This is a genomic window from Deltaproteobacteria bacterium (genome assembly GCA_016874735.1).
Taxonomy (GTDB): Bacteria; Bdellovibrionota_B; Oligoflexia; order Oligoflexales; family CAIYRB01; genus CAIYRB01.
Genome location: VGTI01000035.1, coordinates 1 through 46,506, shown reverse-complemented (window position 1 = coordinate 46,506; position 46,506 = coordinate 1). Strand labels below are relative to the sequence as shown.

Here is a 46,506-nt window from a genome sequence, read left to right as displayed (position 1 = left end):
GACCAATGCACCCTCTTATTACGCACGCATCCAGGCTGTCGACAAAGCCGGCAACCTCTCGGCCTTCTCGCCAAGCTCGACGGCGGTGTCTGTAGACCTCACGTCGCCCACCGTTGGCGGCGGGGGATTGATAACTGTAGCTAATGTTACGAGTTCGACGCTGAACCTCAACTGGTCTATTGGCTCAGATAATGCCTCTTCACAAACAAATTTAAGATATTTAGTTTACTACTCGTCCTTGGACAATATCGACACCTTGGCAAGGGTTCAAGCAAACGGCACGCCTTTTGGCTCGTGGACGACCAACATTAATTCAGCAACTGTGACGGGGTTGACACCAAACTCGTCCTATTTCTTCAACATACTCGTCGAGGATCAAGCTGGTAACCGCACGGCCTATCAGTCGGTCAACGGTGATACGAGCATGTCCACGCCCTGGACTTGGACAAAGGGTAGCAGCACCGGAGAAGGTAACCCTATCTACGGCAACCTGAATGTTGGTGCGGCAGCAAATACGCCAGGCGCGCGCAAACAAGGAGTGAGCTGGACAGACGGCTCCGGTGGCCTGTGGCTCTTCGGTGGAGCACTCACCAGCGGTGGTTCCACGGGCTACTATAACGACCTTTGGAAGTTTGACGGCACCCATTGGATCTGGCGCGGCGGCAGCCAAAGCCCCAACCAAGGTGGTACTTACGGTACCCTTGGCGTCGGCAACACCGTCAACGTGCCAGGGGCCCGCATTGGCGCCGTCTCTTGGACCGACTCGACAAACCGACTGTGGCTCTTCGGGGGTTACGGTTACGCCGGCAACGGCAGCCTTGGCTATCTCAACGACCTATGGAAGTTCGATGGTACCCAATGGACTTGGGTATCTGGAAGCAACAGCGCCAACACTGTCGGTAATTATGGATCGAAAGGTATAGTCCAATTCACGAACGTGCCCGGTGCGCGGCAAGGAAGCGTTTCGTGGATCAACTCAAGCAACGAGCTCTGGCTCTTCGGTGGTACCGGGCTCGATAGCGGAGGCAACACAGTCTCCTTTAACGATCTTTGGAAGTTTGACGGCACCGATTGGACCTGGATCTCAGGGAGCGACCTAGCCAACCAAGCTGGCGCCTACGGCACCAAAGGTATTGGCGCAAGCGAAAATGCTCCAGGAGCACGCCATAGCAGCGTCGCATGGGTGAACAGTTCCGGACACCTCTTCGTTTATGGTGGCTACGGTTACGATCTCAACGGACTCCAAGGCAAACTCAACGACCTATGGAAGTTTACTGGTGGTAGTTGGACCTGGATAGCGGGCGATTCGACCCGCAATAACCCAGGCGCCTATGGCCAAAAGGGTATGGCTGCCGTAACTAATCTACCTGGCGCTCGCGACGGAGCCATGGCATGGGCTGACAGCTCCGGTAACTTCTGGCTTTTTGGTGGCTCAGGTTTCGATAACAATAGCGTCAACGGTGTACTCAACGATCTTTGGCGCTTTGACGGCACCAACTGGACTTGGATTTCGGGAAGTACGTCGGTCAATCAACTCGGCATCTACGGCGTTCAAGGATCGGCCGGATCACTGAACGTCCCAGGCTCCCGCAATCAGGGCGTAGCCTGGGTTGATGGTTCTAGCGTACTTTGGCTTTTCGGCGGTTTTGGTTACGACCAAGCTGGAAACATTGTTCACATGAACGATTTGTGGAAAGGCAAACCTTAGAAAGAAGAAAGTAAGACGGTTGAGGATTCGATGGCAGCGATGCGAGCAAGGCGCTATTGGGAATGGCTCACTCTAGGCATCATAGGTGCTTTGGCTAATCCAGCTTCGGCCTACACGCTTATTGGCAATGTTAAGTCTGTCCAGAGCACCCCCTTCGGCGCGCAGGCCAACCCGGCTAATTATGGTTTCGCCCCTGAATCGCAAGCACAAGGCTCGGCTGCGCTCAGACAATCTTCAGCCAAATTCCGTGTCCCTGGTTTAGAGACGTTGCGTAAAGAAAACAGCGGGGTCTCAATTAGCGATATACCGAGCCAAATATTCAAAATCACCCCGCAGATCGGAGGGAGCCTCTTACCCTTATATTTACCGAGTGCTATCAGCGCCAGTGTCAAGAACATACCAATCCTGATTTTGAATCAAGTCAACCGCTTCGATGCAGACGTAAAACTTAAGTCGGTGGCGTTCCTAAATGCCGGCGCTGGTATCAAGATGGGTCGCTTCGGCTTCGGCAGCCAAGCCACCTACGTTGGTGCATCGGGTGATATTGCAGTGCGTGCCAGTGGTGCCGCGACAGACCTCGCTAACATCTCGTTCCAAAATTTCTCCGTGCTCGCTGTCAAACTCGGTCTTCGCGTTGATGTCATCCCCAAACGTCTCACTATAGGCCTGGCTACCAATGCCTTCACACATCAAAAAATTGGCTCTATGTCCATCAGCTCACCACTTGCTAGCGCTATTCCTGGAGCCGACGCAGCGGGCGGCGGGGGTGACGCCAACGAGCTTGCCGGTCAGGATGCCCTGACCGCTCCAACCACCGCGGTTTTCGATCAGTTTCTCCTTGGCGGAGGCATTGCCATCGGTCCGGTCATGGGTTTTGCTGATTTCGAGTACAAGAGAAGGGCTGCAAATACAAAGGTATTTTCTATCAGTAAATTCAAAATCACCGATGCTGCAGTCACTGACGCGATCGCCTTTCGTGGCGGCGGCAAGGTACGACTGCCTCGCCTTTTATCCTCAAACCTGATCAGCAACATTCGACTCGTTGGTGGCATCCAGTACGAGCCGTCGGATATGGGGCCTGGCCAGGCCGGACCCACTGGGCAAGCCGGAATAAGCACACTCATGTTGGTGCCAACTAATTTTGGCGAGGGCCTACTTAGCTTGGCTAGTGATGCAAGTGGTCTGCTACCGACTGGTTTTGGGGGGAAAATCCCGTTCAAAGCGGTAGCCGGAGGCGTCGAATTTGAAGCATTAAAGCGTGACGGCCCCGATCGCAACCAAAATCCCTATCGTCTTACATTAGCTGGTGGTGGCTTTTACCGACTCGAGTCTATAGGCGTGGATGAAACCGGCGATAGTCCTTTCGCTTTTGAAAAAGCGACCATCGGTGTCACCGGCATGATGATCTTGAGATTTTAGCGTGTGATACTGATCACTAGCGTCAGATCCACATTGAGATCAGCCAGTTTTGCTGCCTCTTCAACACCGGATAGCACGGCAGAATCAAAAGCTACACGATAAACCGGCAAATATGATGGATTGACTGTAACTTCTGCGGTCATGCCTAATAAATCTATGGGTGTCGTGCTCCAGGTGATGTCGAGCATCGAGAAAAACGGCACCAGCCCACGCTTTTGCCAATCGGTTGAAAGTTTCCAGTGGACGTTTTTATTATAGGACTTACCATCTGACGTGGTGATAGGCTTATCGACTTCCAACACCATCAATGTAGACGTCCCACTGACCGAGGTGATATTCAGCGGATTTTGCTTAAAGTTGGCAACGGTGGCGACTTGTTTACTCAGCCCCTGATACTTCGCATTGTCGCCCCCAATGGTAGGTATAAAAAATGCTGGTACCTCCGGACTAAATTCAAGACCGCTGAAGTTGGGTAATTTACTCACGTGAATGATATTGTCCTTGAGACCAATTTTGGTACCACTACTAAGCTGCGTGAAAACGCTAAGGAGTGGCTTGATAATTTTATTGAGATCAAGCTTGGCAGAAACACAGTTGAGGGCGCTGATACCTTTAACATCAAAAGAGACATCGCTCTTGATGTCAATAGAGATACGCCCATCCTTGCAAATCACGAGGCCCGATTTTAGCGCGATCTTTAGGCCATAATCGTAGCTAAGCACGACTGTCGGATTTGCCTCTGGGCGATCTGGAGTGGGAGCCGCTGAATTCGTGGCCGGCTTCTGCTCCCCGCCCCCACTTTCAAATGTGTCCTGGGACTTTTGGCAGCCAGACAAGATCAAGATGGCGATGAGCGATGAGCAAACGAGCGTATCAAACGCTTTACCCCAGAGGCGGCCATCCTTAGACCTCATCATTTAGGAGCTCCTTTTTTTGCGGTCGCGCTGCTTTTCTCGACTGCACCGGTCTTCGTTTTGGAAGATTTGACCGACTGCTGACGATCAAGCTTGAACAGGGCTTTCAGTATGGTTTCTGTCAAGGACGGCGCCAAGCCGTCAATGACTTTGGCATCGTTTAATATATCACCAATCTTGATGGAACCGATCATGTCCAGGTAAGTATCGTTAGCGTATGGAGTCACCATCAGGACCATAAACAAGTCGGCGATGACACCTTCCGCTTTGTCTGACTTGACAACGACAGCAACTGAATTCTTGATGACAGTGAAGTCAACCCTGATTTGCATGTTAAGTTTAGCAATGCCGTCGAGCGCAAACTTCAACCCGATGCCACCACGGACCTCGCCATCCAGATTTAAAGCAAACTTATCTACGACCTTTACATCCACCTTGGCGGCGTTTTCTAAATCCTTTTGGTCAATCGGGATTTCTTGACTGGAGAAGGCATCGCCAAGGTCAGATAAGTTACTGGCGAGGGAGGTGATTCCGATCAGGGGACTGTTGAACCACAGCTGCAGGCGAAAAGATGATCTTTGTTTATCTGTCTCAGTGCCGTTGGCAATCGTGTATTGCTGGAGGCGAAAACCGTCATAGTTTTTGGCGTTGATGGCGTTTTGACCTGCTCCTTTGCATTTATCCAGCACGGCAAGTTCCAGCCCCGCTGTAGTTGGAGCCGTCTTACGGCGTCGGAGAGCGCTACAAACGGACTCGACCCGGTCCTCTAGTGGCTGTGCGGGACCACTAAACATAGCAGCTACTTCGGACGCATCTTTATTTGTGGCACCACAAGCGATCAGAGAGCTGGTTAACCAGATCCCGTGCAGTAGTGATGTCAGATGCCTCCTCATCGAATCGTATCCTTATTTCTTATCTACGAATTGAATCATGTCAGCACTGAATACCAACTTAACGTCGATGTTTTTGACCAATCCAAGTACGAATTCAACAAAACCAAAGAAGGCGGGCTCTTCACCTTCCCACGAGGCACGCACCGTTTTAAAGACACTGTCTCCCGCTTTATTCAGCGCAAGGCTGAAGTCTATGTGCGGCACGGCCAAAGGATCCATATTCAGACTCATATTCAAAGTATCGATAAGCTGGGGCCCCGCTACCGTCTTTTGGAAACCACTAGTGCTAACGGTCCAGGACATCACGTTGTCAAAGGCTTGGCCACCTGGCGCCTGAAATTTGGCTTTATACTGCGAAACTTTGACCGTGGTTTGCCCGGAGTCGCTGGTGCCCTTTGGGCCCGAGATGGTCACAGGTGCCGTCTGACCCAAAGTCGCCAGCAATTCACCGGGGCTATCTAAGATGTCGGGCATTATGGGATAAAACGGCTGCAATTCAACCGCACCTAATCTCGTAATACCCAGTACGCCATTTTGATTTTTGAGACCAAATAGTGGTTTCCCGCTGGTGTTAGCGGGAAGTTTACCGCCACCAAGCAGGCTTTTTGTTAAGTCATCTAGGGGCAAAGCGATGCCTGCGCAGGTGACTTTAGCTCCCAAAAAGTCAATGAAGTTATTCAGCCCTTTGTCAGCGGCTGGCATCTGCAGTCTCACTGGGAACTCACCACCGCACTCGATGAATGCAATGTTAATCTTGATACGGTAGAGACCGTCATAAAAACGCTCGCCCGCCAGCGAATTGACGATGTTTAGAACAGCCTCGTCAAACATGCCGCCGACCTTTTTGTCTTCGACGGTTGATTTTGGCTCGGTTTTCTTCGCTGGAGCCAGCTTACCGACTGGGGCTGGGGCTGGCCCATTGGCGCTGCTGCATCCGACCGAGATTGCTATCACGGCGAACGTATGGAAGATCTTGCGCGAAACATTTTTTTTCTGGTTTGCGGAAGCCATGCTTACCTCTCGATAGACCATCAATGGCACGAGTCCAGCCGCAGCAGGCGATATCATGTAGACAACGGGAGATGGGAATTTCGTTGCAAAATCGGGGCCATAGTAATTGCAATGTAATGAAAAAGACGGGTACAAATAAGTAGCTGAATTGAAGGATAATAATGACTTAAACTAGGTATTCTGTGGCAGGTCCAAAGCGTTTAAGGATTAGGCGCTGTCAATCACCAGGCCCAAAGTGGACATAACGGCAACCGGCGCAAACGAGCACCCACATGGTACCATTGAGACCTAAACACCTCACCGACGAGCTCCATTGTCATCTCTACGGCTGCCTCACTCCCGAGGATCTATGGCTTCTGGGTCGGGACCGTTTTGAAAAAGTTGTACCTCGCCTAGCATGGTATGCAGAGGAATACGAGAAGGCGTATGGGCGCCGGCCCGATTCGCGGCAGTACTGGTCAAGCGATGCAGGTCTGGATTTACTTCGTCGTGATTTTTTGTTTACCTCGGCACATCCCTTCGCAAGGTTTCAGGCATCCTTCAACCTCGCGATAGCCCTACTCCCCATAACGCCCGGGGACACGACGGTACTAAGTCACGTGATGCACGCGCAGGCTGCTAGTGGGATCACCTATGGGGAATACCGACTGTTTGCCCCGCCGCATCTGGGTCCCGACGATCTGCGTCATTACTTTGCCGTAACTGCTGACCGTACTTTAGAACTGGCAGCCAAGTTTGCAGGATCATTTGCTCCCAAAATCGTCTTCAGCATCATGCGTAGGCACGAAGTGGGGCTACTGCAGTACCAAATATTAAAAGAGGTGCTGGATGCCAAACCACAGCGCTACGACGCCGTGGTCGCCATAGATTTTTGTGGCATGGAAGAGCATCATCCACCGCAATTCACGGCACCTTTAGTGAGACGCATCCTAGCTGATAATACCGCATGTCCAGAGAAGGGATTGGCGGTGCTCTATCATGTCGGAGAATCCTTTGCCGACAAGACCCTAGCCAGTGCTGTCCGGTGGGTCAGCGAGGCACAGGCGTTGGGTGTGCACAGGCTAGGCCATGCCCTAGCGTTGGGTATCAATCCGGATCTCTACATCGGTCACACGGTCAGTGAGACTGCGGGCGAGAGACGGCGGCATTTGCAGTGGCTCCTGGCGTCGCGGAGTTGGTTGGGATCCCAAGGTTACGACATTGTGCCCGCCAGCATCGAATCAGCACTCAAGGTTATTGCAGGTGCACCAGAACAAGAACTCATCACCACCACTTGGACGTCAGCGGTAGCCAGCGACTGCGCACGCCTGCAGGATGCCGTCATGAGCCATTTACGGGATCACGATGCGATCATCGAATCCTGTCCCACCTCGAATATGCTCATCGGCAACCTGAGCAAGGACACTCATCCCTTACCTCGCTTCATGGCGTCGGGACTCAGCGTCATTATAGGTGCTGATGATCCAGGAATCTTTGCTACCTCCCTCGCGCGGGAAGAAGAGCGCTTGATGACGGAGTTTGGTTGGAGCGCGGAGCAATTAGGTGCCAGTCAGCGGCGCGCCCAGCAATCCCGCTCGACTCAACTGGTTCGGCCGTTTTAACCACCACGTCAATAAAATCAGTTGACATTATAGCTGACGTAAGGGACCGTAAAAGCTCTGTTATTGTTTGTTTTGTTGTCCCACTTTTGTTTGCAGGAGATGTTATGAAATTCGTTGCTGCTCTGTTCTCTGCTAGCCTTCTGTTCGCATCCGCAAGCTACGCTGACAGCCACACTGAAGAAGCTCCAGCCGCTACCGAAGCTGCTCCTGAAGCTGCTCCAGCTCCTACCGAAGAAGCAAAAAAACCAGAAGAGAAAAAAGCTGGCAAAGCTGCTGGCAAGAAAAAAGGCAAGCACAAGAAAGAAGCTCACGGCGAAGGCCACGACGAGCACAAGTAAACCTTACTTGGCTACTTGAATCAGGACGGGCATCACCTCACTTTAAGAGTGAAGGATGCCCGTTTTCTGTGTAAACGTTCTTTGAAAAGTTAATTCATAGTGATCTAATTTAGGGAGCTGCCCCAGCAATGAGCGAGCGCGTCACGGATTTGAGTCTGACCAAAATCTTGCTGAACCCCACGGTGCTCGTATCTGGCCTAGGGTACTTTGTTGATATTTACGATCTGGTTCTCTTTTCGATAGTCAGGGTACCGAGCTTGAACGATCTCGGCATTACCGGACCGAACCAGTTAGAGGTTGGGGTGCAGCTGCTCGATATGCAAATGGCTGGCATGCTGATCGGCGGGATCTTGTGGGGTATCATGGGCGACAAGAGAGGCCGGGTATCGGTGCTTTTTGGCTCGATCCTCCTCTATTCCCTTGCCAATTTGGCTAACGCCTTTGTCCAAAATACGCTGCAATACTCGTTGCTGCGTTTACTTGCTGGGATCGGTTTAGCTGGCGAACTTGGTGCGGCGATTGCCCTGGTGTCGGAAAGTTTGCCGCGGCACGCTAGGGGATACGGAACCTGTTTTGTCGCTGCCATCGGTGTGTCTGGGGCCGTATTCGCTGGCTTAGTCGCCAACTTCTTGTCGTGGCGCACCGCTTTTCTAGTCGGCGGTTTGATGGGTCTGGCGCTGCTTGTCACCCGCTTTCGCTTGCTTGAGTCAAACATGTTCCACAAGTTACACGATCGATCGGTACCCAAGGGGGACCTGGGCCTTATTTTCAAGTCACCTGCCCGGCTGATCCGTTACCTGCGCTGCATTGTCGTGGGTATTCCAACCTGGTTTTGCATTGGCATCATCGTCACGTTTTCGCCCGAAATTTGCCGCGCGCTTGGCGCTACGGGGCCCGTGTCCGCAGGCACAGCCGTCATGTGTAGCTATGCTGGCATCGTCGTTGGCGATTTGATCACAGGATTTATCGGGCAATGGTGGCGCAGCCGCAAGAAGGTGGTGGGCGTATTTCTGACTGCGACCTTGATGGCGATCGTTGCCTTACTCAACATGCGCGGATTCGACCCGCAAGTTTATTACGTTATGAGCTTTGTCGTAGGCGTGGCAACCGGCTATTGGGCAGTGTTCCTCACTATGGCCGCCGAACAGTTTGGCACCAACATCAGGGCTTTGGTATCGATCAGTGTCCCCAACTTTGTCCGCGGTTCGGTGGTACTCCTAACTTTTGTCTTCAAGTCGCTGATTCCTAACTTTGACTTAACCGGTAGCGCTCTGATCCTGGGTCTCACCTGTATCGCGGTGGCCTTCGTGGCACTCTACGGGATGGAAGAGTCGTTTGGTGCCGATCTCGACTACGTCGAGGAGTCATTTTAGATTTGGACTTGCGAAGATAGGCTGGATATAGCATGTGTGGGGCGCGGCCGCGGCCGACACGTAAATACACTCCAACATTTTCAGATAGTTAGGTGAATGCGATGATGAGTCTACGGCACTCTGGTGCAACTCTTTTGCTGGCGATCTCGCTCCTAAGCGGCTGCTCTGACAGGTCAACCCCGAGCGACGCCAAAGTCATCGGTGGTACACCCGCCGACGCCGCCACCCTGCCCGTCGTAGCTCTCATTAAGCCTGACAGCGAGGGGATTCTTTACTCCTTCTGTACCGGCACTCTGCTGACACCGACACTGGTCCTGACCGCAGCTCACTGCAGCGTCGATAGCAAAGACCGGGAGTACGATCCCAGCACCCTGGGCGTTGTCGTCGGCAAGAGCCAACCAGAAAAGGCGATCGCCGCGCGCATCTCCGTACAGCGCTTGGTGGTGCATCCACAATTTCAACGCTCTAGGATGGGTAAGGATGCGGACGGAGCCGTGCGTTTGAAAGAGGCCTATGACATTGCAGTCTGGCAACTGGCTACGCCCGCTGCAGATGCTGTATTGGGTACCGTGCTGGCGCAGGAGTCTGTTGCTTCCGCGCTCAAAGACGGAACCAAGGTTGTCCTTGCAGGATACGGACAAAAATCGGCCTGGGACTCGCCGTGGACTGCTCATGAGCTCGCCACCGCGGAGACGCCGTTTAACGCGCTTTATAAACAAAAAACAAGCGTACTCAAGGTTGACGATCACGGCCGCTCGATTCGGAAATCGGAGATCATCGAGATCCCCGCCCTGGTTGCCACCGAGTTTTACGCCGGCGCAGCTGGCGCACCCGACACCTGTAAGGGCGACAGCGGAGGCCCCGTCTTTGTACCTGATACACAGGGCGCACTCCGCGTTGTGGGCGTCACGTCGCGCGGATCAGGCACCTGCGAAGTGGGCGGCGTTTATACGCTTGCACCGGCTTTTATTGACTGGCTCACCCCTATTGCCGCCGGCGCACTCAAAGTTGCGCCATAATCGCCAACGTGTCGCCAAATGTCTCTAGCACCGCGTCGGGGGGTGACAAAGCGTCGCCTCCGGCTGCCACCTCGGCATTCTTCTCTATATTACTTAGAGGGCTAAAATCCGCTAGTGAAGCTAAATCTGTCGGGTTTGGTTTACCGTACGATGCCCACATGGTGTAAACCCCGAGACGCTTACCGAGAGCCACATCTTTACGGCGATTATCGCCAATCCAGATGACGCGGCGCCGCTCGGCGACGTCAGCTTCGTCAAGCTCGTAGTCCATGAGCACTGTCTTCAGGCCCCGGTGTCCCGGTTTCTCGTATTCGTCCGGCAGAATGCGGATCCGTCCGGCAAAATCAAAGCTGTGTTGACTCAAATGTTTGAGCAGGATTTCGCTATCAACTTTGACACGACCGAGCTCTTTGTGCGTCGGCAACCGCGGGTCGCGCAGGCCATAAACGGCGTCAAAAAATGGCAGTAGCCCCAGTTTATTGAGTTTCCACATCGCTACGTAGCGTGGTGCGTCAGTGAGCGCAGCGCAGGGCATCCCGGGATAGCGTCGGCGAAGTTCCCGCAAGGTATCAATGACATCGCTGTATGGTTTCAACCTTTGCTGTCCCGCGGCGAGAAAGGCGGCACGCGCGGGTTCCACAGCCTCGCGCAACATCCGGTCAATGTCGTTACCGTAATGAGCCATGACCGAGGGCAGTTCCTGCACCAAAAATGGATATTCTATCGATGCATGCGCGGTAAAAACTTGCCGCACCTCACGGGCAAGCACATCACGCGGCACGCCAATAGTCACCTCAACTTGGGCAATGAGGGCGCCGATGGCAGCTACGTAGTATGCCACCCAATCGAACAACGTGTTATCGATATCGGTCACGAAAAGTCTGGGCGCGAAAACGCGGGATTGTTGTTCCATCGAGGTCATCACTCACTTCCACCGGTTATGCAGCCAAAAATACTGCTCAGGACATCGCCGCACGCAATCCTCGACGATCTTGTTAAACTGCGCCGAATGTCTGAGCACGTCGGCCTGTGCATCGTCAGTGAAAGATACCTCAACCGGAGGTAGAAAGTATTCCGTGTGTCGGTGGAAGCCCTCTCGGATGACGAAACTAGGCACAACCGGCGCGGGATAGCGACGCAAAATCGCCGCAAAACTCGTATTTGTTTTTGCCGGGTGACCAAAAAACGGCAGTTTAGGCTCACCAGGCCGCGCTTGATCCATAACGAACCCTACCACTTCACGCCGCGCGAGGATGTTGGCGATCGCCTTTAAACCGTCCCCTTTGCGCTGCCTCTTAACCCAATGAAAGCCGTTGCGCTCCCGGTATTCTGAGACAAAACGGTTGAGCCCAGATGTACCCACTGCTTTCACCAAAACATGCGACGGCCCAAAATGGCGCGAACACGCAGCACCCATCGCCTCCCAGTTGCCGAGATGCATACAGAGGATGTAGGCGCCCTTGCCCTCGGCCAAGGCAGTGCGCAGGTGAACGTCATCATGCATGGTCACGGTGCCAGCCAAATCTAGGCGCGAGCTGGTCAAAAATTCAAAGGTCGTCAAAATGAAGTGATAAAAGGAAATCCGCCCCCAAGACACCCGCTCCGATGGAGACTTTTCGGGAAATGCTAGCGCCAGATTGGCCAAGACCGTGCGCCGCCGCACACGCAGGCCATCAAAAGCCATTATGGCTAAGAGCCAAGCCAGCCTGTCGACGACCCGGTCAGGTAGGCTCGTCAGGAGACGCGCCAGAGCGGTCATTAGCCAATACATGAATTGCTACTACCTTTTCATCTTCATCGCGACCAGTGTTGGGCCAGGAACTCAGCCGGTAGTTTTAGCCCCTGGGCATACTCAAAATCCAAACCTATGAGCCGAACTCCGAGAAAATTCCTAACCCAATCGGAGCCATGCAGCAAGAGCTCACGCCAGGGCCCATCCGCAACGATCCGCCCCTCATTGAGGACGAGTAGGCGATCGGCGAAGCGGATGCCGATCTCGACATTGGACGTGACAATGAGCTGAGCGCAGTCTCGGCTGGCACCAGCAAGGTTTGAAATCATGTTTAGAATGATGGTCGACGTCACTGGATCCAGTCCTGCGGTGGGCTCATCAAAAATGGATACCACCGGATCAGTCGCCAGTGCCCTAGCGATACCGACGCGGCGCTGCATCCCGCCGGAGAGCTCGTAGGGGTACATGTTTTTAGTCCGGCTTAGCTTAACGCCTGCCAACAAACTATCGATCCGCTGCTCGACCTCTTCTGGCCCAAGATCCGTCATGTGTTCCATGGCGAAGGTCAAATTCTCGGCCACGGTCATGAAGTCAAACAAAGCCCCTTGCTGGAAAGCCATACCTACGCCGCGCAGCGTCTTTTGGCGCTCGCGGTCGCTGGCCCGGATCATGTCGGTGTCCATCAGCACAATATCGCCAGCATCCGGCGTCAATAATCCAAGTAAGAGCTTAAGAACGGTCGATTTACCGCTCCCACCTGGCCCGATCAGGCTGACGCGCTCTCCCCGCGACACCGAAAAAGAAATGTCATCTAGGATACTTGTGCCCCCAAATGACATTTTGACCCTGTGCATGGAAATCACGTTGACTCCCTGGCCCTTCGGCCCATACCTTAAGATGCCTCAACTTTGAGTGAGAACTCGGTGACGCTATGCGTTAGTCTACCGTGTCTGAGGCCAAGTGTCCGTTATTTTTGACCCCAGGACCGAAGAGTGTAGGCACACCCAAGATGGATAGCAGCCAATTCGTCGCCCTTGATCCAGCCCTAGTTTGTCACGATGTCGTGCTCGGACGTGGGGCGGTGCACGCCTTGTCCAGCGATGCCGTGATGGTGAGTTTCCGCGCCTCACCGCTACCTCTAGATACCGCCAGCGGCACGCTAAGCGTCACCTTTGGTGAGGAGCACCAGTTCGCTCTCAGGTGGCAGGGGGTGCAAAAAACCTCCGATGACGGCCGCATGCGCGTGAGCATCGTATCTGCGGATCGCGTGCACTTAGCCGACCTCATGACTCTGGTGCGAAAAAATCAGCACATCAACATCTGCGCGTCCCAAGATGTCGAGGCTAGCGACCGCTACACGGGACTTGAAGAGATCACGCTCCTGCCCTGTGCCCTGCCTGAGTTGGACTGGAGCGAGCTCGACACGTCGACGTGGTTCCTTGGTCATCGCTTCAAACTACCGCTTCTCGTTACCGGCATGACCGGTGGACTAGCGCGTGGCGCTGACATCAATTTACGGCTCGCGCGGGCTGCGGCCGCCTGCGGCATCCCAATGGGAGTGGGGTCGCAGCGGGTGGCATTAGATAATCCGGATCACGCGGCCATCTTCACCGTGAAGAAAACGGTACCAGACCTATTTCTCATCGGTAACATCGGCATCGCCCAACTACTCAGCGCCGATGCTGTATCGCTTTGTCAACGCGCTGTGGAGATGATCGAGGCCGATGCTCTGGCCATTCATGTCAACGTGCTGCAAGAGGTCATTCAAGTCGAAGGCGATCGTAACTTTCGCGGCGTCCTCGCCAAGATTGCCGCTGTCGCGCGGGCTCTTTCGGTACCTCTGTTGATCAAAGAGGTCGGTGTAGGACTCGATCCTATCACGGCGCAGAGACTTATTGAGGCGGGCGTTGCGGCTTTAGACTGTGGCGGCAAGGGTGGTACGTCGTGGAGTCTCATCGAGGGTGAACGGGCGTCGTCACCGGTGACCCGCGCTGTGGCGCGCACCTATCGCGACTTCGGCATTCCCACAGCCGTCTCGCTCGCGGCCATTCGTGCGGCATTGCCGCATGTATCACTGGCGGCTACTGGCGGTGTGCGGGATGGCTTGATGGTGGCTAAAGCTTGCGCACTCGGCGCGAATGTTTGCGGCATCGGACTGCCACTACTCAGAGCAGCGCTCCTCAGCGAACAGGCTGTGCACGAGGAGCTCACAACCTTCGCCCAGGGTTTACGCATTGCCATGATTGCGACCGGCGCCACTTCGCTGAGCGATCTGGCCCGGCGTGCCCATCGTTCCGAGCAGTTTTTCACTTTGGTCGACCGGTACACCGCAACGGAACCGGTCAGTCGTAGCACCCCCCGTTACTGACGCATTGAGGTTGAAGATGGACGTAAAATCAGCAAAGACTAACCGCCCAGCAACAGCAACCACTGAGCCCCAGGCGGACTACGGCACCGCCCAGGAGCGTGAGGACAGCGAACTTGCCAGCGACCGGAAACCTGAGGCTCAGTCTTCCAGACTCCCAGGCTTCTATGAATTGCCGCGGTCAGAGCGCCTACGTGCCGTGCAGAGTTTTTCGCGGCTTGGCGACGGTGACATCGACGCCCTTGGTCATGCTGGTAATCTGCGCGGAGAGCTCATCGACGTATTTATTGAAAACGGTGTCGGCACCTTTGGCCTGCCGCTAGGGATCGCCACTAATTTTAAGGTCAACGGGCGTGATGTCCTCGTGCCCATGGCAGTGGAAGAAACTAGCGTGCTGGCTGCCGCTAGCCACGGCGCTAAGCTGGCAAGGGCGGGAGGCGGCTTTAACGCCAGCAGCACAGCTCCGGTCATGACTGGCCAAATCCAACTCATGCTGCAGCATGAGTGTGACTATGACGCCGTGCTGCAAGAGCGTAAACAACAATTAATTGAGTACGCCAATCGTGGCCAGGATCGCCTGCTGGCGCGCGGTGGTGGCGCGGTTGATCTCACCTGGCACTTCATACCTGAGATCCGCAGTCTGGTGCTGCATTTACACATCAACACCTGCGATGCTATGGGCGCTAACATCGTCAACACCATGGCTGAACGCGTTTCGACGCTGATGCCAGAGCTGCTGCCGGTTGATATTGGCCTACGCATCCTGACCAACTTGACAGACCGTCGTATGACCGAGGTCAGTTGCCGGGTGCCAAAGGCAGCACTGACGACGGCAGAGTTTGAGGGCGCGCGGGTGGCTGCACGTATCGTGATGGCTTACCAATTTGCGGCCCACGATGTGCACCGCGCCGCCACTAACAACAAAGGGATCATGAACGGCATTGACCCGGTCGTCATCGCCACAGGCAACGACTGGCGCGCGGTGGAAGCAGGGGCACACGCCTATGCAAGTCTGAGCGGCAGGTATTTGCCCATGGCCAAGTGGTCGCTAGACGATGCTGGTGATCTTATCGGTCAGCTTAAATTACCGCTGGCAGTAGGGGTCGTTGGTGGCGTGACAAGACTACATCCGTCGGCCCAGGCAGCCCTGAGCTTGCTTGGACAACCAGACGCACAAGAGCTTGCCAATATCATCGCAGCTGTGGGGCTAGCGCAGAATCTCTCAGCACTGCGCGCTCTGGCATCAGAGGGGATTCAACGCGGTCACATGAGTCTGCACCGTAGTAATCTAGACCTCCTCGATCGGCGAGGTGCTAGTAAAGAATGAGCTCTCACCTGCACGTCGCGGTCTCTGTACCAGGTAAAATCATGCTTGCCGGTGAATATTCTGCCATTGGTGGGGCACCTGCAACTGCCGCCACTTTAGACCGTGTGCTAACGGCTGAGGCGACCGAGCTGGAGGCACCTACCATTGATGGTTGTCGCGTCAGTTCTGACATTTGGGCCACCACCCAGCTGGTGCCTGACGGTAGTGCGCCCGCAGACTATCCGGACGAGCCGCTCCTCGCCACCGTCGCTGGCGCCATGCAGCTTTACGGAGTCAGCAACATTGAACTCAAAGTGTCGTCGGAGTTACCCGTCGCCTACGGTATTGGCTCATCGTCGGCTCTGAGACTTGCCGTCTTGGCTGCCTTCGGCGACATCGCAAGACAAAAACAGCAACTAGCACCGCTGGCCGAGGACGAGTTGGGCGCCGTCGCCCGCACGGCACTGCAGTTACAGCGCACGGCTCAGCAACAGGCGTCCGGCTACGATATCGCGACGCAGTGGATGGGTGGCATCGTGGTCAGCCAGACGAGCGCCGATATAAACACTTGGCCTTTAGCATTACAGCGGCTGGGCGAGGGAGCTACCGTCCGTCTAGCCAATTTTACCCATGTACTTGTCGGCGGACGAGGCGCCCCGACTGGATCAGCCATTGGCACGACGTCGCGCTGGCTCCGAGATGGCGGCAAGGGTGAAGCCAGATCCGATCAACTGGACCAGATTAATACAGCCATCAACGAAGCACTGTGGGCGATGCTCGGTGCCGATAGCGCGCTAGACTTACATCAGCTCACTTGTTTCAAAGATCTTGTCACAGCAACACGCAATCATCGGCGTCTATTTGCTGGCGCACCTGGGTTCCCGAGCGCACTTTTTGCACAGGCATCGCAAGTCCTAGGCTGGGAGGAACGTTGGGCCATGAAGACCACTGGTGCCGGTGGTGAAGATGCGGTCCTCATTTTCGGAAGTAGCGACGACGCGGCCAAGGTTGCCGCTGCGGTCGCCCCGCTTGGGTGGCATTTACTACCCTCGAGCTTTGGCGCGCAAGGCCTGCGCATCATGCGCACGAACATGCGAGAGGAGACTTAAGATGAGCTCATCCCGTGACACCGATTTTCAGGTAACGGTCGAGGTCCCAAGCAACATCGCCCTCGTAAAATATTGGGGCAAACGTGATCCGGAGCGGCAATGGCCCGCCAACGACTCGCTGTCGATGACGCTTAACGCCGCAAAATCCATCACCACGGCACGCGTTGTCCGTGGTGTCGGGGGCGACACGCTGCGACGCGAAGATCAAAACGGCAAGCTGGTCACGGTCGATCCAAGTGACAAGGCGCTGCGTCACGTTGCATTTCTGCGTCGTGAACTCGCCCTGGACGGAGCGCTCGATATTGCAACGCGCAACACGTTCCCTACCGGCTGCGGCATAGCCTCGAGTGCGAGCGGCCTGGGTGCGCTCACCTTGGCGGCGATCGGTGCTTGGACTGGCAGCAGCTCATTTGCAGAGCTTGCGGCCGCCGGCTTTGACCGTGAACGTCTAGCCGCTCTTGCCAGACTGGGATCGGGCAGCGCCTGTCGTAGCTTTCACAGCGGCTACGTGCTGTGGAGCGCAGGCCTAGAGCCTGATGCACAGAGTGTGATGCAGGTTTATGACCACGAGCACTGGCAACTGGCAGACTTGATCTGCATTGTCTCGCGGGAAGAGAAGGCGATCAGTTCATCTGCCGGACATCTGACTGCAGCCACGAGTCCCCTGTACCGCCCGCGGCTAGCCGGACTACCCGAGAGGATGCGTCGGGTGCGCGCTGCGCTTGCCGCCCGGGATTTAGACGCCCTAGGCGTGCAAATTGAGGCCGAGGCGCTAGAAATGCATGCCGTCATGATGACGGCAACACCGAGCCTCCGGTACCTGCACGATGCTAGCTGCGAACTTATCACATGGCTGAGGAACGAGCGGGAGTCCAGAGGACTACCAGCCTATTTCACCATCGATGCCGGACCCAACATTCACGTGATCTGTCAGCATGGGGATCGCGACAAGATTGCTACCCGCATTTTGGCGGCATTCCCCCAGGTGACCCTGATCAGCGACTGCACGGGTAGTGGTCCGCGTATCACGGGGAGGCAGCTCGCATGACACAGGTTGATTACGGAGCCAGATCGTCCGAGACCAAGGGGCCGGTTGCCGCGCAAAAAGTATTGCCCTCGGTGCAGGTCAGCGCGTCTGGCAAGGCCATCATAGTTGGAGAGCATGCGGTTGTTTACGGTGCGCGCGCCGTCGCGATGCCGGTGCCCAGTCTAAAAATGGCGGTGAATCTCACTCCCTCCGGTAAACAAGATCGTCACGGGCAACCGCAAATTCGTATGTTCATTGGCGGTCGACCGGCTACGTCCCATCTGCGGGGAGTGGTCGAGGACGCCTTCCGCGTCCTTGAGCTAGAGCCATTTGCTGTTGACCTTGAGGGTCACTCGACCGTCATGATCGGTGCTGGCCTCGGCTCGTCGGCAAGTCTTTGCATCGTGATTCTCAAGGCTATTGCCGCAGCTGCAGGCAAGGCGCTCGCGACGGTAGACTTGGCGCATTTTGGCAATCAGCTGGAGCGGCGATTTCACGGCAACCCCTCCGGTCTAGACACAGCCGCGGTGGCTCTGGAGCAAGCGATCTCCTTTCGCAAAGGCAGCGACCCAGAGGTGCTGCAGGTGACGCCACCAGTAGGTTCCGCTAAGTGGCGCTTTGCCCTGATCGACAGCGGTATTCGGTCATCGACGCTGAGCATGATTAAAGTGGCAGCCCCGTACTTTCAAAACAGCCAAGGGCCCGAGCGTATAGCCGCCTTTGACGCTCTGGCAGAACAAGTCATAAGCGGCCTCAGAGCGGGTAATCAAAGTCTGGTGGCCAAAGGCATGGAAGGGGCTGGGCGTCATCTAGCGGCCGCCGGTGTGGTCACGGAACCGCTGCGTACACTTATCGACCAAACTTTAGACGTGGGCTGCCTGGCAGCCAAACCAACCGGTGCTGGTGGCGGTGGTTGTATTTTGGCTCTTCTCGAGCCGACCCAGGCTGACAGCCAACTAGCAAAACTCAAAGAACGACTTAGTGGCACCTACGTGTGCGCAGTGGAGCTTCCATGACAAAAACATCCATCTCGATTGCCTATAGTCCGGATACCGATGATGCCTTTATGGTGCATGCACTGAGAGCTGGACTCATCGATACCGGGGCCTATGAGTTTACGTTTACCGCTGCCGATATCCAGCAGCTCAATCAAGCAGCCAAAGACGGCGTCTACGATGTCACGGCGATTAGTATCGCTGCCTATCCTGGACTCGCCGCAGAATATCTACTGATGCCAATTGGAGCCAGTATCGGTGACGATTTTGGCCCTGCGATTATTGTCAAACCAGGCAGTCATATTGAACAACCTAGCCAGCTACAGCATCGTAAAATCGCCGTGCCTGGCCTACAAACCTCAGCTTATTTTGCCGCGCGAGGCCTGATCGGCGCGTTTACAGCTGTGCCCATGAGCTTTCTCGACATCGGCGATGCGGTGCTCTCTGGCGCGGTTGACGCGGGCATTTTGATCCACGAGCTACAACTCAACTGCGAACAACGCGGCCTGAAAAAAATTGGCGATTTAGGGCTTATGTGGAGTGAGCGCTACCATCTGCCACTACCACTTGGCGCCAATGCTATTAAACGAAATCTCGGTGCTGACGTGATCACTGATGTGACGGCCATCATGCGCCGTAGCATTGAGGTGGGGTTGACCAATCGTCACGCCACTTTGGTCGAGGCCATGAAATCGTCAAAAGCTGACTTAGACCTCACGGGTGGCGAGAAATATATTTCCATGTACGTAAATCGTCGCAGTCTGGCTCTGCAAACCGATGTGCGCGAGGCTATCACGCAGCTTTTTGCCATCGGTGCTGACAGCGGACTTTGTGGCCCGATAAGCCTCAGCGATGCGATATACGAATAATCGTAGCCTCCGTTTCTAAACGTGCCATGGCTGACCAGGAGTAGACGATGGACATTATAAGCTCTGTAGCGAAAAAGCTCGATCAAGGCATTCGTCTTAGTGAAGATGATGCACTTGCCTTATTTCAGAGTAACGAACTAGTTGCCCTTGGCCAGCTAGCAGATCAAGTTAACCGCAAAAAAAATCGCGACTTGGTCTTTTACAACGTCAATCGGCACATTAATCCTACCAATATCTGTGCACTCAGCTGTAAATTTTGCGCCTATTCTCGCAAACCTGGCGAGGAGGGAGCTTACGCCTATTCCATTGAAGAAATGGTCACAAAGGCTGGCGAGGCCGTGGCTCAGGGTGCTACCGAAGTCCATATGGTGGGTGGCCTGCATCCGCGCTGGAAATTCGATCACTACAAAGACATGATTAAAGCGGTAAAAGCGGCTTTCCCTCATGTACACGTTAAGGCCTTTACCGCGGTCGAGCTGGATTGGTTAGCCAGACGCGCGCGCAAGACTATTGAGGAAGTACTGAGAGAGCTGCAGGACGTCGGTTTAGGCTCACTGCCGGGTGGCGGAGCCGAAATATTCCACCCAGAAATCCGCGATGTCATTTGTGATACAAAAGTATCGGCAGAGCAATGGCTGGACACCCACAGGTTGGCGCATCGCCTTGGTATGCACAGCAATTGCACGATGCTTTACGGACACATTGAAAATTACGGTCACCGTGTCGATCACATGCGCCGCTTGCGTGAGCTCCAGGATGAGACGGGCGGCTTCAATGCGTTTATTCCTCTCGCATTCCAGCCGTTTCAAAACGAGATGGGGATCGACCGTTATACGTTTGGCTATGATGACCTGAAGACCTTGGCGATCGCCAGGCTTTACCTTGATAACTTCAGGCACATCAAATCTTACTGGATCATGCTTGGCCAGGAAATTGCTCAGCTCGGATTGCAGTTTGGCGCTAATGATCTCGACGGTACGGTGATCGAAGAAAAGATTTCAAGAATGGCTGGCGGCCGCTCTGGGATGGCCATGAGCCGCAGCTTTATTGAACAACTCATCCACAAGAGTAAAAGGATCCCTTGCGAGCGGGACACGCTTTATAAGCCTGTGCGAGCACCTGAAGTGACGGCATTGCCTGACCCACGCGACATCGTGCGTCAAACGATCAATAAAGCAGACTACGGTGACACGCTAACGGGTGACGATCTTGAGCTCTTAGCGACGGAAGCCAGCCTGCACGATCTTGGACGGCTTGCTAGCGCACGCATAGCGACAGCTGACGGTGGACTCGACGGTAGTATTGCGCCCACGGCCACGGTTCGTCTGCCTGAATTTGCCGCGGCTGCTGAGGCTTTAACTAAACTAGTTGAGATCTGCGAAAGCAGCGTTACCAAGTTCACTCTTGAGCCGCGTGTCATTGCCCTCGATCTCGCGAGCCATGTGCGGGACGCTCATACTTGGTCGCTGCCGGCGCTCAGTGAACTTATTACCGCCTGCCGTGAGCGTTTCCCGCGCCAGGAGATTGCGCTTTGGGGGACCAAAGGTCTATGGCGTCTCGCAAATGCCGCCAGCCTCAAGCTGGACCAGGCAGCGCAGCTCCTCAGTCAGGCCGGTTTACAGCTGTTTGCCTCGAGCCCGGCTGAGAGCGAGACCGATCTGACCCACAACGAAGTGGCCGCAGTGCATGAAGCTCTGCACAAAGCGGGCATCGATACAGAGGCTAGAGTTGAGCTCTCGGCCCCCGCATTTAGCTCGGGCGAACCCCAATGGTCCAACTTCCTGCGCCGCGTGGAACTCTTTGCCCAGGTAAAGGCGCGTAGCAATGGTCTGCGTGGCGTCGCCGTGGCTGCGTCTCCCGACAGTTTTGTGACGACCAGCGAATACCTGCGCGCCGTGGCACTGACCCGTCTTGCGTCCGGCCATGGGGCGACGATCATCGCTCCGCTAGCGCAAATTCCGACTATCAGCCAGGTCCACGGCCTCGGGACGGCAAGCTATCAGCATCCAGCAGAAAAGGTTGCAGCGGTAGCGCTGCACTACGGAGCTAACGATCTCGGCGCCATCGATGTGGCATCACTGAGTCCCGTAGCTGTCATGCAACAGGTCCGCGCTGCTGGGTTTAGACCTATGCTGCGGGCCACCGTGAAGGAGCCCGTAAGCAGTGAAGTTACCGAATTAATCAGCAAATCTTTACGCCATGCACCAAGTGCGTTCGTAGATTAGAAAAGTCAGATAGAGAGCTAAGAATTTGGCCCCAACTTACCGATGACTGAACCAGAGACAGGGTGGTCTTCTCAGCTGGGTAACTAAGCCATGACGGACGCCAAAAAACTTGAAGCAGACAGACGGGCCCCAACCGTCGACTCAGCGCGCCTCATCGAGGCTGAAGCTGTCGATACGCACAGCGATCCGGCGGTGGGAATATTTTCTGGGCAACCAACAGGCCTCAAGGCTCCCTCCCAAGGAGGGCGACGCAGCAAAACTTTATTGCGGCGAATCGCACTGCATATGTTAGTGTTTTTCCTGATCGGTGTGGTGATGTTTGCCGTGGGAGCGGGCCTGGCACTCGCCCTATTTAATGGGGCACTAGACCAGTACACAGTGGTGGTCAAAGCCTGGGTACACGAGGCACGCGACATCTTGCAGCACCTTTTGAAATCGTCTTGAAATCACTTTGAAATCATCTTGAAATCAGTAGGACAGGTCACTAAAGGTTGATATGCAGTTCCTTCACGACGTACTTCATTTTCTTCAGCCCTACGGATCGCACAGTTACTTTGTGATTCTCGCGATGTTACTGGCCTGTGGCTTCGGCATACCCATGCCCGAGGATATTATTTTGATCACGGGTGGCATCCTCTCATCGCACGATATCACCAATTATTGGGGTGTCGTGGCCGTAGGCATGATCGGTGTCCTTGGCGGCGACGGGACTGTTTTCATGCTCGGTCGTCGCTTTGGCACCCGGATCAGAAGCCGCGCTTTTTTCAGAAAACTGCTGAGTGACCGCCGTGATCACCAGGTGAGGGGCATCATCCAGAAGTACGGTGACAAAGTGGTGTTTATGGCTAGGTTTATGCCGGGACTGCGAACCCCCATTTTCTTCACCTGCGGCAGCTACCATTTACCGCCCTGGAAGTTTATCCTCCTCGACGGTCTCGCTGCTCTTATTTCGGTGCCCCTGTGGATCTATGTCGGACATCTTTTCGGGAGCAACCTCGAGGAGCTTGAGATCAAAATCCGGCAGTTCCAGTTCGGGATTTACCTGGTTCTCGGTCTCATCGTGTTGGCATTTGTAGGCGCAGCACTGATTAAGCGCCGCGCCCTACGCAACCTACCGACCGAAGACGGCGCTCAGCCCTAAAGGCTGGCAGACAGCTGGCGCTCGATCGCTGCACCGCGGCCACGATAGACTTGCTCTTGGAGGAATTGCCGCTCCTCGGGTAAGGCACTTTCAGCTAAGATACGGCTCCACACACGCTGATCCGTATCCCAGCGATAACCGCGCTGACGTAGGATGTCTTTGGTCTCAAACGGTGAGCCCACCGCTTGCACCAAATACTCACGCTCATGGCTTCGTGCCACGAGCTCGTGCAAATGGTCGCCGATGAGCCTGAATGTGGTGGCGCAATCAAAGACTGCGCGGTGTGCGAAGGGATTCACAAAGCCATGATCAGCAGCCAGGTGGTTGAGGGCGAGAGTATTAAAATGCTTGCTGCGCCAATCGATGTGACGCATCGAGCATGCCCAATGCAAATTGAGACCTGCGAGCTCAGGCACACGGTCGATAAAGGATCGGTCGAAATCCGCATTGTGAGCGACAACGACACTGGCACGCGCCAGCATCTCCTGCACAATGGCCCAGTTGATCTGCTGTCCCGCGAGCATGGCGTCACTTAGGCCCGTGATTCTGATGATATCGGCGCTCAACTCGGTCCCCGGATCTTGCAGCGCACCATAAGTCCGCAGCAGGTGGGGCTTGCCAGATTCCCCCACCTGAAACTCTAAGAGACCGATTTCAATGATCTTATCTGAGGTCGGGGAGAGACCCGTGGTCTCAACATCGATAATTACCCCAAAATCCATGAAAAGACTCCTGTGACCGGATAGTTATGCCGGCATGTTGGTGTTCGGCGCGGACTGCCTTAAACTATAACCATATCCTCTGCCAATTTTCCAGCCTCACCGATTCGGAGCATCGACCCTCCCATGACGACGACACCGCGCCCTATTGCAGCGCTAGATGCTGAACTGGAAAAATCTTCCGTTGATCACCCGATCAACACTCATCTCCAGCTTGCAGTAGCATTGCAAACTACACCTGGCTTTAGAGCCTTCGCCATCAGCACCCCGGATGATGACGTCGTCGTGATCACACGCGACGGCCTGATTCAAATCCTCTTGGGTAGTACCGTTTGGCAGGCCATCGCAGACTTCCAGGTGTACTTGCAACAGGCGAGCAGTGACTCATCGATTTGCTTGGTTTGCACTGGAACCCACACGGAATTGGCTGCACTGCCTGAATACATTAGCAACAGCCCCGATATCCAACTACTTGGATTGCCGCTGCATCCCTCGGCCCTCTACCCCATCGTCCACAACATTTATAATATGCAGACGCTGCTGCGCTACGAGCGCAATAGCTCCCTTGAGGTACAGGAATCCAGCCAAGCAGTTAAACACATCATGTCCATCTCGCGCGAACTTAACGGAGAGCGCGACATCCCCAAGCTACTCGATCTCATTCTATTAAAGGCGCGCGAGATCACCAACGCCGACGCAGGATCCATCTATACTGTGGATTCACCAACCAATCGTGTGCAAGACGGTAGTATTCAGTTTCACCGCACGCAGAATCACTCGATCAGACAAAATCTGTCGACTTTTTCCCTACCTGTAAACGAAAAATCCATAGTCGGCAGTGCCTGTATTCATGCCGTCTCGATTAACATTCAGGATCTTTATCAGCTAAGCGAAGACCCCGAGAAAAATCCCTATGGCGCTCGTCACGATAAAACTTGGGATCAGCGCATAGGTTATCAGTCACACTCGATGCTAACCGTGCCGATGTTCGACATTAGCCACAACATCATCGGTGTCATTCAGCTCATTAATCGCAAAAAAGATCGAGAAGCTAAACTCACCTCTCCTGAGTCCTTCACCGAGCAAGTGATCCCATTTGACGAACGCGACCAGGAGATGGCAGAAATCGTTGCCCAGCAAGCAGGGATCGCGCTCGAAAACGCCAACATGCACCAGAATATCCAGGACCTCTTCGACGGCTTGGTGACTGCATCGGTCACTGCCATCGAACAACGAGACCCAACCACCAGTGGTCACTCCCACCGTGTGGCCGCCTTGACGGTGGGCCTGGCTGAGATCGTCAATAAATGTGATGCGGGTCCGTACAAGGCCTCGTTCTTCAATGACGATCAGATTCAGGAAATTCGTTACGCCTCGCTTCTGCATGACTTCGGTAAGTTGGGTGTACGAGAAAACGTTCTGACCAAGGCCAAGAAACTCTACCCGAGTGAGTTAGAGCGTCTTTTCATGCGCTTTGAACTCATTCACGCCACGCTTGAGGTCGACTATCTACGCAAAGTGATCCAGTATCTGCAGTCGCCCGATCAATTTCCTATGGGAGCCAATCCCTATACTTTTGAGTACGAAAAAAACCAAAAGATCGCCGAGCTTGAAGAGCATCTGCGCTTTATCAACAAAGCCAACGAGCCTACGGTGCTCGAACAAGGTGGGTTTGAAAAACTCAAGGACATCGCTAATCTGAGCTACCGCAACCTAAGGAACGAGCGCCATCCCTACCTGCTCAGTGAAGAGCTGAAAGCTCTCTCCGTTTCGCGCGGGTCGTTGACCCGTGAGGAGTTTGCTGAGATTCAAAGTCATGTCGTTCACACCTATGAATTTTTGCGCAAGATCCCTTGGGGTAAAAAACTTGCCAACGTGCCGCAGATCGCCGCCAAGCATCATGAGAAACTTGACGGTTCCGGCTATCCTCATGCGGCGCAGGTAGGTGAGATTCCAACGCAGTCTAGAATGATGACCATCGCGGATATTTTCGACGCTCTCACAGCTAAAGATCGTCCCTATAAGAAAGCCGTGCCAGTTGATCGCGCCCTTGACATCATTGAGATGGAAGTTAAAGGTGGCAAAATCGACTCGGAGCTCTTCCGGCTGTTCTGTGAGGCGAAAGTTTATGAACCGGTGCTCGACCCCAACTTTAAAAGTAACATCTGAGCCTTGACTATAGCTAGAAATAGGATGAGCACCCATCTCCTGCGTCAAGCCTATGCGCAGGGATATTTCCCTATGCCTCATCCACATAGTAACGAACTCCTCTGGCTAAGTCCCGATCCACGCGCCATCATTCCTCTCGACGGACTCCATGTGTCGCGCTCCCTCGAACGCACGATCCGACGTGGGCACCTCACCTACACTTATGACATGGATTTTGCGGGAGTCATGCAAGGCTGTAGCGAGCGTCCCGACACCTGGATCACCGATGAGTTTAAAACGGCCTACCAGCGTCTACACAAGGAGGGGTACGCCCACTCCGTCGAGATTTGGCAGGATGATAAGCTGGTTGGAGGCGTCTACGGCGTGGCTTTGCACGGTGCCTTTTTCGCTGAGTCGAAATTTCACCGCGTTCGTGATGCCTCTAAAATGGCAATCGTTAAATTAGTCGAACGCATGAAGATATGCGGTATGGAACTGCTTGAGGTGCAATTCCTCACCGACCATCTCAAAACTCTGGGGACCATCGAAGTACCCCGCCGTCAATACCTGCAGCTGCTCAGTCATGCCTTAAGCAGCCCAGCTAAATTCACCCCAGTGTCGCCATAGCCACTTGCCGTCACCAGCGCATCATCGCTGAGGCCCACATAAATCCGGCTCCAAAGGCTGCCATGCATACTGCATCTCCTGCATTAACGCGGCCTGATCTGACAACTTCGTCCAGGCACATCGGGATGGAGGCAGCCGAGCAATTACCGTAGCGCTCAATGTTATTGAAGGTTTTGGTGAGTGGCTGCTCCAGCTGTTTCATCACCGCCTCGTTGATGCGCAAGTTTGCCTGATGAAAAAGATAGAGATCAACATCGTTCGGCGTCATGGCATTATGACTCAAGGCAGTCGCCACCGCCTCTGGCATACGTGTGACTGCATGTTTGAATACCTGCCGCCCCTCCATTTTCGGATAATGAATTCCGGCGGCCATGATCTCTGGCGAGATCATCGGTGATTGACGCGTCGACGGCGCCTCGATCTTAAGTAAATCCCTGTGAGCCCCCTCGGCATAGACATGGACCGATAACAATCCCCGCCTACTATCGTCGCTCGGCACGAGGACACAAGCACCAGCACCGTCGCCAAAGAGCACGGAAACGTCCCTACCAGGCGTCGAGAAGTTGAGGGCACGCGAGTGGCACTCGGCTCCCACTAAAAGCACCCTTTTGTACTGACCAGATGTGATGAAGGCCTGAGCAACGTTAAGGCCGTAAAGGAATCCGGAGCATTGATTCCTGATATCCAGAGCTGGCGTCGTGCCACATCCGAGGTAGTCCTGCAAAAAGGCACCCGAACCAGGGAAATAGTAATCGGGACTTAGCGTCGCAAAGATGATCATATCGAGATCGGTACTCTTAACCCCAGCCATATCAAGGGCTGACTTTGCGGCCTCTAGCGCTAGGTCAGAGGGTCCAAGGCCTTCCGCGGCATAACGCCGCTCGCCGATCCCACTGCGCTGCCGGATCCACTCGTCGGAGGTATCCATCAGCTTCTCTAAATCGAAATTCGTGACGACCTTTGGGGGGACGTACATGCCGGTACCAACAATACGCGCTCGGGGAGTTGTGGCCATATCATATACCTCTGCGGAATTTAGTAAGACCATGGATCAACGTTACTGGACAACCATCGGGCGCCTAGATCTGCCTAACGCTAGCGCGGACTCGTGGTATCCACCTATAGCCTCAGCTAACGACTCGCCTAAGGCGCGAAGGTCACGGGGCTTAACCCATCGACCCGTCTTACCAGCTAAACCATATGTAGACTCAAGCGTCAAAGCCATAACGCGATCTTTAAAATTGAGCCACCACCATGTCTCCGGTAAGCGGCGCGCTAGAAAGTAGTTGCCTCCGTCCACCGGTGGCGCCATCACGCGGTCCTGACCGTAGGAAGCGGCAAGAATATTTATAAATTTAATTTGTTTATCATAAAGCTGAGCCTCGCGTGCCGCGTACCCCTTGGCCATCGGACCAAAGTGCGGAAAGGCAAAGATATTGTCACTCGGTTGACCGGCTGACGTGTGTAAATTAAGGGCAATAGTCACTGGAACTCCACTGGCCAGCATGTCACGAAAAGCTTTATTCAGCAGCTTTATCTCCACTGGTGTCTTCTGACTGTCCAGTTTGAGGCTGGAATGCGGTGACGGTATCCACTGCCCTTCGAGATTTATTCCCGCCGTATTGGTGCGATTATTGCCAGCAATCACGCCATCAATATTAACCATAGGTATGATGGAAAATATCACTCTATTGCGTAGCGAGCGTGCTGATTCTCCGTCGCTTAATAGAAAATTGATCAACCCTTCAAGAACCAGAGAACTCCCGACCTCTCCTGGGTGGGTGCGGGCGTGGATAATCACGCGCTCCTTAGCATTGATGCCTTGCTGCTCCGTAATCGTGACCATGGGAATACGACTACCGCCTGGCGTACGACCGATATAGCTGATTTTGACATCAGGCTTATCTTTGATCGCATCAAGATAGTGGACTAACCGGGAATATGTGTAAGGAATATAACGCGCAAACCAAATCTTCGACTGCTTGAACTGCTGCGTTATTTGGATACTTTGCGGACTCAGTTGCTTGACAGAGGATGCGGCAAACTGAATCCAATCAATATTATCCAGGGAATAGAACGGCAAGAAATAGTGTGGAATTCCTAGACCCTCGATCGTCAGAGTCACGGGCTGATCTGTCGGCAAATCATCTAAACTAAAGTAATACCACTGGCGCCAAGAATGCGGCAGCGCATCATCATTATCGCTACGCATTTGCACGGTATAGGAGTGAGGTGAATGCTTAACCACTGCCCCTATGTTGCCACCCTCAAAAGTGGCCGTGTTGCGCGTCTTAGGCACGGCAAAACGACCCACCTGAGCCAAAGCCTCCACCTGTCCTAGCGGACTCTGGGCGAGCAAGGCGACTGCGCGGCGTTCCTCAAGATGGATGAGCCCAGCCCAAACAAGAGACGTCGCTAGAGTCCCGACACAAACAGCCATACCAGCGGCCGCCAGAGTGCCGCCATGAATCCTTTGCAAGCGCTGAAGTAGCCTATATTTGGCCAAGTGCTACCAAACCTCGTCTTCGAGTTGTCTAGGGTCGGCCCCATCTTGGGGTAAGAGGTCATCCATACCCGCCTTAACGTCTACCTGCGGCGCATCGGATCCACTATCTAAGTCATTGATGACTGCATCGGCAGTTACTTCTGCCTGCGTGCCCGCTGTAATAGCTTGTCCGCTTGCTGGCGCAGAGGTCGAAGTGGATGCAGGACGAGGCGCCACGGCGGCCCCACTTTGGGGTTCAGCTTTGCCACCACCATTGGTTGCTTTTGCACTCTGCTGGTCGCCACGCTTTCCGTCATCATCGTAGTAGCGCACTTCGTCGACATTCACGTTCTCGTCGCTCTCAGGCGTGGTGGCCGGAGCCGCTACACCGCTACCAACGCCTGGCAGAGTGCTTTGATCTTGGGCCTTGTAGGGACTAAACATCCGCAGTGGGGCGCCGCCGCTAAGAGGCATACTAACGACGGTTTCCACCACACTGGCACGGAATTCGTCACTGGCAGCACTGGCCGACTCACCCTCGCGCGAACTATCAGACGTACCGATGGCCTCCTGATCGGCCGTACCGCCAACGATGACACCGCGCGGCATATCAATGGCGAGCGGTGTCGCCCTGTCTTCGGTTTTCAGCGGCCATTCCTGTTTGGCCAACATCGTTAGGTCGAGGACATCAAGCATCTCGCCGTATTTCTTTTTATCAATAATTTCTTTAGCCAAACCAATCCACGCCGGGAGCGCTCCGAGGGCTCCCGTGATGTTGAGACCACCAGCGCGCATCTGCATATTCCGGTCGTATCCCGTATAGGCAGCCAACACATAGCTGTTTTCAGGATCTAGTGGCGCCCCTTTTTCGACTGGATAAGGGATAAATCCTGCGAAATTGGCATTATTGTAGTCGTTAGTCGTTCCGGTCTTACCAAAGGACGGGATCCGAATGCGCTTCTCACCGGGCAGGACTTTGTTGCCTCGGTTCTCCTTGGCTTGCAACACATTACCCTCGCCACCCAAGGTCAAGTAGAGCTCTGACCTGGCGCGACGCCCGGTGCCGTGTGTCACTACCCGTTTTAAGATCTCACGCATCTGTAGGCCAAACTCAGGGAGCACCAACTGATACTCACTACGCTTGGGCTCGAACAACGTGTTGCCAAAGCGGTCTTCAATACGGCGAATCAAGTTGACTTGGTTAGGGGGACCTTCCTTGTAATACCTGTACGTCTTGCCGCTGACGAATGTTTGGTAGATCTTGGCGACCTCGGCCAAAGTCACGACATTAGTCCCCAGGGGGAACGACAGTACCGGCTCGATACTACTTGTGACACCCATAGCTTTAGCAAGAGATACGAGGTAGTTGAGGCCAACGGCGATTTTAAAATCGTGATGGTTATAATAGCGGAAGAGGTCGTAGTCCTCTTGGCGAGCCATCACTTGCTCGTAGTGTTTATTGACGTAGCCGTCCAGTAATTGCTCGTTGCCGTGCGGCATCCAGCCATCGATCAGGACGTCATTTAACGTGATATCAGCCGAGCCAAATAGTGCACTGCCGCCCCAGATCGCCTGCACATCCATCGGCGTCATGGGGCGCCCTGCAGGCATCATAAGGCGCTCGATTTCGGCCTTATTCTTGTAATCGCGCTGGGGCGCCTCGCCGGGCAAAGTCATGACGTAACCAAGCGCCGGTTTACTAAGCCCTGGCAAGACGCGGAAATGATCTAGTAGAGGCTTCACCTGCGGATCAACCGCGGCGGCCTCTCCCCCCTTGGCCTGCACGGCCTGTTCGATCAACTTCCAGTCGGCCACCATCTGTTGATCGAGAAGTTGATGTCTCAGGAAATTGTTGCTGGCGAGACGAAGTTTGACGGATTTTTGCGTCGGTGACAGGTCATCTTTGGCGAGTAAGATATTTTGCAATTCGCTAGCATAGCCCCGGCCCCACCACATCTTCTTGAGGCGTTGCTGAAATTCAAAACTTGATGTGTATTGCACGTCGAGCATCAGATCATTGATCGCGTTGGTCAGCTGAAACTCGCGCACGCCATCATTATCAAGCTGAACCCCCATGGCCCGCGCAACGCGGAAATGGAAATCACGCGGCGCCTCACCTGGGTGAGGCAGGAGATCCATCACTCCCATGAGTGATTTGAACTGATCGAAATTGAGCTTGTCGGCCAACTTACTCGTGAGGGACACCGATGCACAGTTCTCGGACATGATCCCTGCCCAAAGCATCGACACTTCTTTATAGGGACTGTCATGGTCTGGCCGCGGATAGTAAAACCGACTCTGGAACGGGAAAATCTGACGCTCGTTATCAAGCCTATCTAAGATCGACCAACCTAGCTGCAAGGCAGCAAAATACACCACCGGTTTGAAGACCGATCCGGGTTGCCTTTTAGCTTGCATAGACCGGTTAAAGCCGTGGGTGTCAAAACCGGAAACCACAGCCCTGACTTCACCTTTATCGAGCGCGATGAGTCCGCCGTTGACGCGCGGCCTTTTCATGAGCTCGCACACGCCCTCATGAGTCTCCACGTTGTATTCGCGGACCTCCATATAGAGGACATCGCCAACCTTAATCTTCTTGACGATGTCGGCTGCTACGACCTCAGGTTTTTGGTAGTAGGGCAATGCTACTTGTGAGGCATAGCGCTTAAGGGATTCGTAGGGGACGGTGCAGCTTGGCAGACCAAAGGTGATTTTCAGCTCGGGTTCTTTAGGCGTCCCGGCGATAGCTGCAACCTCGCCAAAGTAGAAGTCATTGATCGTCAAGCTGCGCAGCTTGCGGTAGTAATCGGGACGCTCCTGCTTAAAACCCTTAAGTATGGATTCTAGACGCGACAAGTTACGGCGCACAGCAAGCTGCCCCGCCTGCTGGAGTTCCCCGTCGATGGTGCTAAATATTTTAAGTCCTGCGGCGTTTAGCTCACGGGCATCTTCCATACCAAGAGCCTCGAGGATCTCCTTGCGCTGCAGCTGCTGACTGATCAGGTCGACCAGGGCCACTTCGTCCGTACGGAAGCTACCCCGGTTAAATTTGACAGGCTCGTCCCAAGCTTTTTTAAAGTCCTCTTCACTGATCCAGCCCTGCTCATACATGCGCCTCAGTACGTAGTTCTTACGGTTAAAGGCGCGCTTGATCGCCCGCTCGCGCCGCTCCCGCGTGTACTTGATAAATGGATCGTACTGGCTGGGCCCCTTTACAGAACCAGCGATAAACGCTGATTCGATGAGGTCCAGGTCTTTTACGTCTTTATTGAAGTAATATTTGGCAGCAATACCAATGCCACGTCCATTGCCCGAGACGTGAAACTGATTGAGGTAGAATTCCAGTATTTGACGCTTGGAATAAAGGCGCTCCAACTGAAGTGCGGCTATAGCCTCTTTGACCTTACGGCTCAATGTGACATCCCACCAGCCCAGGATGTTACGCGCTGTCTGCTGCGTGAGTGTTGATGCACCACGCATACGTCCGCCCTTGAGCACACCAATCGCCGCTGACGCGATGGCCGCCGGATCGATCCCGTGGTGGTGATAAAAGTTTTTGTCCTCGGCAGCGATCAGTGCATTGATCATAGTCGCCGGCACTTCTTCGATCGGGACATAGCGCCGATGGGCGTCACTAAAGATGGAGCCAATCGGCGTCTTCTCGTCCAACATATAAATGTTGGTCTCTTCGTTAATGCGGGCAAGAATCGTTGCCTTTTTAAGGCTCGAGTCGTCGCCAAAATAAACCAGGCCGTAGACCACGGATAGGACACCGAGGAGTCCAGCTATCGCACTAACTACCGAAGCCGCAAAGCCCCATGCAGCAAATTTAGCAAAAGACCTAATAGAGATCGCCATCACGACTCCGATGCAGAATTTACCCTATCCTATCATGGCCGCAACCCATGATAAACTGATGGGATGAGACCATTTTTCCTCACCTTCACCTTAATGCTACTCGCCTCAACAGCCGAGGCCCGAGTGTACGAATCATTTGCCGATGTCGCCGAACGCGCTATTCCAGGCGTCGTCAACATCCGCACCACGATTTACTCGGGCAACAAGGATCCAGCACTGGATCTTTATCAGTTTTTCCTTAACGGCACACTACCAAGGTCGGCGCAGACCCACTCCGTCGGTTCCGGCGTGGTGATCGATAACCAAGGCCACATCTTGACCAATCATCATGTGGTCGAGAACGCCAGCGTCATCGAAGTTTTGTTTGCCAAGACTAAACGCAAGGTCAATGCAACGATTGTAGGCATCGACCCAAAGACGGATTTGGCTCTGCTGCGCACGCAACTGCCACCCGGCGTCAATTGGCTCGATCCAGGTGATAGTGATCTCTTGCGCGTTGGCGATGTCGTCCTGGCCATCGGTAACCCTTTCGGCTACGCGCACACAGTCACGAGTGGCATCATCTCGGCTAAGGGGCGCGTCATCGGCGCTGGACCTTACGACGACTTCCTGCAGACCGACGCAGCCATCCATCCAGGCAACTCGGGTGGGCCCTTGATCGATATCCGGGGACGGGTCATCGGCATCAACACGGCCGTGGCGGCAGAAGGCCCGAACATAGGCTTCGCCATCCCCATCAATATCGCCCGCGCTGTCGTCCGCGACCTACTGAAATTCGGCAAGGTCAAAAGACCCTACATCGGTATCGTCGGGAAAAACATACTCTCCACCGACGAGGTAGAGTCCGGTGACACGCTGGGCGGTGTTTACGGGGTGATCATCACTAATCTGATCGTTGAGGGCCCCGGCTACAATGCGGGTCTCAAAATCGGCGATCTCGTCATGGCTATCGACAACGAGAAGGTCCTGGACATGAACCAACTGCAGCGCATGATGAGCACACGCAGCCCCTCTGATCACATCCGCCTGAAGATCTATCGCCGCGGCCGCGGGTTCATGCACGTTAATTTGGGCTTGGAGGAGTTTCCTCGCGCCAGCGACCTGCCGGTATCCAAGGATCTCTTTTAATCTTCGGTCAGTCGAGGAGGGTTACCTATGATACTGCGTAAGCTAACCAGTGCATTTTTACTGGCTGCACCTTTGAGTGCCTACGGTCAGGCCGGTGCAGTTAATAGCCTCGCCTTGTGGAGTCGGAAGCCCGGTAATTTTACTGACATTGAGAATCCCGAGAAAAACAATCTGAAGACACTGGACCTGTCTCATTTTAAGCTCCAAAAACGCACCATGCGCGACGCCCAGTATGAACGTGACGTGACCTATAAGGGTATTCCCCTCAGCCAAATTCTTAGTAGCTATAAGCCCAGCGACCAGGATGATATGGCGATCCTACACTTCGATAATGGCATGGCCATCCCGCTAATGCTTGAACCTGGTGTCCTCAGTCGCCTGGACCCATTTTTAGCTCTTGAGATCTGCGAGACAAAAACTGAGTGCGTCACGAGTTTCCCGAGCATCGGCAAGGACGAAGTGTACGGCCTGTCGGATGACCCACGCCCCCTGACTTTTACGTGGAACAAAATCGTCGTATCCAAAGAGTGGCACCCGGCGGTGCCTGCTGGCAAGAGCGGCATTTTTAGCCCCTGGCGTCACGTTGATTCCTTGGCTGGCATCGAGTTTGTCAATGCAGCGGCCTACTACCGCCAGTTTGAGTTTGGCAAAGGGAGTGGCGAGAAGGTTTTTAAAGCCCGCTGCCAATTCTGCCATGGCATCAGAAATGTCGGTGCTCGCTACGGTTGGGATTACGCCACTCCACTGGCGATCTACGAAAAAAGGTCACCAGAGCATCTCCTAAACCACGTGAAGTATCCTAAGGTACTTGCCAAGAAGAAGGGCCTGATGATGCCCACCCAGGACGACGTGACCCTGTCCGAGATGCAAGCCCTTTGGCAATGGATGAAGACTGGCGCCAAGCGCAAGAGTCTGCCCGCATACCAGCCATGATGGTGTGAGATAGCGGCCCTTATTTGCAAATTTTGACGTCGGCTGATGCAAGATCCGCTAGGCCTTAAGCACTGAACTGCTATACTGCGCGCAGTTACCCAGGGCTTTAACTTTCCGGCTGTGGCCAGCAGTCGGTCATTCTAGCGAGGATCCATGCAAGATCAGCAGCTCGTCAATTTGTTCAAGGGCCTAGTTATAGACGGCGTCCACCATGCCAATAGCGGCCACCCGGGCGGCCCGATGTCGAGCATGGACCTAGCTTACTTGCTATACTCCGAGTTCTTGCAATTTGATCCTGACAATCCGAAATGGCTGGGACGTGACCGTTTCATCCTGAGTGCTGGACATATGTCGATGCTGCAGTATGCCATGCTTTACGGCATCGGATGGTTGGGGATCGACGATCTGAAATCGTTCCGCCAGCATCATTCGCGCACACCGGGCCACCCGGAAAACTTTCAAACACCCGGCGTCGAATGCACGACTGGCCCTCTGGGCCAAGGCTGTGCCATGTCGCTCGGCTTCGCGATCGCGGCGCGCCACCTGGGCAGCGTGCTCGACAAAGAGCTCTACAACTACCGCACCTGGGTGCTCTGCAGTGACGGCGATCTTCAGGAAGGCGTGGCTCTCGGCTCGGCCTCGCTCGCTGGCCATCTTAAATTGGGTAATCTTGTCTGGATCTACGATAAAAATCACATACAGCTCTCCGGACCAACGAATAAATGCATTTCGGATGACTATGTTAAAGTGTTCAGCGGCTTTGGCTGGCAGGTGCTCAGCATCGACGGCCACAACCACGCTGCGATTCGGCGCGCTTACGAAACCGCGCGCAAGACCTCGGACCGCCCTACCATCATTATCGCCGACACGGTGATGGGCAAGGGCTGTGCCACCCTCGAGGGCACGGCCAAGACCCATGGATCTCCCCTGCCTGAAGCTGAGCGCCAAGCGACTAAGGCCAACCTAGGGATCCCCGATGGCGAGAGTTTTTACGCACCGTCGACGCTTCGCTCCCACTTTCAGCGCAATTTTGCAATGCTGAGAGCCACGGCTAAAGCTTGGCACGCGCGGCAAGAGCACCTCCTGGAGACTTCGCCCGAATTCCGGGCGCGCTGGGTCCAGCACTATCAGCCTGTCGAGTCGGCCAAACTTTCGCCCGTGCCTTGGACGCTGGACAAAGATATCCCGACGCGTAATGCCTTTGGCGACATCATCAAGCACTGGGCAAGCGAGTTGCCGCAGCTATTTGGTGGTAGTGCCGATCTGGAGCCGTCCAACATGACCGGGGCCTTTGCCAAAGGCGTGGGTGACTTTGACGCTGAGCATCACGGCGGTCGCAACCTCAACTTCGGCGTGCGTGAGTTCCCGATGTCGGCACTCTGTAACGGCATCGCACTCCACGGTGGCCTCATCCCCTTCGATGCGACATTCCTAAGCTTTGCTGACTATTCACGGGCTGCCTTGCGCCTCGGCGCCATCCAGCGCGTGCGGGTGATCCACGAGTTCACGCACGACTCTTTTTACCTCGGTGAGGACGGCCCTACGCACCAACCAGTCGAGCAAGTGATGGCATTGCGCCTTATTCCGAAACTCTACGTCATGCGTCCGGCCGATCCGCAAGAGACCGAAGTCCTGATGCGCAGGGCGTTGGAGCTAGAGTTACCAAGTGCCCTGTGCCTGACGCGGCAGAAGGTGCCGTATCTTAAATTGCCTAAAGAGAAGCTGGCCCATGCGGCACGCGGTGCCTACATCGTCCATGATACACCCGACGCTGATCTTCTGATCCTGGCCACGGGTAGTGAAGTTGGCCTGGCCCTCGCGGCGGCAGCGCAACTTAAGGACTACCGTACGCGTGTGGTATCGATGCCCTGCTGGGAGCTCTTTGCTGAGCAGACCAAAACTTATCAGGAATCGGTACTGCCACGCACCCTCACCCGCCGGGTCTCGATCGAAGCTGGAGCTACCCTAGGCTGGGAGCGGTTTACCGGACTACAAGGCTTGAATATAGGCGTCGATCACTACGGAGAGAGCGCTCCGGCTGAGGTGCTAGCTAAAGAGTATGGCTTCACGGCTGAGGCAATATGTGAGAGGATCGCTAAGCATTTTCCCCATTGAACCCGAAGGACCCTAGGAGCTGATGATGAGTTTGAAGATCAGACGGGCGGCAGTATTGGGTGCAGGCGTGATGGGTGCGCAGATTGCGGCCCATTTAGCAGCGGCTGGCGTCAAGGTACACCTCCTCGACCTAGCTAGCAACGAACCGCCTCAGGACAAAAATCTGGCAAAGCTGGTGGGCAAGCACTTCCGCTCCCAGAGGGCCATCCTCGCGATCGAGAATTTAAAGCAGCTGAAACCGTCGCCGCTCTACTCTAGCGGCGTCCTTGCCAGTGTGGTGCCGGGTAACTTTGACGATGACATGGCTGTCCTTGCTGACTGCGACTGGATTCTCGAGGCAGTGGTCGAACGCCTCGATATCAAGCGCAGCATCCATAAACGCATCGCCGAGTATGCTAGGCCGCATGTACCGATCACGACAAACACCTCGGGCATTAGTCTGGACGAGATTGCCAAGGAGCAGTCAGAAGAGTACCAGGCGCGCTTTTTCGGTACGCACTTCTTCAATCCGCCGCGCTATATGCGCCTCCTTGAGACCATTCCCCATCCCCGCACCAATGCTAAGCTCCAAGCCGATCTCGAGACCTGGATCGTCGAGCGTCTTGGTAAGGGCATTGTGCACGCCAACGATACGGTCAACTTCATCGCTAACCGTATCGGCGTCTTTGCCAGCCAAGCCGTCCTGCATCACATGGATGAGCTCAAGATCAATATCGAGACGGTCGACAACCTGACCGGTCCGCTGATCGGTCGCGCTAAATCGGCGACCCTGCGCACTGCTGACGTTGTTGGTCTTGATACGTTCGCCGCCGTGGCACGCAATACCTATGAAAAAGCGCCTAACGACCCCTATCGTCAGTGGCTCCAAACACCCAAATGGATGCAGGAGCTCATTGAGAAGGGCGCCCTCGGTCAAAAGACCAACAGTGTTGGTTTTTACAAAAAAGACAAGGACGCCAGAGGCAACACGGTGATCTTAGCCTACAGACCGGAGACCAAGACCTACGTCGAGCAGCAGGTTAAGACCTTCCCTTGGGAGGCTGACACCGACAAAGAGCGTGACACGGTTAAGCGCATTCAGATCATCCTTAAGAATAAGGACGAGGGTGCCCAGCTGGTGTGGCGCACGCTGCGCGACACGTTCAGTTACTCAGCGCTCCTCGTTGAAGACATTGCTGGTGGCAACATCCAGGCTGTCGACAATGCGCTCAGCTGGGGCTTTGGCTGGGAGATGGGTCCCTTTGCTCTGTGGCAAGCCCTCGGCTACGACGACGTACTGGCGCGCCTCACCGACGAGAAGGTTAAGTTACCTACGTGGGCTAAGCCGGGACTTAAGTTCTACGACGTAGTGCCAGGCAGCAAGGAGTGGATCGCCCAAGGTGGACCACTGAGCGAGCTCAAGGTCCAAGGTGGCCAGACCAAACTCGTCGCTCTGCCCAAACCCGACTATGCTTACCGTCTCCCATCGCGGGAAAATAAAGACGATAAGCGCACGGTCATCTCCAATAAGAGCGCCAGCCTGGTCGACATCGGCGACGGCATCGCCTGCCTCACCTTCCACTCGAAAATGAACAGCCTCGACGAGAGCATCACCGAGCTGATGCTGCAATCGGTCAACAAAGTGAAGTCCGACTTCGGCGCCCTCGTCATTGCTAACGACGCGCCCAACTTCTCGGCTGGCGCCAACATCAAGATGATTCTTGATGCCATCCACGCCAAGAAGTGGAGCGACATCGACAGCTTCCTCCGGGCATTCCAGGGCTCACTGCAGGCCGTGAAATTTGCGCCGTTCCCAACCGTATCGTGCCCGGCTGGCTTAGTCCTGGGTGGCGGCTGCGAGGTCACCCTACATACGACGCTGCGCGTTGCTGCGGCTGAGACCTATGCTGGTCTCGTTGAGGCAGGCGTTGGTCTAATTCCAGCAGGTGGCGGTACCAAAGAGTTGGCACTGCGTGCTTACGAGATGAATAGCTACGCGGAGAAGGGTGATCCCTCGGCCTTCTTGCAACGCGCCTTCATGCTGATCGGTATGGCGCGCGTTTCGGCCTCCGCGTTCGAGGCGGTCGAGATGGGACTACTGCCGCAGACGACGCAGATTTCGCTATCGCGTGAGCACATTGTCCACCGCGCTAAACGCGCCGCGTTGACCATGCTCGCTGATGGCTACGTACCGAAGACTCCGGCCGTTGGTATCAAAGTGGTTGGTGACCCAGGCATCCAGACGTTCCGCATGGCGCTCTACAACATGGTGGAAGGTCGTCAGATATCGGCCTACGACGCAGTGGTTGCCACCAAGATGGCGACAGTGCTCTGCGGTGGTGAGGTTGATGCGGGGACGCTCATCGATGAGCAGTACCTGCTTGATCTCGAGCGCCGCGTCTTTATCGAGCTGTGCCAGGAACAAAAGACGGCCGACCGCATCCAGCACATGCTGGCTTCGGGTAAGCCCCTGCGTAACTAAACCATCGCCAAGCGAACCGGAGGAATATTTCGATGAAATCCGCATATATCGTCTCCCCGCTGCGTTCTCCAGTCGGCAAGGCCGGCCGCGGTGGTTTACGCACCAAGCGTCCTGATGATCTGGCCGCTGATGTGATCCGTGCTGTTGTCAGTCATAGTGGTGTCGATCCGAAGTTGATCGAAGATGTGATCATCGGCTGCGCCATGCCCGAGGGCGACCAAGGCATGAATGTGGCACGCTTTGCGCTGCTGCTCGCCGGTCTACCGGAGTCGGTCCCTGGTGTCACCGTTAACCGCTTCTGTTCCTCGGGCCTCCAGACGATCGCCATGGCGGCGTCGCAGGTGCGGGCAGGGGATGCTGACTGTGTGTTGGCTGGTGGTACAGAGTCCATGACTATGGTACCGATGATGGGCTTTAAGCCAGTAGGCAGCCGCACCATCAACGATCATCATCCAGATTTTTACCTAGGTATGGGTCTTACGGCGGAAAACGTCGCCAAGGACTACGGCGTCACCAGAGCTGATCAAGATCAGTTCTCGTTTGATTCGCACATGAAGGCCGTCGCGGCCCTCGAGAAGGGGCTCTTCAAGGACGAGACGGTGCCAATCAAGGTGACCTATCGCAGTCCAGGCCCTGAGGGTAAGATCAAGATTGAAGAGGGCCTGGTTGCTGCAGACGAAGGTCCACGCCAGGACAGCACGATCGCAGCGCTTGGTAAACTGAAGCCCGCATTCCTTCAAGGCGGCAGCGTCACGGCTGGCAACAGCTCGCAGATGTCCGACGGCGCGGCGATGGCACTGGTGTGTTCCGAGGAGTTTGTGCGGAAGCACAACCTCAAGCCCATCGCCCGCTTTGCTGGCTACTCCGTCGCTGGGGTGCCGCCGCGCATCATGGGTATCGGTCCCGTCGAGGCGATTCCACGCGCCTTGAAAAAGGCTGGCATCACGGCCGACAAGATTGACCGTATCGAACTCAACGAAGCCTTTGCCGCTCAGTCGCTGGCCGTCATTCGCTCCCTCGGGCTTGATCCCGCCAAGATCAACCCCACTGGAGGGGCGATCGCGCTCGGTCACCCACTCGGCGCTACCGGTGCTAAGTTGACGGCGACGCTGCTGCATGGCATGAAACGTGACAAGCAGAAGTGGGGCATGGTCACCATGTGTATCGGTACCGGTATGGGTGCCGCCGGAGTGTTTGAGTTATTGTAACGACAGATGACAAGAGACAGGTGGCGGTGACGATCCGCCACCAAGGCGACGAGCGTGTCCATAAGCTGCGGCGCGGGCTTGGCTTCCAGGCCCTTGCCGCAGCGGCACCGACGCCGATTGAATTTGACTGCCGGGCTGCCGACTGCGGGATTTGCGTTATCCGCGTCACAGAGCATCCGGAGCACCTCTCGCCCCCGACCACTGGTGAGCGCGATTTTCTCACCGCCATGCGCGCCGCACCCGATGAGCGCCTAGCATGTCAGTGCCGCGTACTCGGCGATGTGACGGTTGAGGTGGATGATTACGGGCCGGGTTGAGTCTTATCCATGAAACTACGCCTTAAAAGAGTGGACCAACATTACTTGAGGTCCGGAGTTTTGAAAATTGCCCACACTTGGGTAGCAAGGTTTTTTTGCATCTATCTCACCTATAAATGGTTTCTGTTTTCTACAGATTCTGACGTTTACAACCGCCATGCTTTCAGAACTGTAGTCACGATGGTGCCAAAAGTTTTTGCACTGTATGTCCTCGGACTTTGGTTAACGACGACCACATGGGGAGTTCGACATAAGCAATTACTGTACATTATGCTTTTGCCATCGCTTTTGATGTCTACACCACTTGTTGGATTTCCATTTAGTTTGATGGGGTGGGTAGCTTTTTTAGTTGTGTTTTGGTCATACATGACCGTCTACAGTGAGGTAGAGGCAAGCACATGAGGTGGTGGCCACCAAATTTGAGAGATGAAGCGAAAGACGAAGGGTATCAATATTTTGATAAGCATATCAGAAATCTCCCCAAAAACCCCGATGGATCGTTCAATGAATTTGCACCAGGATTCGCAGACAATGATGTAGATGCATTTCGTCACGCTTATGTCAGCGGAGTCTTCACGCAGGAATTTGGAGAGAAGACGGCAAATATTCTCGGTTGGCTAAATGAACTCAGTTCTATCGGATCGCCTGCTGGTGGCGCCAACATGGACCTATGGAACAATAGCGTCGGACGAAAACTTGGCTTACAAACTAAAAACAGGATCAAGCTGGCTGAACTCGTACAAAAGGCTCTCCAGAAAAATGAACTGATTATCAGCCTGGATGATCCCCGGAAATTTACTGAAAACGTTCCACCGAAACCCGAAGGCGATCATTCGGTGATTGCTCTTAAGAGGAATGAGAACGGTGCCAACGAATATTTTTTCGACTTCAAAACCTCAAAAGTTCTAAGTAGAGCGGAATTCATAGCAGATATAAAAGCAGGCCTGTATCCAAGTTATGGGCTTAAGCTCGTTAATGGGACTGAATTCCCATTTTCGAAGAAAGACAACGACCCGACCAATAATCTCGGCTGACAGCCTGCTATTTTAATAACTAGCTATGGCAGGCATGGATAGAGTCACCGTCGTCTGGTACCAATCAGGCTGGGTACTTATCACAATAAGCTAAAGTTTTTCCCTCTAAATGCCGATATATGGGGCCAGAAAAAAAGCTTTAGAGGTTAGAACCAATGATTTCATCTTCCGGAAATGGAAAGTTATTTGGGCTCATTTGCACTCTAGGCGTGAGCACCGGGGTTTGGGCCTGCGGACCGAAAGATCGGCCATCGTCAGTGCAAAGCTCGTCTGCAAGTTTGGGACCGTTCGCCATTGAACCAATCAAGGACCAAGTCTTAGACGTATCTTCTCTCTCCAACTTCACGTTGCCATCGCTAACAGTTCCATTCAAGTTGCAAAACGCAGCGCATCCTGTTCGGTTTGAATACCTATCATCCAACGGAAAGGTAGATGGCCCGAAGGATTCGGAAGACGAAGCTTGGATGAACGATGGTAAGATACCGACAGAATTTTATTTGCACTTCGATCCTTCTGTTAATACGGGAAACGTCTACGACCCGGGTGAGGGCGAACACGAAATCACCGTAAATGCCAAAGACGCTGCGGGTCGCACGGCCGAGGTGAAGTTTAAGGTTAAGGCAGTAAAAACTATTTTCAGACACGAAATTTCTGCGAATGGCCCAACAATCGAGTTGGAGACTGTCGCGAGTGATAAGCTGATATTTAAGGCTATCAATCGACTCGCACCGAGCTGCGTGGATTTGGGAACAGGCGAGGTTTATCGCCAAAAAACCGCCATTGCCACGGAGGAGGTTACTTTTGCCAAAGTAGCGCGACCCGAAGGAGGTTTTCGCTTCACTTCCCCTGCTCTCGAAGAACCGATTTTAGCTACTGAATACGAGAACATCAAAACCGTAATTTATTTGCGCGAAATTTCGTATACCGAAGAGACAAGCACCAGCACTACATCACGAAAACCCGGTAGCGATCCGTTGGCGGATCTCTTCGGTGGTCCGGATGCCAAGTCATTGCAGTACCTGATTGCCAGGAGCTGCAAACCAGGCGAGAAAGACTATAGCTGTTACGCAGAGGTGTTAAATAAGGCATCCCCAAAAGGCCTCCTCTACTGTGGCTGGTTTCAGACGGCAACGCCTTATCGTGCCGACGATGCACCCCAAACGCCGCAAGACGTACTAAAATCTGGGCTGTGCAAAGGTCGACTTGGTAATACCTTGGCTGCAAAACTCAACATTGGTCGAAAGTTTGCGTTTTGTGATCAATGATCATTTTGACTGCCTGTCGTGTCAGTGACGCATACTAGGGCAAGATGCTACCTTTTGATTTTTCAGTATCCTTCGACTGACTAGAGCATTTGCATCTAGCATCTTTCGGCACATCGCGCAAAACTTGCTCAATATGCATCCCGCATCCTGCATATGTAGGTTTCCGGCACTTAGGACACTCTACTCTGATGCACATGACCCACCTTCACCTTTCGTAGGTTCGTATTGCGGCATTAGCTCTGAAATTGAGCCATGCCCGAGCCGACGTTTTCACCATTGAGAATCACTGAATAGTTGATCGGCACAGCCTTTGAAAGCATGGCGCTGACACCGCAATATTTGGTCTGCGATAGCTTAACCGCCTCTAGCAATATGCTCGCATCCACTTGGCCGCTCATCTTGAACGTCAAATCAACCTGGGTGAAAACAAAGGGGTGTCCACCTTGTGACGTCGTCACATTGGCGTCAATTTCAAAGGACTGAAACTGCTGCTTGTGTTTTTTCATGAAGCCGATGACATCCATAGCAGTGCAGCCGCACAGTCCTGCCACCACTAGCTCTTTAGGTGAGAGTTCAGTCTCGGCGCCGAAGGGCTTTTTGCCATCCATTGCCGCCGAATGCGTGCCGTTGGTGGCTGACAGAAGCATCCCGTTCTTCCAAGAACATTGAATATGCATGATGGTTCCTTCGTAGACTAGTTTCAATTGTGGGCCGCCGTATGAACATAAGCGCGGCTCCCTCCCTGTTCTTTACAAGGAGTGTGCCAGACCCATGAGATTAATAACCCCAGACTTCTTGGGGGCTTAAACTCATCGGCTGCCTTGAGACCTGCCTCCATTGTGTCATATTGTAGCAACAGTTTTGCACGCAATTGAAACACTAAGGCGCTCACAACTGAACCTAGAGGCGGCAAGACTGAAGGGCTAAACTACGGGTCTCGACCCAGGCTAATGACCGACGGGATTCTTCGGTTCTTGCTCAACCTGTAGCGATTTTTCATAAATCTCGCCTATCGCCTCCCAATGGCCGATGGCACCGTCAAAAGCTGGCGGCTTCATGCGGTGCACGACGTAATCCGGCCTCTCCCAGCTTAGCCATTCGCCGCCGATGATCTCGTTATCTTTATTGAGTTCCAGTGCATAGCGGTAGGTCGCTTTGACGAGATAGTCCTTGTTTTGAGCACCCAGACTATGCCAATGGGTGTCACTCTCCTGGGTGTAGTGGATCTCGGTTTCGACTTCGATCATTTTTTGTGTGCCAGCAGCGGCACTTGCGTAAACATGATCATGTTTTTTAAGGATTTTGGAACGGTAGCTATATACAGGCTGATTCCACACTTCTTTGCCTCGTGTCACATCGATCACCACTCCCATTTTATTGAGTCCAATGCGGTTACCTAGGATGATATGAAACGAGCCTGCGTTAACACCTTTGCATTCGCTGGCGTTAGCTATTGCTTGTTCGGAGGTTTTATTTAGGTCTTCGCGACAGCGTCCACCGACAGCAACCTTGCGCCAAGACGTGGCGCTTGCGCGCGTCTTCTTGTTGTCGCGGTAAATTTTGGATTGATAGTAAGTTAGTAGAGCCTCGACATCGGAGGCTCCAAAAGGCACAGTGATACCACTCTTACCGATCAGCACGACGGCCTTAGGAGCATGGAAATTCAAAGCGGCAGAGGCCCAACCGTCGCAAAGACCCTCCCACTCCTCGCTAGCGATACTAGTGCGTTGCCTTTCCCAAGTAACACCGGGGAAACTAAAGTCGCCGATATAGATCTCGTACTTGTGAGCCGGCGAGAGAGCAGCTAATTCGCGCGGAGACATCAGACGAATCTCGCTCTCGGAATATATTTTAAAAGTCTGTGCCTGCCGCCGCAGATCCTTAGTGTGTGCCTTTTTCTGATCGCCAGATGCGTCCATCCGATTCCACGGTGCAGCAATGCCACCCTCGAGCGATGGCCAGTAGGTAGATGCCCACGGAACTGCGTCTAGGTGGCCAGTGAGCGGCAATTCATCAAAGCGGCGGCTATAGTACTGCTTGAGTAAATCAGGATCATATACGGCACCGCTGTCCTCGATACTCGTATCTAGGTGCGCAAGATTCGATGGATCAACAGCCAGCGGTCCTGGGTCGTGGCTAAATTCCCACGCCTCTTTACTGCTGCTCGAAGCCGTGCCTTTACAAGCAAGGCTCGCAGCAACGAGGAGGCCGATTAACATGCCTAAACTGATCCTGAGAGTAGAACGTGGCACGGGACTATCTCCAGTTTGGGCTCTGAGCTGATGGATGTATCACACAGTAAAGTATCGGTTAACAGGGGCGAAACTTGACCTAAAGGACTAGCCATTGGCAGGGTCAGCAGGGCGGGTTCGCCGGGAATAGCCGATGTCTGGCTGGAGACCGCCTCGACCAACTTTTTGACACCCCCACCTAAGGCCCACCCAAGTCTCCCAAAAATATCAATCAATATCGGGTCCTTAACAAAAAACCTCAAGTTTAGCCCCAGGGCACCGATGTGACCTTCAAACAGGGGGGAGGATTCGCATCGTTAGAGCCCTCCATGGGTCGCGACTTACGGCACCCTTGACCGAAGGCACCCTGATGACACCGAGACTATCCACATCACTGACAAGGTCTGTATCACTACGCAGATTCCTGCTAGTTGCGGTACATGCGATTCTGTTTAGTCTCGCATTCTCGGCAGTCACCGCCTGGGCGACGACAATTACGATGAGCTATTCCGGCCGCCTGACGCAGCCCAATGGCGCACCGCTTGAAGGTACGGTGCCGATGGAGGCCAAGTTCTGGTCTGAGGGGATCGAGGGGACCCAGCGGGGGCCGACCATCGACTTCCCGGTTGTGCAGCTCATTAATGGCCTGTTTATTATCGATCTGGTGTTTAGTTCGGAAGAAGCAGCACTGATGTTTGGCGGTGGTGGTGATGATCCGGTATTTATCGAAATCACCGCTGGCGGCAAGGTCTATCCAAGGCAGAAGTTTTCCTACGTACCCTACGCCCTCAGGATTCCTGTCGATGAGCAGACGATCAAGTTTGGCAGCGACGGTAAACTCACACTCGCCGTCGGTGCCGCCTCGGGTAGCGGGTACTTTCTGACCAAAGATGCTACGGGCAAACTCGCCTGGGCATCTCCCACAGTAACCA

At 54.3% G+C, this 46,506-nt stretch carries 38 protein-coding genes; 26 read left to right on the top strand and 12 right to left on the bottom strand.

Going from position 1 to position 46,506, the window contains the following annotated elements:
- Both FJ146_13540 and FJ146_13535 read left to right on the top strand, forming a co-directional pair.
- Positions 1-1,708, top strand: a 1,708-nt coding sequence (locus tag FJ146_13540; GenBank protein ID MBM4252990.1) for a fibronectin type III domain-containing protein, incomplete at its 5' end; no start/stop codon positions are given.
- 30 nt (positions 1,709-1,738) lie between these two features.
- Positions 1,739-3,127 carry a hypothetical protein gene (locus tag FJ146_13535; protein MBM4252989.1) on the top strand — a complete coding sequence of 463 codons (1,389 nt, stop codon included), beginning with the start codon at positions 1,739-1,741 and terminating at the stop codon, positions 3,125-3,127.
- Here the strand turns inward: FJ146_13535 and FJ146_13530 are convergent.
- The 3 genes from FJ146_13530 to FJ146_13520 are packed head-to-tail and all read right to left on the bottom strand — an operon-like array spanning position 3,124 to position 5,945.
- On the bottom strand, positions 3,124-4,044 hold the full coding sequence (locus tag FJ146_13530) for a hypothetical protein (GenBank protein ID MBM4252988.1): 921 nt from the start codon (positions 4,042-4,044) through the stop codon (positions 3,124-3,126). The genes FJ146_13535 and FJ146_13530 overlap by 4 nt on opposite strands.
- Positions 4,041-4,934, bottom strand: a complete 894-nt coding sequence (locus FJ146_13525) for a hypothetical protein (GenBank protein ID MBM4252987.1) — start codon at positions 4,932-4,934, stop codon at positions 4,041-4,043. The genes FJ146_13530 and FJ146_13525 overlap by 4 nt, the downstream gene beginning before the upstream one ends.
- Before the next feature lie 12 nt (positions 4,935-4,946).
- On the bottom strand, positions 4,947-5,945 hold the full coding sequence (locus FJ146_13520; GenBank protein MBM4252986.1) for a hypothetical protein: 999 nt from the start codon (positions 5,943-5,945) through the stop codon (positions 4,947-4,949).
- Between the two features lie 272 nt (positions 5,946-6,217).
- Between FJ146_13520 and FJ146_13515 the strand changes: the two genes are divergently transcribed.
- From FJ146_13515 to FJ146_13500, 4 genes are all read left to right on the top strand, one after another.
- Positions 6,218-7,546, top strand: a complete 1,329-nt coding sequence (locus FJ146_13515) for a hypothetical protein (protein MBM4252985.1) — start codon at positions 6,218-6,220, stop codon at positions 7,544-7,546.
- A 104-nt stretch (positions 7,547-7,650) separates the two neighbouring features.
- Positions 7,651-7,884, top strand: a complete 234-nt coding sequence (locus FJ146_13510) for a hypothetical protein (protein MBM4252984.1) — start codon at positions 7,651-7,653, stop codon at positions 7,882-7,884.
- 128 nt (positions 7,885-8,012) lie between these two features.
- On the top strand, positions 8,013-9,257 hold the full coding sequence (locus tag FJ146_13505; protein ID MBM4252983.1) for an MFS transporter: 1,245 nt from the start codon (positions 8,013-8,015) through the stop codon (positions 9,255-9,257).
- A gap of 101 nt (positions 9,258-9,358) precedes the next feature.
- Positions 9,359-10,276, top strand: coding sequence for a trypsin-like serine protease (locus FJ146_13500; GenBank protein MBM4252982.1), 918 nt, complete (start codon positions 9,359-9,361; stop codon positions 10,274-10,276).
- Here FJ146_13500 and FJ146_13495 read toward each other — a convergent pair.
- Genes FJ146_13495 through FJ146_13485 form a run of 3 tightly spaced genes read right to left on the bottom strand, consistent with a single transcriptional unit; the run spans position 10,260 to position 12,871 of the window.
- Positions 10,260-11,189 (bottom strand): HAD family hydrolase, encoded by a 930-nt coding sequence (locus tag FJ146_13495; protein MBM4252981.1) that lies wholly within the window; start codon positions 11,187-11,189, stop codon positions 10,260-10,262. The two genes, FJ146_13500 and FJ146_13495, sit on opposite strands and share 17 nt — an antisense overlap.
- Positions 11,190-11,201: 12 nt before the next feature.
- Entirely contained in the window at positions 11,202-12,047 is an 846-nt protein-coding gene (locus FJ146_13490) for a hypothetical protein (protein MBM4252980.1), read from the bottom strand.
- Positions 12,048-12,070: 23 nt separating this feature from the next.
- A complete protein-coding gene (locus FJ146_13485) occupies positions 12,071-12,871 on the bottom strand; it encodes an ATP-binding cassette domain-containing protein (GenBank protein ID MBM4252979.1) in 801 nt (266 codons plus the stop codon).
- Positions 12,872-13,017: 146 nt separating this feature from the next.
- Between FJ146_13485 and FJ146_13480 the strand changes: the two genes are divergently transcribed.
- The 9 genes from FJ146_13480 (at position 13,018) to FJ146_13440 (ending at position 23,045) form a co-directional block, all read left to right on the top strand.
- Positions 13,018-14,376, top strand: coding sequence for a type 2 isopentenyl-diphosphate Delta-isomerase (locus tag FJ146_13480; protein ID MBM4252978.1), 1,359 nt, complete (start codon positions 13,018-13,020; stop codon positions 14,374-14,376).
- A 16-nt stretch (positions 14,377-14,392) separates the two neighbouring features.
- Entirely contained in the window at positions 14,393-15,700 is a 1,308-nt protein-coding gene (locus FJ146_13475) for a hydroxymethylglutaryl-CoA reductase, degradative (protein ID MBM4252977.1), read from the top strand.
- Positions 15,697-16,788 carry a hypothetical protein gene (locus FJ146_13470; GenBank protein MBM4252976.1) on the top strand — a complete coding sequence of 364 codons (1,092 nt, stop codon included), beginning with the start codon at positions 15,697-15,699 and terminating at the stop codon, positions 16,786-16,788. Before FJ146_13475 ends, FJ146_13470 begins: the two co-directional genes overlap by 4 nt.
- Positions 16,646-17,836, top strand: coding sequence for a diphosphomevalonate decarboxylase (gene mvaD / locus FJ146_13465; protein MBM4252975.1), 1,191 nt, complete (start codon positions 16,646-16,648; stop codon positions 17,834-17,836). The genes FJ146_13470 and mvaD overlap by 143 nt, the downstream gene beginning before the upstream one ends.
- Positions 17,833-18,831, top strand: coding sequence for a hypothetical protein (locus FJ146_13460; GenBank protein ID MBM4252974.1), 999 nt, complete (start codon positions 17,833-17,835; stop codon positions 18,829-18,831). Before mvaD ends, FJ146_13460 begins: the two co-directional genes overlap by 4 nt.
- Positions 18,828-19,679, top strand: coding sequence for an ABC transporter substrate-binding protein (locus FJ146_13455; GenBank protein MBM4252973.1), 852 nt, complete (start codon positions 18,828-18,830; stop codon positions 19,677-19,679). Before FJ146_13460 ends, FJ146_13455 begins: the two co-directional genes overlap by 4 nt.
- A 47-nt stretch (positions 19,680-19,726) precedes the next feature.
- Positions 19,727-21,904, top strand: coding sequence for an aminofutalosine synthase MqnE (gene mqnE, locus FJ146_13450; GenBank protein MBM4252972.1), 2,178 nt, complete (start codon positions 19,727-19,729; stop codon positions 21,902-21,904).
- Positions 21,905-21,994: 90 nt separating this feature from the next.
- On the top strand, positions 21,995-22,348 hold the full coding sequence (locus FJ146_13445) for a hypothetical protein (GenBank protein ID MBM4252971.1): 354 nt from the start codon (positions 21,995-21,997) through the stop codon (positions 22,346-22,348).
- 52 nt (positions 22,349-22,400) lie between these two features.
- On the top strand, positions 22,401-23,045 hold the full coding sequence (locus FJ146_13440; protein ID MBM4252970.1) for a DedA family protein: 645 nt from the start codon (positions 22,401-22,403) through the stop codon (positions 23,043-23,045).
- Here the strand turns inward: FJ146_13440 and FJ146_13435 are convergent.
- Positions 23,042-23,767: a 3'-5' exonuclease gene (locus FJ146_13435; GenBank protein MBM4252969.1), complete on the bottom strand. Its 726-nt coding sequence runs from the start codon at positions 23,765-23,767 to the stop codon at positions 23,042-23,044. The genes FJ146_13440 and FJ146_13435 overlap by 4 nt on opposite strands.
- A 123-nt stretch (positions 23,768-23,890) precedes the next feature.
- On the opposite strand from FJ146_13435, the gene FJ146_13430 reads away from it, so the two are divergent.
- Both FJ146_13430 and FJ146_13425 read left to right on the top strand, forming a co-directional pair.
- Positions 23,891-25,933, top strand: a complete 2,043-nt coding sequence (locus FJ146_13430; GenBank protein MBM4252968.1) for a GAF domain-containing protein — start codon at positions 23,891-23,893, stop codon at positions 25,931-25,933.
- 24 nt (positions 25,934-25,957) lie between these two features.
- Positions 25,958-26,539, top strand: coding sequence for a leucyl/phenylalanyl-tRNA--protein transferase (locus FJ146_13425; protein MBM4252967.1), 582 nt, complete (start codon positions 25,958-25,960; stop codon positions 26,537-26,539).
- A gap of 10 nt (positions 26,540-26,549) precedes the next feature.
- Here FJ146_13425 and FJ146_13420 read toward each other — a convergent pair whose 3' ends face one another.
- From FJ146_13420 to FJ146_13410, 3 genes are read right to left on the bottom strand one after another with little or no spacing between them, the layout of a single operon-like run.
- Positions 26,550-27,554, bottom strand: coding sequence for a ketoacyl-ACP synthase III (locus tag FJ146_13420; protein ID MBM4252966.1), 1,005 nt, complete (start codon positions 27,552-27,554; stop codon positions 26,550-26,552).
- 42 nt (positions 27,555-27,596) lie between these two features.
- The gene (locus FJ146_13415) at positions 27,597-29,045 is read right to left on the bottom strand and encodes a carboxypeptidase family protein (GenBank protein MBM4252965.1); all 1,449 of its coding nucleotides are present in this window, start codon (positions 29,043-29,045) and stop codon (positions 27,597-27,599) included.
- Positions 29,046-29,048: 3 nt separating this feature from the next.
- Entirely contained in the window at positions 29,049-32,882 is a 3,834-nt protein-coding gene (locus FJ146_13410) for a hypothetical protein (protein ID MBM4252964.1), read from the bottom strand.
- A gap of 63 nt (positions 32,883-32,945) precedes the next feature.
- Here FJ146_13410 and FJ146_13405 point away from each other — a divergent pair, with 63 nt between their 5' ends.
- The 8 genes from FJ146_13405 to FJ146_13370 all read left to right on the top strand — a co-directional run bounded on the left by FJ146_13405 (position 32,946) and on the right by FJ146_13370 (position 43,343).
- Entirely contained in the window at positions 32,946-34,010 is a 1,065-nt protein-coding gene (locus tag FJ146_13405; GenBank protein ID MBM4252963.1) for a trypsin-like serine protease, read from the top strand.
- A 27-nt stretch (positions 34,011-34,037) separates the two neighbouring features.
- Positions 34,038-34,943: a cytochrome c gene (locus FJ146_13400; protein MBM4252962.1), complete on the top strand. Its 906-nt coding sequence runs from the start codon at positions 34,038-34,040 to the stop codon at positions 34,941-34,943.
- 153 nt (positions 34,944-35,096) lie between these two features.
- Positions 35,097-37,058 (top strand): transketolase, encoded by a 1,962-nt coding sequence (locus tag FJ146_13395; GenBank protein MBM4252961.1) that lies wholly within the window; start codon positions 35,097-35,099, stop codon positions 37,056-37,058.
- A 22-nt stretch (positions 37,059-37,080) separates the two neighbouring features.
- Positions 37,081-39,519, top strand: a complete 2,439-nt coding sequence (locus tag FJ146_13390) for a 3-hydroxyacyl-CoA dehydrogenase/enoyl-CoA hydratase family protein (GenBank protein MBM4252960.1) — start codon at positions 37,081-37,083, stop codon at positions 39,517-39,519.
- A 32-nt stretch (positions 39,520-39,551) separates the two neighbouring features.
- Positions 39,552-40,727: an acetyl-CoA C-acyltransferase gene (locus FJ146_13385; protein MBM4252959.1), complete on the top strand. Its 1,176-nt coding sequence runs from the start codon at positions 39,552-39,554 to the stop codon at positions 40,725-40,727.
- Positions 40,721-41,044 carry a (2Fe-2S)-binding protein gene (locus tag FJ146_13380; protein MBM4252958.1) on the top strand — a complete coding sequence of 108 codons (324 nt, stop codon included), beginning with the start codon at positions 40,721-40,723 and terminating at the stop codon, positions 41,042-41,044. The genes FJ146_13385 and FJ146_13380 overlap by 7 nt, the downstream gene beginning before the upstream one ends.
- Before the next feature lie 419 nt (positions 41,045-41,463).
- Positions 41,464-42,078, top strand: a complete 615-nt coding sequence (locus FJ146_13375) for a hypothetical protein (protein MBM4252957.1) — start codon at positions 41,464-41,466, stop codon at positions 42,076-42,078.
- 155 nt (positions 42,079-42,233) lie between these two features.
- Positions 42,234-43,343: a hypothetical protein gene (locus tag FJ146_13370; GenBank protein ID MBM4252956.1), complete on the top strand. Its 1,110-nt coding sequence runs from the start codon at positions 42,234-42,236 to the stop codon at positions 43,341-43,343.
- 233 nt (positions 43,344-43,576) lie between these two features.
- Here FJ146_13370 and FJ146_13365 read toward each other — a convergent pair whose 3' ends face one another.
- Positions 43,577-44,020, bottom strand: coding sequence for an OsmC family protein (locus FJ146_13365; GenBank protein MBM4252955.1), 444 nt, complete (start codon positions 44,018-44,020; stop codon positions 43,577-43,579).
- 270 nt (positions 44,021-44,290) lie between these two features.
- Positions 44,291-45,595 carry a hypothetical protein gene (locus tag FJ146_13360; protein ID MBM4252954.1) on the bottom strand — a complete coding sequence of 435 codons (1,305 nt, stop codon included), beginning with the start codon at positions 45,593-45,595 and terminating at the stop codon, positions 44,291-44,293.
- Between the two features lie 349 nt (positions 45,596-45,944).
- Between FJ146_13360 and FJ146_13355 the strand changes: the two genes are divergently transcribed.
- A partial coding sequence (locus FJ146_13355) for a hypothetical protein (GenBank protein ID MBM4252953.1) occupies positions 45,945-46,506 on the top strand: 562 nt, incomplete at its 3' end.

Excerpts from the sequence above, each read along its gene's own strand:
- FJ146_13535 (MBM4252989.1), top strand. The coding sequence starts at position 1,739 with ATGGCAGCGATGCGAGCAAGGCGCTATTGGGAATGGCTCACTCTAGGC.
- FJ146_13530 (MBM4252988.1), bottom strand. The coding sequence starts at position 4,044 with ATGATGAGGTCTAAGGATGGCCGCCTCTGGGGTAAAGCGTTTGATACG.
- FJ146_13525 (MBM4252987.1), bottom strand. The coding sequence starts at position 4,934 with ATGAGGAGGCATCTGACATCACTACTGCACGGGATCTGGTTAACCAGC.
- FJ146_13520 (MBM4252986.1), bottom strand. The coding sequence starts at position 5,945 with ATGGCTTCCGCAAACCAGAAAAAAAATGTTTCGCGCAAGATCTTCCAT.
- FJ146_13515 (MBM4252985.1), top strand. The coding sequence starts at position 6,218 with ATGGTACCATTGAGACCTAAACACCTCACCGACGAGCTCCATTGTCAT.
- FJ146_13510 (MBM4252984.1), top strand. The coding sequence starts at position 7,651 with ATGAAATTCGTTGCTGCTCTGTTCTCTGCTAGCCTTCTGTTCGCATCC.
- FJ146_13505 (MBM4252983.1), top strand. The coding sequence starts at position 8,013 with ATGAGCGAGCGCGTCACGGATTTGAGTCTGACCAAAATCTTGCTGAAC.
- FJ146_13500 (MBM4252982.1), top strand. The coding sequence starts at position 9,359 with ATGATGAGTCTACGGCACTCTGGTGCAACTCTTTTGCTGGCGATCTCG.
- FJ146_13495 (MBM4252981.1), bottom strand. The coding sequence starts at position 11,189 with ATGGAACAACAATCCCGCGTTTTCGCGCCCAGACTTTTCGTGACCGAT.
- FJ146_13490 (MBM4252980.1), bottom strand. The coding sequence starts at position 12,047 with ATGTATTGGCTAATGACCGCTCTGGCGCGTCTCCTGACGAGCCTACCT.
- FJ146_13480 (MBM4252978.1), top strand. The coding sequence starts at position 13,018 with ATGGATAGCAGCCAATTCGTCGCCCTTGATCCAGCCCTAGTTTGTCAC.
- FJ146_13475 (MBM4252977.1), top strand. The coding sequence starts at position 14,393 with ATGGACGTAAAATCAGCAAAGACTAACCGCCCAGCAACAGCAACCACT.
- FJ146_13470 (MBM4252976.1), top strand. The coding sequence starts at position 15,697 with ATGAGCTCTCACCTGCACGTCGCGGTCTCTGTACCAGGTAAAATCATG.
- mvaD (MBM4252975.1), top strand. The coding sequence starts at position 16,646 with ATGCGGTCCTCATTTTCGGAAGTAGCGACGACGCGGCCAAGGTTGCCG.
- FJ146_13460 (MBM4252974.1), top strand. The coding sequence starts at position 17,833 with ATGACACAGGTTGATTACGGAGCCAGATCGTCCGAGACCAAGGGGCCG.
- FJ146_13455 (MBM4252973.1), top strand. The coding sequence starts at position 18,828 with ATGACAAAAACATCCATCTCGATTGCCTATAGTCCGGATACCGATGAT.
- mqnE (MBM4252972.1), top strand. The coding sequence starts at position 19,727 with ATGGACATTATAAGCTCTGTAGCGAAAAAGCTCGATCAAGGCATTCGT.
- FJ146_13445 (MBM4252971.1), top strand. The coding sequence starts at position 21,995 with ATGACGGACGCCAAAAAACTTGAAGCAGACAGACGGGCCCCAACCGTC.
- FJ146_13440 (MBM4252970.1), top strand. The coding sequence starts at position 22,401 with ATGCAGTTCCTTCACGACGTACTTCATTTTCTTCAGCCCTACGGATCG.
- FJ146_13435 (MBM4252969.1), bottom strand. The coding sequence starts at position 23,767 with ATGGATTTTGGGGTAATTATCGATGTTGAGACCACGGGTCTCTCCCCG.
- FJ146_13430 (MBM4252968.1), top strand. The coding sequence starts at position 23,891 with ATGACGACGACACCGCGCCCTATTGCAGCGCTAGATGCTGAACTGGAA.
- FJ146_13425 (MBM4252967.1), top strand. The coding sequence starts at position 25,958 with ATGAGCACCCATCTCCTGCGTCAAGCCTATGCGCAGGGATATTTCCCT.
- FJ146_13420 (MBM4252966.1), bottom strand. The coding sequence starts at position 27,554 with ATGGCCACAACTCCCCGAGCGCGTATTGTTGGTACCGGCATGTACGTC.
- FJ146_13410 (MBM4252964.1), bottom strand. The coding sequence starts at position 32,882 with ATGGCGATCTCTATTAGGTCTTTTGCTAAATTTGCTGCATGGGGCTTT.
- FJ146_13405 (MBM4252963.1), top strand. The coding sequence starts at position 32,946 with ATGAGACCATTTTTCCTCACCTTCACCTTAATGCTACTCGCCTCAACA.
- FJ146_13400 (MBM4252962.1), top strand. The coding sequence starts at position 34,038 with ATGATACTGCGTAAGCTAACCAGTGCATTTTTACTGGCTGCACCTTTG.
- FJ146_13395 (MBM4252961.1), top strand. The coding sequence starts at position 35,097 with ATGCAAGATCAGCAGCTCGTCAATTTGTTCAAGGGCCTAGTTATAGAC.
- FJ146_13390 (MBM4252960.1), top strand. The coding sequence starts at position 37,081 with ATGATGAGTTTGAAGATCAGACGGGCGGCAGTATTGGGTGCAGGCGTG.
- FJ146_13385 (MBM4252959.1), top strand. The coding sequence starts at position 39,552 with ATGAAATCCGCATATATCGTCTCCCCGCTGCGTTCTCCAGTCGGCAAG.
- FJ146_13370 (MBM4252956.1), top strand. The coding sequence starts at position 42,234 with ATGATTTCATCTTCCGGAAATGGAAAGTTATTTGGGCTCATTTGCACT.
- FJ146_13365 (MBM4252955.1), bottom strand. The coding sequence starts at position 44,020 with ATGCATATTCAATGTTCTTGGAAGAACGGGATGCTTCTGTCAGCCACC.